Raw genomic sequence first — 57,671 nt, 5'->3', positions numbered from 1 at the left:
CAAGATATGCAAGCAGCGGTATTTAGAATTTTAGGCATTAGTGATGAAGAAGCAGAAGAGAAATTCGGCTTCTTACTTGAAGCACTACAATATGGTGCGCCGCCACATGCTGGTTTAGCGTTTGGCCTTGACCGTTTAGTCATGTTGATGACAGGTGCTAGTTCAATCCGTGACGTAATGGCTTTCCCAAAAACCAATACCGCGGCTTGTCCATTAACTAATGCGCCGGGTATCGCTAACCCTGAGCAGTTAAAAGAATTAGGCGTTGCTGTTCTTCCTAATGAAAAGAAAGAAGAACCTGCTTCACAAGAGTAATAGATTAACGATTAAATCTAACTAACCAAAGTTTAAAAGCTGGATCCTCGATTAATAGACCACGAGGATGACGAAAAATGGTTAATAGCTCATAAAAAAGCGTATTGAGGGTTTCCCATCAATACGCTTTTTTTATACACTTATACCAATTTCATTAAATTATTACCCACTTTTGCTGGTTAAAATAATCCATGGCCGCGTTGCTTTCAATCCCAATAGCCAGCTATTGCTCAGTCAAGCGCCTTGCCCTGATTTATTTATCCTACGCAAAACAAGATAACAAACTTAATGAAAGTGGCATTAATTGGCTCATATTGGTTAGTTTCTATAATTTTAAGGGTTTAAATGACAATTATTTTAGGTATTGATCCTGGCTCACGTTTTACTGGTTATGGTGTGATAGAGCAGCAGGGGCAAAAATTCACTTACCTTGGTAGTGGCTGTATTAAAGCACTAAGCCAAGGGGAAGATTTCGCTTCACGTTTACAAACTATTTTTGCGGGCGTGTCTGAGTTGATTATTCAATTTAAACCAGATCTGTTTGCTATCGAACAAGTTTTTATGGGCGTAAACCCCGGTGGCGCGTTAAAGCTTGGTCAAGCGCGTGGAGCGGCAATTGTAGCGGCAACTAATACGGGCTTAACTATTGGAGAATACTCAGCAAGACAAATTAAACAAGCGGTAGTGGGTACTGGTGCAGCAGATAAAAGTCAAGTACAGCATATGGTGAAGAGCATTTTAAAGCTACCGGGGACTCCGCAAGCAGATGCTGCAGATGCTTTAGCAGTAGCACTTTGTCATGGTCATAGTCATTCTAGCCTAGCTAAATTAGCAGGGCAGGCCAGTAAAACGGTTAGAGGCCGTTTACGTTAAGTAATACCAATTCCGTTAAATTATTGACCACTTGTACTGGCTAAAATTCTCCATGACGGCGTTGCTTTCAATCCCAATAGCCAGCTATTGGTCAATCAAGCGCCTTGCCCTGAAATATTTTTACTTCGTACAACAAGATCAGAAACTTATCGGAATTGGTATAATTAAAATATTTCACCACCGAGAAGTGAATGAGGCAGGTTATATGCTCCATGCATAACCTAAGTGACCTATATCCATGTAGGCCTCGCTACGCGCTACGCGAAGAAGTGACTTTTAGCCTAAATATGGATTCCTGACAGGACACCTCAGGAATGACAGCCGCATTGTTATACCCAAACCACTCAGACTGTCATTGTCGAGTTGGTTTGTCGGTAATCTATTCTTTTTCTATCTTTACTGTATAAATATATAGTGGTAGTATCTGGGACATTAATAATAGCTCTTGGTACTTGATGTGATTGGTCGTTTACGTGGCATACTTGTCGAAAAAAATTCTCCTGAAATATTAATTGAATGCGGCGGTGTTGGCTATGAAGTCACCATGCCAATGACCAGCATTTATGCTTTACCTGAGCTCGAGCAACAGGCGATCATCTATACTCACTTCGTCGTGCGTGAAGATGCACAGTTACTTTACGGTTTTGCTAATAAAGTTGAGCGTAAATTATTCCGTTTATTGATAAAAGTGAATGGCGTAGGTCCCAAATTGGCGTTAGCTATTTTATCAAACATGTCAGCTGATCAATTTGTCAGTTGTGTTCGTCATGATGATATTACCGCGATTGTAAAAATCCCAGGTGTTGGTAAAAAAACAGCAGAGCGCTTACTTATTGAAATGCGTGACCGATTAAAAGACTGGCAGGCACAACAAATACATTTAGTCAGCGATGATGGCGTAATGCCAGAACAACTTTCTGCGGAATTGAGTATGGACAGTACTTTTATTAGCGATAATAAAGGTGATGCTATTAATGCTTTATTATCACTTGGCTATAAGCAAGTACAAGCAGATAAAGCAGTTAAATCAGTATACAATCGCGGCATGTCTAGCGAAGATATTATTCGAGACGCGTTAAAATCAATGCTTTAATACTCGATAACTCATCAATAAATTAGTCCGATTGCTATCAATAGCTAAAGTATAGGAAAACAAACCATGATTGAAGCAGATCGCTTAATAGAGCCAATTGCCTCGGTAGAAGATGAAAGGGTAGATCGTGCCATTCGTCCTAAAATGCTACAAGATTATACCGGCCAAGAACATGTTAAAGCCCAAATGGAGATATTCATTCCAGCGGCAAAAAATCGTGGCGAACCGTTAGACCACTTACTTATTTTTGGCCCTCCGGGTTTAGGTAAAACCACCTTAGCAAATATCGTTGCCAATGAAATGGGCGTTAATATTCGTACTACTTCAGGACCGGTATTAGAGAAAGCGGGAGATTTAGCTGCACTGCTTACCAATTTAGAAGAAAACGATATTCTTTTTATTGATGAGATCCACCGCTTGAGTCCAGTGGTTGAAGAAATACTCTATCCAGCCATGGAAGATTATCAATTAGATATTATGATCGGTGAAGGACCCGCTGCTCGCTCTATAAAATTAGACTTACCACCATTTACCCTTATCGGTGCTACCACGCGTGCAGGCGCCCTAACGTCACCACTACGTGACCGTTTTGGTATTGTGCAGCGACTCGAGTTTTATAATGTTGCCGAACTATCAAGCATTGTCAGTCGCTCGGCCCATTTTTTGAATTTAACCATAGATGAGCAAGGCGCTTTTGAAGTAGCACGACGTTCACGCGGTACGCCCCGCATTGCCAACCGTTTATTACGCAGAGTACGTGACTATGCCGATATAAAATCCCATGGGGTGGTTAATCAACAAACGGCATCTGCCGCGTTAGATATGTTAGAGGTCGATAGTGAAGGCTTTGATATCATGGATAGGAAGCTACTACATGCCATTATTGACAAGTTTATGGGCGGACCTGTTGGTTTAGATAATGTTGCAGCAGCTATTGGCGAAGAGCGAGAAACCATTGAAGATGTGTTAGAGCCTTTTCTTATTCAACAAGGTTTTTTACAGCGAACACCACGCGGGCGTATTGTTACTGATAGGGCCTACAAGCACTTTGGTTTGACTAAAGAGCAGTCCGAATAATACTAAGAACTAAGGTCTTTATTTAAAGCTATATAGGGATCAGTCTTTGAGCTGTAGGTCTGTCGCTATTTATAATAGCCTTTAAATTATAATTTAAAATAAATCATATACAAAAATGCCAGCATATTGCTGGCATTTTTTGTCTTAAGGGCACGTTTGAAACACGCCGATGGTTAAAGCGCTATTATCGGTGCGGGCGACTCTTCCAGGCTTTAATTGTCTGATAACGCCACATTGCTTGTATAACGAAATAACCCAAGATTGAAAAGATTACTGCAAGTACACCGCAACCAACTAAAAACGCAGGTCCTATGGTTGATAAGCTATCGAGTACCCATTGCCAACTTGCTTGAAAAGCAAAGTCTTGTTCAGGCACCGCTAATATCCAAGTCCCCACTAAATAACAGGCATAAAATATAAAGGGCATAGTCAGTGGATTTGTTATCCAGACTAATGCAATAGAAAGCGGTAGGTTTGCATGTACTATAATAGCAAGACCAGCGGCCAAAACCATTTGAAAGGGTACTGGAATAAAAGCAAAAAATAACCCTACGGCAAAGGCTTTAGCGACAGAATGACGGTTTAAATGCCAAAGGTTAGCATTGTGAAGTAAATTACCAAAAATTTTGAGGTATTTGTTCTCTTTTATCGTTTGATGATCAGGCATCATACGCTTTATGATTTTTTTGGGCATATACTTCTACAGGTCCCTTGACTAAAAGTTAGTGCGTAAATAATTTAGTTAATATATTTACTGAATATAATAACTTGCTAAGTAAAGCAATCAGTAATGTCAGTAAGGTGTTAGCTTGATAAATTCACCGCAATACATAAAAGGATTTTCATCACTATGGATTGGTGGTTACTGACATTTTTTCTTGGTGCTATATTGTCCTTGTTTTTGCCGGAAGTGCCAGCGCTTTTTCAGCTATTTTTACTTTTATGTCTTGGTATTGGCTTCTTTTCACACAAAAAATTACGTGGTAGCTCTGGATTATGCTTTGGAGCTTTGTGGATCTTAACTCAAGCTTACCTCTATCATAGCCAGTTACCAAACACCTTCATCGATCAAATGAAAAAAAAACAGCCATTTATTGTTGAAGGTGAAGTACTTAGCATACAAGTTAAAGCACTTAATATCTCAAATAATATAGCGGTAGCTGCTATTTATCAGAAACCTGATACCACTAAGCGATTTAATTTTATGGTGAGTAAGGTTAATCAGCAACAACTTAAATCCCCTATTGTTATTCGATTAAGTTGGAAAAAATCGAGCGTTGATCTTGCTCAAGGAGAAATACTTAGGTTGAAAGTCAAATTAAAACCAGTCCATGGCTTAGCTAATATAGGTACTTTCAATTACTTAAGTTGGCTCAAAGCACATAACATTGTTGCGACTGGCTATGTGATTAACCCAAGAAAAAAGAAAGGTAATAATAAAAAAAACATTCATAAAAATACCGCTCTAGAAAATGAAGACTTATTCGATATCAAAAGCTTAAAAGGGAATAAATTACTCATAGCAGAACGGTCATTCAGGCAAACGTTACTTCAGCAGTATCAAGGTCTAACGCCAAACCATCAATTTACCCCTATCTTGTTAGCATTAACGTTTGGCGAGCGTAGCTTACTTAATAGTGAACACTGGCGAGTATTACAGGCGACAGGTACGAGTCACCTTATTGCTATTTCTGGTTTACATGTCGGGTTACTTGCCGGCAGTGCCTTTTTCATCGTGATGTTGTTTTTTCAATATTTACCGTTAAGAAACCCTCACTGGCAACGCGTTAACATTCGGTATATTGCTATAGCGGTTAGTGTGTTACTCGCAACGTTATATGCTTATTTAGCGGGATTCTCTCTACCCACCCAACGCGCTTTGGTAATGTTAAATTTGTACTGGTTTAGTCGTTTAGTCGGGATAAAGTTCTCTCCTAAGCGCCTAATCTTAATGACACTATTTTTGTTATTGATTGTTAGTCCTTTTAGCTTATTAACGGCGAGTTTTTGGTTATCTTTTTATGCAGTAGCAATTATTTTTGTAACTTTGTGGCGATTCAATGCATGGTTAGCTAAAGGCTCGGCCGTGTGGCGCTTCTTTAAAGGGCTTTTTATTATTCAAATATCCCTTACTGTTATGTTAATCCCTATTACTGCCTTCTTTTTCCAGAAAATGTCGTTGGTAAGTTTACTGGCGAATATCATTGCTGTGCCTTGGATGAGTACTTTTAGTATTCCTACTGCGCTTTTATCAGTGTTGTTAGTGCCGGTAAGTGAGCCCTTAGCACAATGGTTTATGAGTATTTCCCTGCAATCATTAACTTGGCTTTGGCATTATCTAGATTTTATTAGCATGCTACCTAATGCCATTGTTTCATTATCATTAGCGCAACAGCTGATTGTGTCAATCATAGGTCTTGCTGCCTTTATTATACTTTATCTTGCACCATTTATTTGGAGTAAACGCGTCAAGCAGCGCGCCTTGTTAATAACCAGTTTAGTCCTGAGCATCAACTTATTGATTCAATATTTACCAAGTATGCCTTTTATAACTGCTTATTTTCGCCCACAGTTAGAGCATTGGAATAGGGGGCATGTTAACGACCAAAAATATAAAAATGTTATCTCATGGCAAATTGTCTTTTTTGATGTCGGTCAGGGCCTATCGGTGTTAGTGAAAAAAAATAACCATGCCATTTTATATGATACCGGAGCCGCTTATCCTAGCGGTTTTACCCTTAGTGAAGCGGTGATACTGCCTTATTTACGATATTCAGCCATTGATAGGCTCGATAAGGTGATATTGAGTCACAGTGATAATGATCACGCGGGCGGCATTAAAGCCTTAATAGCCAATATAGCTATTGATGAAATAATCAGTAATGATAAAAATATCGTAAACTCAAGTAAGGTTATTTCAACTAAAACAATGGTAAGTTCGCGTCAAGTCCCCATTAATGATTGCAACCCAGCACAGAGTTTCTCTTGGCAAGGGTTACGCTTCGATATCTTATGGCCTTTACCTTCACTTATAGCAAGATTCGATGAACCCGCGGATGAAATGACGCATAGCACAAAGCAAAAGAATGATGATTCATGTGTCATTTTAATAAGTGATCAGCAGGGACATAAATTGCTTTTAACGGGTGATATCTCCGCTAAAGTCGAGCAGCAGTTGTTAGCACTTTATCCTGTGCTCAGTGTTGATATATTACAAGTACCTCACCATGGTTCTAAAACATCATCTAGCCAGGATTTTCTGAATCAATTGTCACCTAACATTGCTGTAGTCAGTGCTGGTTATTTAAATCGTTGGAAAATGCCGGTAGCCGTTGTTAAACAGCGCTACCTTGATGGTAATATTACTTTATTAAACAGTGCTGAACTGGGACAAGTTATAATAACAATTGATGAGGAGGGAATAACTACACAAAGTTATGTTGAGGATTTAAGGCCTTTTTGGTTTAGCCACTAGTCTTTTTAGCTATTACTTTAGTTGAGAACTCGTTTATAGCGTGGCTCTGGATACTGTATTTCGGTCAACATATTATTAACCAACTCACTTTGATCTTGTTTTGGTTATAGTTTTTGTTGGTTGTCTCGCCAATTCACGGTAAAATACTATTATAGACACTGTAAACATGATCAAAGTACGCTTGATAGCGTATGTATTGTTAATGTTTTATCAATTTCTCCTAAGCCAATTTACATACCCGAGTAATCATAACTAATGGCATTATCTTCAACAAAAAGCGCATTACCTTCTTCTGACTTATCGAATGCAACCACATGGCAAAACTTTAAACGACTGGTTAGTTACGCTAAGCCTTATAAAATCGGCATGATCGCCGCAATCTTCGGCATGCTTGGTTATGCGGCGATTGATATATATTTTTTATCAAAATTAAAACCTCTTGTTGATGAGGGGCTCGCGGGGGAAAATACTGATTTTATGAAATGGGCACCAGTCTTTATTGTTGCAGCGTTTATTATTCGCGGAATAGCCCATTTTGTCGCCAATTATTGTCTTGCTTGGGTCGGTAATAATGTTGTCTCTGACTTAAGACAAAAACTTTTTGAACATATTATGTCAATGCCGGTAGCTTTTCATGATCAACAATCAACCGGCTCACTTATTTCAAAAATCACCTTTGATACTGAGCAAGTATTAAATTCAGTCAGTAAGTCTATTTTAGTCATGGTGAGAGAAAGTGCTTTTGTTTTAGGATTACTCGGTTTGATGTTTTATTACAGCTGGCAATTATCCTTGATTTTTCTATTAATAACGCCTGTTATTGCTGCCATTGTTAGTGTGGTATCAAAGCGGTTTCGCAAAGTAAGCAAAAATATTCAAGGTGCTATGGGGGAAGTCACCACAGCAGTGGAGCAAACCTTTAATGGCCATAAAGTTGTGTTGACTTTTGGTGGTCAACAACGCGAATTTTCCCGTTTTGCTAAAATTAACAAAAATAATCGCCAGCAGCGTATGAAAATGCAGGCTACAAAGGCCGCAAGTGTGCCTATTATACAAGTGATAGCCTCATTTGCTTTAGCTTTTGTTTTTTACGCGATCACTTCAGATACCTTAAGTGATGCTATCTCAGCTGGTACATTTGTCAGTGTTATTACTTACATGACTATGTTGTTAAGACCGTTAAAAATGCTGACTAATGTTAATAGCGAGTTTCAACAGGGTATGGCGGCTTGTGTCAGTATCTTTTCCATACTCGATCATGAAAAAGAAAAAGATAACGGTGACATGAAAATTGAGAGAGCTTCAGGGGCTTTATCTTTCAAACATGTAGATTTTTCTTATGCAAAGAGCGATACAACATCAAGTGATACCACGCAAGAAGCTAAACTCGCGTTAAGTGATCTCACTTTTGACTTAGCACCAGGCGAAACCGTGGCGTTAGTTGGACGTTCAGGCAGTGGTAAATCAACGGCAAGCTCATTATTACTACGTTTTTATGATGCCACGTCCGGTGAGATATTGATTGATGATATTAATATTGAAGAATTTGAATTAAAAGATTTACGTAAGCAGTTTTCTTATGTATCTCAGCAGGTTGTCTTATTTAATGATACGTTGGCTAATAATATAGCGTACGGTAAACCTGAAGCAACTGAAGCTGAAATTATTGCTGCAGCTAAAAGTGCCCATGTGATGGAATTTGCTGAAAATATGGAGCAAGGTCTTGAAACTAATATCGGTGAAAATGGTGCTTTACTGTCAGGCGGCCAACGTCAACGAGTCGCTATTGCTCGAGCCTTGTTATGTGATACACCATTTCTGATTTTAGATGAAGCGACCAGTGCATTAGATACGGAATCCGAGCGACATATTCAAGATGCGCTGCAAACATTACAACAAAACCGTACTTCTATTGTGATTGCGCATCGGTTATCGACCATCGAGAGTGCCGATAAAATAATTGTTATGGACCAAGGTAAAATTGTTGAACAAGGCAGTCATCAAAGTTTACTCGCCAAACAAGGCGCTTATGCCCAATTACATAACTTCCAATTTGAATAAGGAAGTTAAAATATGCGCTTAATTGAAAAGGTCTGGTTTAACAATCACCCCGCTAAGTGGCTATTGCTACCTATGTTATTGCCTTTATCAGCTGTTTTTTGGCTGCTTAGCTCACTAAGGCGTCTCAGTTTTAAATTCGGCTTATCAAAATCATATAATGTAAGTAAGCCTGTCATTGTGGTAGGTAATATCGGTGTTGGCGGTAATGGCAAAACCCCTATTGTAATTTACTTGGTTGAACTGACTCGTTCATTGGGTTTAACGCCAGGTGTTATTTCTCGAGGTTATGGCGGACAAGCGCCGCATTATCCTTATTTAGTCAATAACGATTCAACCACATTCGCCGCAGGTGATGAACCGATACTTATTCAACAACGTTGTCAGGTACCTGTTGCTGTGGGTAGTGATCGCATTGCTAGTGCAGAGCTATTGATTTCCCAAGGCTGCAATATCATTATTAGTGATGATGGTTTACAGCATTATCGCTTACAGCGTGATTTAGAACTTATTATTGTTGATGGGAAACGTTTATTTGGTAACGGCTTGTTATTGCCCGCTGGACCGTTAAGAGAAGGACAGTGGCGTTTACCTAAAAGTGATTTGGTTATCTATAACGGGCAAGGCTTTAATGATAAAGAAGCCAAAGACACTCCAAAATCATCAAATCTAAGCTTACATATGTCATTGGCGGCTACAGAAGTGTGTAACTTACTTACCAACGAGCGCATTAACTTAACTGATTTTATTATGATTAATTCTTCAGTTAATGCTATTGCAGGCATTGGCGCGCCGCAACGCTTTTTCGATACCTTGACTGTAAATAAACTAAAAGTAATTAATCAACAAAGTTTTGTTGATCATCATAGTTTTACCCTTGCTGATTTCAGCGCTTTTGATGATAATATACCGTTATTAATGACTGAAAAAGACGCGGTTAAATGCCGTGCTTTTTGTAAAGCCAACTGGTGGTACTTACCTGTTGATGCGACTTTTAGTCAAGTAGAGCAACAAATATTGCAAGATAAAATTAAAGCCGCCAGTTAGCGTGGCATTGATAAAATATAACTAAACATATAACTAAACAGTTAACTAATAAATAACCAGTGAGAAACCATCATGGCCTTCGATACAAAATTAATGGAAATCCTTGCCTGCCCAGTATGTAAAGGTAAGTTAGATTACGATAAAGAAGCGAAAGAGCTGATTTGTAATTTTGATAGACTTGCCTACCGCATAGAAAAAGATATTCCAGTGCTACTCGAAGGAGAAGCACGAGAGCTTAACGTTAGCCAGTCAACTGAGCAGGGTAGCTAATTATGTCTGTTAGTGGCAGTCCAGCAATAGACAAAGCAGTAAGCGACAAATCGACAGGTGATACAAGCTTTGTTGTTGTTATTCCTGCTAGATTTCAATCATCACGTTTACCCGGTAAAGTTTTAGCCGATATTAATGGTAAGTCGATGATCCAATGGGTTGTTGAAAAAGCACTGCTAAGTGGTGCGCGCCAAGTCATTGTTGCTACAGATAATGATGAAGTCGCTGCTGTAGTTAGTAGCTTTGGCGCAGAGGTTTGTAAAACACGTTCAGATCATCAATCAGGTACTGAACGCCTGGCAGAAGTGATGGAACAATATCAATTCAGTGATGATGAAATTATTGTTAATGTACAAGGTGATGAACCCTTTATTCCACCAGAAAACATTGCTCAAGTAGCCAATAACTTAGCCAATCAACAACAAAATAATCGTGTAGCGCGCATGTCGACTTTGGCTATTAATATTGACTCTGTTGATGAAGCTTTTAATCCCAATGCAGTTAAAGTGATACTTGATAAAGATGGTTATGCCTTATATTTTTCACGGGCTACTATTCCTTATGATAGAGAACGCTTTTTAAATGAGAATGCCAATACGGAAGAAAATATTCGTGCAATAGGTGATTTTTACTTAAGACATGTCGGCATTTATGCCTACCGCGCAGGCTTTATCAAAGACTATGTTAATTGGCCAACAAGTGAATTAGAACAAGTTGAAGCACTTGAACAGCTAAGAGTTTTATACCAAGGTGAGAGAATTCACGTAGCAGTAGCAAATAGTCATGTGCCAGTTGAAGGCGTTGATACCCCAGAAGATTTAGCTAAAGCAAGGGCATATGCTGCCAGTTTAACGTGATGTGCGTTTATCGGTAATAGTTTTTATGTCTAAACCTATATGATTTTCCTCATAAAATCATATAGGTATTTTGATTTTCAAAGCAATAACAATTTCGACTTTATTAATCTGAACACTAAGTTAAACGATAACTTATAGTACTGAAGAAAAGGTATATTGATCACGACCATTTTCTTTTGATTTATACAAAGCAGAATCAGCTTGTTTTATTAGCGTACCTGGATGTACATTAGGTAAAATATTCAGCGTTGCTATACCTATGCTAATGGTGACATGTTCGGCAGTGTTTGAAAACTGATGAGGAATTGCTAAATCCTTAATTTTTTTCATACAACGTTGGGCAAGCCTTTCCACTGTGTTTTGATCTGACGTTGTCATTAAAATAACAAACTCCTCACCGCCATAACGAGCGACAAAATCATTTTTACGCGCCACTACAGAACTTAACGCTTGAGCAATTAATTTTATGCATGAATCCCCTTCGGGATGTCCATAATTATCGTTATAGGCTTTAAAGTGATCTATATCTATCATCATCAATGTTAATGAGCCAAATTCACGGGAAGCACTACTCCATTCTTTATCTAAGGTGCTATCAAATTCACGTCGATTAAAAATACCGGTAAGACCATCTTTAATCGCCAATAACTGCAACTCTTGGGTACGTTCTGCTACTTTATTTTCTAGCGTTTCATAATGGCGTGCATTAATTAAAGAAACAGCCGCTTGTGCTGAAATAAGCTCAACGGTATCTTTATGTTTTTTAGTGAAAGCGTGTTCTGTGAGGCTATTTTCTAGATAGACGATAGCGATTAATCGACCTTGGGCAGTAATAGGTAAACATAAGACCGATTTCGGATTATTTATCCGTAAGTAACTGTCATTAATAAATCGAGGATCTTCAGCAGGATTATCTATGAGCAAAGTTTTCATCGTTTTTTGTGTATAACGAATTAAGGTATCAGGTAATAAGGGGGGCTCTGCTGTATCAACGTCATCAAGGTTGATGTTATGTAATTGGCTCTCAATAGAGGAAGATAAATTATTGATATAACCTACTATTTCCACTGTCAATTGCGCTTCTTCATTTATGATAATCGCGCCATGTTGAGCGCCTGCGTTCTCCATCAGTACACTCATCATTTTTTCTAATAATGAATTGACATAAATTTCTTCCGATAAAAGTTGATTGGCTTTTAGCAGTGAGTGTAAATCAATAGATTGAGTTTTATCGGTGACAGTATTCTGTATTGAATTTTGTAAACTGCCTCCAAATGGAACAGTACCACTGATTAAATTGAAACGTTGTTGCGGCCATTGCGCTTCTAACTGAGTGCATTTTGCTACAGCTCCCCAGCGAGCATAAAGATAATAGGCATCCTTAATACAATTCGCAGCGATTCGTTTTTGTCCTAAATCAGCCCAATATTTTGCATAACGCTCGTTAATCAGCGCTTCACAATGAATAAAGTTGGCTATTTCAACAGCATCAAGGGCTTGAGCGTAAAATTCTGTCGCTAGGGCATGTTGTGCTTTTACCCTGGCTATTTCTGCAGCGATTAATAAATATTTATGTGAATAGTTGCTGGAACTATTAACGGACCATGCTTGAAACTGGTCACAAATTTCTTGTGCTTTGGCCAAGTCATCTTTGGCATTTGTAACCTTGCCATTTGTATCGCAATCAATGTTATCCAATAAAATTAATGCCACATAAAACAAGCTCTCTGTCATTATTGGACTATCAGGTAGAAACATGCAGACAACATCAATATTTTTAATGCATTGTGCTTGTAATACTTTGTCATTCATCAGATAAGAAAAACGCAGCGTTGCAAAAGTATAAAAAGCCATATCCATAGAAGGTGCATGGAAATCGTTATTAAAATATTGACCGACGTTAAAGGATTCAGTGTTTAAAGAGCTAATACCGGTACCTGAGGAAGGAGGTGATAGCGTTTTTCCTTGTAAGGCTAATAACGATTGATAAGCGCCTAATAATACAAAGTTTATTGTTGCAGGTTGTTGTTTTTTATTTAAAAAAGCTAAGCCATACTCAATATCTTTTTGTAATTCGTCTAACTGAACGCCTTTAATAAACTTGTTACAGGCTTTAAATAAAACGCAGTAGCCAGCGAAAACAAGGTTGGTACCTTCTTCTCCCCAAGCGATAACTTGCTCTTGAAAGACATAGGTATTTTCAATTGGCTCACACCAATGTTGATAGCTTGAAGCAAAGTACTGATAAATGGTTGCACGGTGATACTTACTTTCCCATAAGTCTGAAACACTTTTAGCCAATTTACTCATTTGGTAACAAGCAGGGTACTTTTCACCCATCATCGACATGGCTGTGGCGTAGGCAGCATAACCAATCGAACTAAGTTCACATTGCCCATACTCTAAAGTAAGTTGCACCATATGACATGCGTTATTAGCGTATGAACGAGCGCAACCTGATAAATATAGAGCGGGTGCTAAAGCATTGTGTATTTCCATCCGCAGTAAACAATGCTCATCTGTCATTTTATCTGCGACTAATAATTGTTCATCGGTATATTGATTACGAAATTTTTGTGTGGCGGTAAAAGTAGCGACTAATTGCTTTTCGGCTTCAGTTTCATTTAAGGGGAAGTCAACATTCAAGGTGGCTAAGCCGCTCATCAAAACTGCTATTGCATCAGGAAAACTTCCGCGTGATTGGAATTGGTCTGCTTGTACTAAAATTAGCGCCACTTTTTCCACATTTGTTGGAGCACTGTTAACATTCTTAAGGTATAAATCGCGTGCGGTATCAATGTTTCCAGCTAAGAACTCAGCTTCTATTAACCCTTTTACTATGGCTAACGTGTGCTGTGGATCATTTTCCCATGCATTAATCGCTAAATGTTGCATCGCAATGCGCAGATAACTGGCTGCTGCATCATAATTGGCGGCACTTTTGCTTTTTAATCCTGCTCTCAAATTTAACGTGACGATTTGTTTTAATTCATCAGGTTTATCGATGATATTGATGGCGCCATTAAGTACATTGAGTAATGTAAAAAGGTTAACCTCTAATTCTTCTTCAGTTATAGTCTCTAGCCAATGTTTACCTATATGCCATAATAATTTTTCACGACCTGCTTCAGGTGTTAATTGGTAAGCAGCTTGTTGAACTTTATCGTGTAAAAAACAATAGTGAGATTGACTTAAGCTCGATTCGTTATCGATAAATTGATAGTACTCATCTTGCGGTAATATGAATCCCGCCTCGAGGAGAGGCCACAGCGTTTTGGCGGTTGTGGTGGTATCGTATTTACACGCGGATGATAATTGGTGGAGACTAAAACTATGGCCGAGGTGAGCTGCTATAGACGCGAGTGACTGTGTTTCACTCTTAAGTTGTCTAAATTTTTCAATCATTAAATCAACAACATTATCGGTCATTGAGTGTTTATTTATTTCATCAATACACCACTGCCATATTCCTGTTTTATGGTTGTAGTTAATGCCATCTTCTTGATAAATAGTTAATAAGAATTGCTTTAGGAAAAATGGATTACCTTGTGTTTTTTTGAAGCATAACTTAGCTAACGCCGATACATCATCAAAATCACATTGTAGTGTACTACGTAGTAATTGCTGAACATGCTCTAGCTTGAGCGGAAGAAGGTGTATTTTGGTTAATGCATTTGCTTGCTCTATTTTTTGTAAGGCAAGAGTAAGTGGATGCGCTTCATCAACTTCATTATCGCGGTAAGCACCAATAACATATAAGCCATTCTTATTACTATCATTTACTTGTTGTTGTAATAGGGTCAATGTGGGCATATCAACCCACTGCAAGTCATCAAGAAATATAACCAGTGGTTGCTCTTTAGAGTACAGCACACTGACAAAATCAATAAAGACCATATTTAATCGCATTTCAGCTTCAGCGGGTGGTAATACTGTTAGTGGGGAAGCAGGACCGATAATTAGTTCGAGATCGGGTAATAATTCAGTAATAATGGCAGCATTATTACCAAGCGCCACTTGTAACTTAGTGCGCCATTGGTTGAGCTTTTCACTGCTTTCACTTAATAAATTTTGTAATAACTGTTGCAACGCTTCAATTAAGACTAAAAAAGGTTGTCCACGGTTGTATTGATCACATTTACCCATGATAAATAAACCATCTGTGGCGATTATGTTTTTTTGCAATTCATGTACTAGCGCTGATTTACCTACACCAGAATAACCAGTAACCATAGCTAATTCAGAGTGTCCTGTGCAGGCGCGATTATATGCTGCTAAAATAATCGCCAATTCATTTTCACGGCCGTAAAGTTCATTTGAGACATTAAAATAAAGAGATACATCTGATACGGCTAAAATGAAGTGTTCAATAGCGTTGTTTTCTTGCCATTGCATGAAACATTTATCTAAATCATCTTGTAAACCATAGGTACTTTGGTAACGATTCTCTGGCGACTTATCCATGAGCTTACTGATTATTGACGAAATTACCGATGGAACACCATGTTTTAACTCAGTTAAAGGCTCGGGTGTTCGAGCAATATGAGAGTGTAATAAAGTCATCGCGTTTTGCGAAGTAAAGGGTAAATGCCCGCTGAAAAGTTCATAAAGCGTGACACCTAGCGAATAAAAATCGCTGCGATAATCTACTGGTATGTTGGTACGTCCTGTTTGCTCAGGTGAAATATATTCAAATTTCCCCCATAGATCATGATTAAGTAATTTTATTTGTTTATGTCTAAGACGAGTGGCTAAAGCAAAATCGCACAATTTTAATTGCATTGTAGCGGGATCGATTAAAATATTACTTGGGTTTATGTCTCTATGGATTAATTGTAAACGGTGCACATCCGCTAAGGCGGAAGTCAACTGGCAAGCGATATGTAAACGCTGGCTAAATGTTAGTTCGTTTGTTGCTATCAGCTTACTTAACGTTGTTGACGAAAAATCTTCTAGTACCAATATATGGCTGTTTTGATGTCGCTTTAAAGCGTGTGCTTTAATTACCCATTTTGAATCGATAGCGCGTAAAATTCTAAATTCATTTTTCCAACGAGAGTCTAGTTCTACCGAGGGATAATCAGTATTTTGGTATTTAATAATAACGGTTGGCTTTTCAGATGTTTTATTAGCAAACTCAGTATTGTTAGGGATAACACGTGCGACAACAGTATCTTCGTAGGAATAGAGTATATTTTTTATTTCACATTGGGATAAATTCATTAAGACTAGTAACCTTTAATTACAGCACTACACAGTCGATTTAATTAATCCGATATATCCCTTACGAATTAATGCGAGCACTGTGTTTTATTATTATATAGTGGATGATAACCCTACGAGTTATTCCTAATCATCACTGTAAACTATACCTTCTCTTCTATCAAATATCCGATAAAAATATCGAAAAGATTAATCAATAATCAATTTTTTTCTTGTATGCTATTAATCACTGTAAAGCTAGCTGTGCTATGTAACTCATCATTTTTGGTGTATTCTTTGGCTTCTAACGCTTTGCTAAAGTCAATTCATCATGGGTGTTTTGTAAAAAGCAGGCAGAAAAATCTACTAAGTCATGAACCGAACTAGGTAGTTGCTCGATATCAATAGCATCAATCAAGTTTTTAACTTCTAATCCAAGTTCAGTATCACCTTCAATTTTTAAACGACGTTGAAAAAATAATGTGTCAGGGTCTTGTTTACGACCTGCAATCAGTACTAAGTCATCACCGTTAGCACTAAAACTGACATCTTCAGTAATATTCTCTTCAAGTGATGCCATGATTAATTGGTCTTTATCGAAGCTTAACCACCAGTTGAGTTGCAAGTCGACAATTGAAATCTTAAGCCACTTTCCTTGTAAAAACTCAAAGTCGCCATCTTCAATAGCCTCACCAAAAATAGAGTGTAATGCCGGGATAAGTAATGACTTTTGCGCGCTAAAAGGCACTAACCGTAAGCTAGGTCGTAAAATATTTGGCATCGCTTTGATTAAGTTTGCCTTGACCTTCAATGGTAACTTTTGCTCAACGAGTGATAGGCAGGGAGTTAAATTCGCCGTTATTGATTGTGTAAGGGGTAATAATGAAGGAAATTTTAGCACTTCTCTTTACTCTAATGTGGCTTGATAGCGGTAGCTAATTCTAGCAAGGCTTAAAAAGCAATTAATATTGCAGATCAAGTTTTCTTTAATGCACATCAATAAATAACAATGATGAACAACATACACTGCAGAAAATTAGTTTTCTAATAATGGTTGGGAGTCGACGTGGAGTTACTTTGTCCTGCGGGTAATTTACCTGCACTAAAAACAGCAATAGATAATGGTGCTGATGCAGTTTATATCGGTTTAAAAGATGATACTAACGCTCGTCATTTTGCTGGTCTTAATTTTAATGATGGTAAGTTAGCAAAAGCTGCTGATTATGTGCATCAACGGGGGAAAAAATTGCATGTTGCTATCAATACTTTTGCTCATGCTGGTGGTGAAGAACGTTGGCAAAAAGCGGTAGATAACGCTGTTGCTATAGGCACAGATGCGTTAATTATTGCCGATTTAGGCGTACTTGATTACGCCGCAACAAAATATCCTGATGTTGAACGTCATGTTTCTGTGCAAGCTTCAACCACCAATCTTGAAGCGATAAAATTCTTTAAAAATAATTTTGATGTTAGTCGAGTGGTACTGCCGCGGGTTTTATCGGTGCAACAAGTTAGGCAGTTAGCTAAAAGTAGTCCTATTCCTTTAGAAGTCTTTGCCTTTGGCAGCTTATGTATTATGGCAGAAGGGCGCTGTTACTTATCATCTTATATGACCGGTGAATCTCCTAATACAGTCGGTGCCTGTTCACCGGCAAAATATGTTCGCTGGCAAGACACGGATAAAGGATTAGAGTCTCGCTTAAATGGCGTGCTTATTGACCGTTACCAAGCGGATGAAAACGCAGGTTACCCAACGCTGTGTAAAGGTCGCTTTGAAGTCGATAATAATGTTTATCATGCACTAGAAGAGCCAACTAGCCTTAATACCTTAGAGCTTATTCCTGACTTAATAGCCATGGGCATAGTATCGGTAAAAATTGAAGGCAGACAACGTAGTCCTGCTTATGTGGAACAAGTCGCTAAAACGTGGCGAATGGCATTAGATAGATATCAACAGAACCCTGATAACTTTGTCGTTGAAGGCGCTTGGATGAATACACTCGCCAATCTATCGGAAGGCTCACAAACAACCCTGGGTGCTTATCACCGAAAGTGGCAGTGATAGTCACTCATCTTGTCGCTGTATAGTCCAATTTATTTGTCATAAGTACTCATTGACTAGCGTCAACTCCGTGCTTTTTCCTCGAAATTGAACGATACAGCTTAAAGCTGAATAACTATGAAAGTGGCAGTAGTGACATACTAAAATTAATTGGATAAATTATGAAATTTTCATTAGGACCGAGCCTTTTCTTTTGGCCGAAAAAAGAAGTTGAAGACTTTTATCAACAAGCAAAGTCTAGCGCTGCGGATATCATCTACTTGGGTGAAACAGTTTGTTCTAAAAGACGAGAGCTTCGCGCTAAAGATTGGCTTGCCTTAGCACAAGAAGTAGCGAAAGACACTAATAAACAGGTGGTTATATCCACCATGACCTTGCTTGAGTCCCCTGCTGAAATACAAGTCTTGAAACGTTTATGTGACAACGGCGAGTTTTTGGTTGAAGCAAACGATTTAAGTGCCGTGCAAATAATGCATGATCTCAACATGCCTTTTGTTGCCGGTCCTGCGATCAATTGCTACAACTTATCAACGCTTAAAGTCCTATTAAAGCAAGGCATGATGCGTTGGTTAATGCCGGTAGAGCTCAGTGGTGATTGGTTAAAAATATTACTAGAACAAGCTACTGATGCCGGTATTCGACAAGCGTTTGAGTGCGAAGTGTTTTCTTGGGGATATCTGCCGTTAGCCTACTCGGCTCGTTGTTTTACTGCACGCTCTGAAGATAAGGCAAAAGATGATTGTGAGTACTGCTGTATTAAGTATCCACAAGGTCGTCGGATGAATAGTCGAGAAGGAGAACGAGTTTTTGTGCTCAATGGTATTCAAACTTTGTCGGGATACCAGTATAATCTCATCAATGAAATGCCAGCCCTTAAATCAATGGGGGTTGATATCGCCAGAATTAGTGCTGATAGCAGCGCAGCTTTTACCCAACTTGATAACTTTAGAGAGCAACTCGTTCACCCAACGACAACGCCACTCGATGGGATTGCAGAGTGTAATGGCTTTTGGCATAAAATTGCCGGCATGTCCGTGGCTTAATATAAGTAGTAATTGTACTAATTGTACTAATTGAAATAAATTAAATGAGAGCACTATGTATACCTTAAACTTGAAGCAAATGACTCAGCAAGAATTCCTCGATGAATACTGGCAAAAAAAACCAGTGGTAATTCGTCAGGGATTTAAAAATTTTATTGACCCAATTGCTGCTGACGAATTGGCAGGTCTTGCGATGGAAGAACAAATAGAGTCTCGTTTGGTTCATAAAAAAGACGGTAAATGGCAAGCTGCTTTTGGTCCTTTTGAAAGCTATGAACACTTAGGTACCAAAAACTGGTCTTTGGTAGTACAAGCCCTTGATAACTTCTCTGAAGAAGCGGCAGAAATTATTGAAGCATTCCGTTTTATTCCTCACTGGCGCCTAGATGATTTAATGGCAAGTTTTGCTATGCCAGGCGGAAGTGTTGGTCCTCATATTGATAACTACGATACCTTCATTTGCCAAGGCTCAGGTAAACGTCACTGGCGAGTTGGAGATAGTGGCAAGCATGTAGAATTTGCGGCTCACGAAGCGTTATTACATGTTGAGGCATTTGAAGCTATCATCGACGTTAAGCTAGATGCTGGAGATATCTTGTATATTCCGCCTGGATTCCCTCATGAAGGCATATCTCTTGATACGTCAATGAGCTTTTCAGTCGGCTTTCGCGGTAATTCAGCGGTAAGTGTACTCAGCGCTTTTGCTGATCATTTAATTGATAATGAAAAAGGCAGTCAGTTATTAACCGATCCAGACAGACAAGTCGTTAGTCACAGTGGCGAAGTAAGTAACGACGATTACACCAGTATTAAGTCTCAAGTTCAGAATTTATTGGATGATGACGAGAGCTTTAAAAAATTCACCGGTCAGTTTTTAACGTCCGCGAAACATGATCTCGATATTTTAGTACCCGATGAGCCATTTGAGCTTACTGAAGTGAGTAACTTACTTAATAGTCATGCTATTAAACGCTTAGGCGGTTTACGTGCTTTTTATTTTGAAGATACGATAGAAGAAGGATTTTGTTATATCAACGGCAGTGAATTGGCTTTTTCAGCAGAAATAGCGGATGGCGTGAAACTGCTTTGCGATAAAGTAATGTTACTACCTGATGATATTTCAGAATGGAGCCGTAACGCTGCTTTTGTTGAATTAGTGGCTGAATTACTTAACCAAGGTTACTGGTATTTAGCTGAAGTAGAATAGATAACTTTACGCTAGTTTATTCAACTCATTTGTTTTTAAATAAAAGGCACTTACTCTTTTAACTTAGTAAGTGCTTTTTTATTGGTGATCGTATCGAGGCTAAGTTAAACGGGTGATAATTTATTTACATAAAGCATTGCTTGTTAATTGTGAATAAGGATAATGGCGCTCTATCTTCATATATTCATTTCCGATTAAACTATGCGTCTAGATAAATTCATTTGTAAAAGTACCGAACTTACCCGAACTGAAGCTAAAAAAGTGCTTAAAAGCGGTGAAGTACGTGTTAATGGTGAGGTTGCTAAAAATGCGGCCATGCAAGTACATGAAAATAATACCATCACCATTGATGGTCAACAGCTTAGTGCGCGTGGCTCACGCTATTATATTTTACATAAATTAGTAGACACTATTTGCTCAAATATTGATGAGGTCTATCCATCAGTATTGCACTCTATCGAGGTCGATAAAGCCTTTGATTTACATATTGCGGGACGTTTAGATGCTGATACCACAGGTTTGGTATTGATCACTGATGATGGGCGTTGGTCTCATAATGTAATTTCCCCCAAAAAACAATGTCAGAAAACTTATCGCGTATGGCTACGTAGTGAGATTGAAGATGACAAGTTATCCTCTTTAGTGGCAAGATTTGATAGTGGACTTCAGCTTCAAGGTGAAGATTCTCTTACTCGACCTGCAATTTTAACACGAGTCGCAGAAACTGATTTGGTTGATGAAACGGCTTACAAGAGTGAAGTATTACTGACTATTACCGAAGGTAAATATCACCAAGTTAAGCGAATGTTTGCCGCGGTAGGTAATAGGGTAGTGGGTTTACACAGAGAACAGATAGGAGACATAACGTTGGGTGATTTAGCCCCAGGGGAATGGCGAGACTTAACTGAAGATGAAATCGCTCAGTTTTCATAAGGTTGGTCACTTATTCCCCTGTCTTATATTGCATAGGATAATACAGGGGCTTAAGCTCATTTCGTATCGCTAAAAATATTACTTTTTATTTAGCGCATTAAATTTAGCCATTTGCTCTTCGGTCGCAGGTAATTGGTGGTTTTCTTTCCATTCACTGTATGACATGCCGTAAACTTGTTCACGCGCAGTATCGATATCAACGTCAACACCTAACTTTTCTGCTTCGTTGACTGTCCATTTACTAAAACAATTACGACAAAAGCCAGCTAAGTTCATTAACTCAATGTTTTGTACATCTTTACGTGAGTCTAAATGTGCAAGTAAACGGCGAAATACCGCAGCTTGAATTTCAATTTCTTTATCCATTTTATTAACCCTTACCTTTATTTTTTACTTTGAGAAATTTAGTTTGTTAATATTAGTTTGATATTACTTCTTTGCTTGACTAACGGCTTCATTAGCAGGTTTTGTCGGATCAAAACGCCTAATTTGCACTATCATGCCTATATGAGGATGGTCAAAATAATGGATTTCGCCAGTGATCACACGGCGATCTTGTTTAAATGAGATAACCTTATTTTGACTTGCTGTGTTGTTCGCTTTATTTGATAGCTTTGGCGATGAATCAACAATATTTAATTCGCTCTCGATATAGAGATAATTATTACGTTTTAAATGAACCTTGAAAAGTCCATCGACTGACCAGGGTTGCGTAGGTTCGGTGATGTCTCTTTGCTTATCAGTTGTATTCTGTAGATTTAATTGCGACTCTTTTGCCGTGATATCAGATGATAACTGAGCAACAATACGTTGAACATTCTCTTCATTTAACACTATTTCTTCGTTTTGACCAACGCCGTTAGTGTTATTTTCTTGTTTCTCTGATTGATGGTTTAATAATGCAAACTGCTGAAAGATATTCTCAAGTTGTTGCTGCTTGGCTTGTAAGCGTAACTGTTCAGCTATTGATAACTCAATAGTCGCTTCAGTATTGTCTATAGCCAAATCGGATGATCCATTCTGACTTATACTCATGCCACTATTGTTGCTAACCTTGTCTGTAGCAAACTCAGTCGTATTGTCAGAGTTAATTGTTGGCGTTACATTGACAGTGATTTGTGCTGTTTCAGTGCCATCTAAAGTTATTTGACTATGTGATAATATTTCTGCTTGTTGTCTTTTCGCTAGAATAGCCTGTACTTCAAGCATTTTTTGCTCTAACTTTTGTGTCGCTATTGCTTGTTGGTAACCTAGTGCTAGATGGTCACCAGTATATAGCTGTATGGCTTTAGCTTGTCTTTTGGTATCACCTGTTTGACGCCATCCTAGGTGTAATAATGGCGCATAGTTACGAGAGCGCTTGATGCGATTAGAAATAGACTTCAAACGTAGTGAGTCTTGGCTTATTAAGTAAGGGCTATCACTTGCCCAAGTGATTTCACCATCGTCATCGTCTTGCCATTGCTCAAGTCCATTAATGGTTTTTGTTATCTTTTCAACAGGAAAACCATCGATATTAAATTGTTCGAGTTGGTCTGCAGTTAAGTGTTGTTGGAAGAACTCAGCGGGGATAACACATAATGGTGTGTTGCTACTTATCGGATATTGGTTATAAACGGCTAAAACAATAGCGGGCTCAATGGTGCTGGTGTAAGTTTGGTCGTTTTTTTCAGTCAAGCTTTCTTCATTCATGGCTTTTTCAGTAGCTGCCACATTTTCTATAGTTATCTCATTGGATGGTGCTGAAAGCACAGTCACTGACATATTAGTTGATGAGTTTGATTCTTCACTGTTTGCTTGCACAGAAGAATTGTCGGTACTGCTACTATCAGCATCGTTGCTTTCATTATCTAACTTTTCAGCCCATAAGATACTTGGGTTAATGTTATAAGGTAGTGAGGTTTCTGGTTGTTCACAATTTGGTAATAATTGTTTTAATGAAGCAATGTTAGGTTGTAAGTAAGGCGCTAATAAGTCTAATGCTCGTCGCTTTTTAACACTCAAATCGCTAGCTGAAAACTGCTCGATATTGTCTGAATTCTTTGCGGAGCTACTTGAAAGGTGTTTAAAAAGAATGACCTCAATTTCAAACCAACGTGCTTGTTCAGCGGAAGATTTTTTAGAGCTTTGTGTTGCCAAAGAACTGTTACTTGTTAATAAGCATAACAAGGTTAATGCAGAGGTAATAATTGAATGGTATTTCATTAAAATTCCGTGATTGAAGGCAAAATTATAACCGTATTAGGTAGTCATTGGGTCAAGTTATTATTGCTTGTTGAGCCAAGTTATTACTGACTTGAACAAGTAACGCTTAACTGAAGCGTACTGTTCAAGTTTATCATAATACTCGTTACCATTATAAGTAACTATTTGGCTAAGTCATTTAAGATATTAGTAATTAAAGTAAAACGTTTTTGCGTATCGTCATTGGCTTTTACAAACTTTAACTTGCTTGCACCAGCCATGCTGTACATTGCTGGATTCTTTTGAATTAAACCAATAATTAACATAGGGTCAACGCTAGTGGAATCACTAAACTCAATAGAGCCGCCAGTTGCACTTGCCTCAATACGTGAGATTCCAATGGTTTGCGCTTTAATACGTAATTTGGCAATTTGAACTAAATTTTTGGTCGGTTGAGGTAATAAACCAAAGCGATCAATTAATTCTACTTGTATATCGTCCAACTCTCTTTTGTCTTTACAGCTGGCAATTCGTTTATACAGACTTAAGCGTAAACTAACGTCAAAAATATAATCTTCCGGTATCAGCGCTGGTATACGTAATTCGATTTCAGTTTGTGCAGACATAACTTGGCTTAATGATAATTGCTTGCCTTCTTTAAGTGCAGCAACGGCTTGGTCAAGCATTTCCATATACAAACTAAAGCCTACTTGGCACATTGAGCCACTTTGATCTTCACCTAATAATTCACCGGCACCACGAATTTCTAAATCATGGGTCGCTAAAGTAAAACCTGCACCTAAATCTTCAAGTGAGGCAATAGCGTCTAAACGTTTCTTAGCATCTTTAGTGATACGCTTTTCATGTGGCGTTAACAGATAAGCATAAGCTTGATGATGCGAGCGACCAACACGGCCACGAAGTTGGTGTAATTGTGCCAAACCAAGATGGTCTGCTCTGTCCATAATGATGGTATTAGCACTAGGTACATCGATACCTGTTTCAATAATAGTGGTACAAACAATAACGTTAAATCGTTGATGATAAAAATCACTCATGATACGTTCAAGCTCGCGCTCGCGCATTTGCCCATGGGCAGTAACTACTCTTGCTTCAGGCACTAATTTTTGAATGTCTGCAGCGGTTTTATCAATAGTATCAACATGGTTATGTAGGTAATAGACCTGACCACCACGTAAGGTTTCACGTAAAATAGCTTCTCTGATTAACGCTTCATCGTGCTCGCGGACAAAGGTTTTTACGGCTAAACGTTTTGCTGGTGGCGTGGCAATAATGGATAAATCACGCATACCGCCCATGGCCATATTTAAGGTACGCGGGATTGGTGTTGCAGTTAGTGTTAAAATATCAACGTTACTACGTAACTGTTTGATTTTCTCTTTCTGTTTAACACCAAATCTGTGTTCTTCATCGACGACAAGTAAACCTAAATCTTTATATTTTATGCTGTCTTGCAGTAACTTATGGGTGCCGATGAGAATATCAACTTGACCTGATTCCACTCTGGCAATGACTTCTTTTTGCTCTTTAGCGGTTTTAAAACGTGATAAAACTTCTGTGACCACTGGCCAGTTGGCAAATCTATCTCTAAAGTTCTCGTAATGTTGTTGAGCAAGCAATGTCGTAGGCACCAGTATTGCAACTTGCTTGCCATCATTAACTGCAACAAAGGCAGCACGCATAGCCACTTCTGTTTTACCAAAACCAACATCACCACAAACAAGTCTGTCCATAGTTTTAGGTGACATCATATCGCTTACAACAGCGTTAATGGCTTGTTTCTGGTCAAAGGTCTCTTCAAAACCAAAGGTATCACTAAAAGCTTGGTAGTCTTGCTTGTTACGTTTGAAACTATGACCATAATTACTGGCACGTTTTGCGTAAATATCGAGTAATTCAACGGCAACATCACGCACTTTCTCGGCGGCTTTTTGCTTAGCTTTACTCCAGGTATCAGTGCCTAATCTATGCAATGGAGCATTGTCACTATCCGCACCTGAATATCTACCGATTAAATGTAAAGCGCTTACTGGTACATAAAGCTTGGCATCGTTGGCATAACTCAGCATTAAAAATTCGGTAACTATACCCGCATTTTCAATCGTTTGCAGACCCAAATATCGTCCAATACCATGTTCTATATGAACTACTGGCTGGCCAACGGTTAATTCAGCAAGGTTTTTAAATAGTGCATCGGCTTGTAAATCTTGTGCTTTGGTACGTCGTCTGGCTTGAGAGACATGATCGCCCAATAGTTCGGCTTCAGTAACCAGTGCAATAGCATTCTTCTGGCTGTTACCTTTTGCTTGAAAAGAAAAACCTTGTGTTAAACTATTTACGGTAATACCAATAGTATCGGTAGCGTTGATGAAGTCGTCGATGTTATCGAACTGTGCCGGTTTGATTTTGTCGCGTTCAAGCAACTCAAGCACACTTTCTCGCCGCCCTTGGCTTTGCGCAATAAAGAGCACTTTGTTGGGGGTTTCTTTACTGGCTATAAATGCATTAATTAGTTCGAACGGCTGCTTCAATTTATGATTTATGGTTAAATCAGGCAGTGGCTTAACATCAAAACATATGTCACTGCTTTTACTTTTAGTTTCATTTATCTCGCTATCAGAGGCTTGGTCAACATTGTCTGAAATATTTCCAGCGATGTCTGTTGTGTGCTTCGCTTCTACCAAAGCTTCTGTTGCAATAGTGATACGATCAAAAGGTTTTAAAGCGCTATAAAGAGTTTCGGTAGTTAAAAATAGTTTATCAGGCGGTAATAAAGGACGAGTAGGGTCGTAACGCCTATTTTCATAGCGATAATCAATATCAAGCCAATATTTCGTTAAAGAATGCTCAATATCACCGCTAATAACGATCAAGGTATTATCGGTTAAATAATCACAAAGGGTATTACTTAACGTTGCTGCTTTTTTATCACTGGCTTGATTGCTGTCAACATTGTTATCAAAAAATAGTGGTAAATAATATTCAATACCAGGCGGTAAAATACCGTTACTGACTTTGTGATAAACAGACTCTTTATGAATATTGCCCTGAAATTGTTCACGAAATTGGCTGCGGAATAAATTGATACCTGCTTCGTCTATAGGAAATTCATGAGCAGGTAATAAGTTGATCGAATCAATTTTTTCTTTGGAACGCTGGCTTTCTGGATCAAAGAGTCTAATTTCATCAATTTCATCATCAAAGAAATCTAAACGAAAAGGTTTACTACTGCCCATAGGGAAAAGGTCTAAAATGGCGCCTCGAGCAGAAAATTCACCATGCTCTAATACTTGATCAACATTACGATAGCCACTAGCTTCAAGCGCTTGTCGCATTTGATGTAAATCTCTTTTATCACCTGTTTTTATTATTAAGCTGTTCGCTTCAATATATTGTTTAGGTGCTAGCTTTTGCACTAGGGTGGTTACCGGCACGATAATGATGCCCGATTCCATACGTGATAGCTGGTATAAGGTCGAAAGACGTTGAGAAATAATGTCTTGGTGTGGAGAAAAATTGTCGTATGGCAGTGTTTCCCAATCAGGAAAAAGACAAATACTTACCTTGTGTTCGCTATTAGTTAAGTTATCACTTTTGGCTAAGCTGAGCAGCTCTTGCTCAATTTTTAATGCTTGAGGCGTATTGTGCGTAATCAGTAATATCGGCGTTTTTGCTGTTTGCGCGGCTTGATAAAGAGCAAAGCTGCTACTGCTACCATGTAAATTATGCCAGCTTTTTTTATCTGGGTTTTTGCCACGGCGCTTGGCCAATACTGGGGTCAACAGGCTGCTTGCTTTGCTCATGATTTCCTTACACTAATTACAGAAAAATAATAATAATGACCGCTATTCTAATTAAGCTATGGCAAAAGCGCTAGTAGATACGTATTTTACTTTTGTTTGTTGGAAAATAGTTGAATTTGAGGTTAAATACCAGGTAGTTAATAAACTCAATCTATTTAGGAACAATCTTCATGATTCAAAGCTCAGCAAGTAAATTTAAGCAGTTATGTTTTATCGTTAGTTTAGTGATTACTCTGTCTGCTTGTCAGGCATTGCCAGTAAACCAATCAAATGCTGTTGTTCATGATGAATACGTCAATACAGGAGATTCATTACCTATTGAGAGTATTACCACCATTGACGGTGAAGTGATTGATTTACAAGAATTAGGTAAGCGTAAGTTAGTTATTTTGTTTGCCACTTGGTGTCATGATTCTAATAACTTATTAAACGCGTTAAATAGCTCTGCTTTACTTGATAACGATGATATCGAAATAATTGCTATTGCGCGTGAAGAAGACACAGAAACGGTTACCGCTTGGCGTGATAAACGTGGCATTAAAGTGACCTTAGCCGTTGATAACGATCGAAGTATTTATAAACGTTTTGCTTCGGGTGGCATTCCGCGTCTAATCACCATAGGTGAAAATAATAAAATTATTAAAATGAATTTGGCTGAAGGTCAGCAACAATTAGATAAGATTGTTTGGCAATAGAATAACTTAATCAATAACAGTCGTTGTTAACTTGTAGAGAGCTAATCAATTGAAAGTAACTCTGCTAAATTGGTATTTTGACAAATGTGAGTAAACGTTCTACACCTAATGATGACTGTTGAGTTGTTCTTAGGTTTTCTATTAGACGGTTAACAGTTATTAATCATGCCAATCAGAGCGAAAAATTAGTCCGATTGGTATCACTTTACAAGGAATTAAAGTATGAATAATAAGCCAAAACACCTCAGTAAAACGTTGTCTGCTTTAACGCTAGGCGTTATTTTACTCGTGAACAGTTCATTAACTCTTGCTAAAGAGGCTAATGATACTCAATCTGCGAAAGGGCAGAGTACACAAGTAATACAACAAGTTGTAAACCTCAATAATTCAACCTTTGAACAGTTAGTCACTTTAAAAGGCGTAGGTCAGGCTAAGGCGCAAGCTATCATTGTATATCGAAAAAAAGTAGGTGCTTTCAAATCTATTGATGAGCTTACTAAGGTGAGTGGTATTGGTGAAAAAATAGTTAGTCAAAATAAAACGAGATTAAGTATTTAAAAGTCAGGAGTAAAAGTATTACTTAAAAAGTCAGCTTAAGCTGACTTTTTTGTTTTGGTTTATTCTCAATAATTTTAATTTTAGCGCTGCTTTAGATAATAAATAGTTATCATATCCACATCTCATATTACTTTTTAGTATATCGAATGCGTTTCTTATATAGAAAATATATTTATTTGTGGCATTATAGACTTATTAATTTTTCATAAAGTTTATATTAGCAATGAATTTAACCCATTTAAAAACACTTGAAGCTGAATCTATCCATATTTTTCGTGAGGTAGCGGCTGAATTTGATAATCCCGTGATGTTGTATTCAGTCGGTAAAGACTCGGCAGTATTACTACATTTGGCTCGCAAAGCTTTTGCGCCAGGTAAAATACCTTTCCCTTTATTGCATGTTGATACCAACTGGAAATTTAAAGAGATGATTGCCTTTCGTGACAAAATTGCGAAAGAGTATGGTTTTGAGTTACTTGTACATCAAAATCCTGAAGGCATTGAAATGGGCATGGGTCCATTTACGCATGGTAGTGCTACGCACACTGATGTCATGAAAACTCAGGGCTTAAAACAAGCACTAAATAAATACGGCTTTGATGCTGCTTTTGGTGGCGCACGTCGTGATGAAGAAAAATCACGTGCCAAAGAACGTGTCTATTCATTCCGTGATGAAAACCATCGTTGGGATCCAAAAAACCAGCGTCCAGAATTATGGAATATCTACAATGGTAAAGTGAATAAAGGCGAAAGCATTCGTGTTTTCCCATTATCTAACTGGACTGAGCTTGATATCTGGCAGTACATCTACTTAGAAAGTATCCCAATTGTGCCACTTTATTTGGCGAAAGAACGTCCTGTCGTTGAGCGTGATGGCACCTTAATCATGGTTGATGATGACCGTATGCCTATCGGTGAAGATGAAGAAGTACAAATGAAAAGTGTTCGCTTTAGAACATTAGGTTGTTACCCATTAACGGGTGCAGTTGAGTCAACGGCTAATACCTTACCTGAAATTATTCAAGAAATGCTACTAACGAAGACCTCTGAACGTCAAGGGCGCGTGATAGATCACGATAGCGCTGGTTCAATGGAAAAGAAAAAAATGGAAGGTTACTTTTAAACATTAACAGCTAAGCCCCATTTTAGTTTGTAACACTTTTATTTGATGAAAAATTTCCGAAGGAACAATTTATGAGTCACCAGTCAGAGTTAATTGAAGAAGATATTCAAGCTTATTTAAAGCAACATGAAAACAAAGAATTAGTACGTTTTTTAACGTGCGGTAGTGTAGATGACGGCAAAAGTACCTTAATTGGTCGTTTATTGCATGATTCAAAGATGATCTTTGAAGATCAACTTGCTGCCATTGAAAAAGATTCTAAAAAATCAGGTACTACCGGTGAAGCAATCGATTTAGCCTTACTTGTTGATGGTTTACAGTCAGAGCGTGAGCAAGGCATCACTATTGATGTCGCTTATCGTTATTTCTCAACTGATAAACGTAAGTTTATTATCGCTGACACTCCTGGTCATGAGCAATATACCCGTAATATGGCTACCGGTGCTTCAACCTGTGATATTGCGATTATCTTGATTGATGCGCGTTATGGCGTGCAAACACAAACCCGTCGTCACTCGTTTATTTGTTCGCTATTAGGTATCAAGAACATTGTTGTTGCAGTAAACAAAATGGATTTGGTTGACTATTCTCAGGAACGCTACCAAGAAATCAAAAAAGAATACCGTGAATTTTCTGAGTCACTTGAGTTTAGCGATATACGCTTTGTGCCATTATCAGCACTAAATGGCGATAACGTGGTCGAAGAAAGCGAAAACATGCCTTGGTATCCTGGCGCTACGTTAATGAAACTGCTTAATACCATTGATGTTAAGAAACAAGAAACATTCACACAACTGCGTTTTCAAGTGCAATATGTTAACCGTCCTAATCTCGATTTCCGTGGTTTTGCCGGTACTATTGCCTCAGGTCATGTATTGGTTGGCGATACTATTGTTGCCTTGCCATCTGGCAAAGAAAGCGTAGTAAAAGAAATTGTTACTTACGATGGAAATTTAGAACGTGCTGACAAAGGTATGGCAGTAACGTTAACCCTTGAAGATGAAATTGATATCAGCCGCGGCGAAATCATCGTTAAAAAAGGCAGCTTACCGGTATCAGCAAAAGAGTTCAGCGCAACCGTAGTATGGATGCATGAAAATGAACTTGAACCAGGTCGTGAATACTTTATCAAGCACGGCAGCAAAATGACCACAGGTCATGCACAAGCAGTTGTCAGCAAGTATGACGTTAATACCATGGAAAGTTTATCTAGCTCACAGTTAGCAGTAAATGATATTGGTATTGTTAACTTTGTTGCTAGCGAAACCTTACATTTTGATGCTTATGCAGATAATCAAGGCACGGGTGCTTTCATTATCATCGACAGATTGAGCAATGTTACTGTCGGTGCCGGCATGATAAATCATGCTATTGATGAGAAAACGCAAGAGTACTCAGCATTTGAATTAGAATTAAATGCGCTAGTACGCAAGCAATTCCCACACTGGGGTGCACGCGACATTACTAAATAATTATTTTAAGTAATTATTGAATAGTGACTAACCATTCGCCTTGTTGCTGAAGGGTCCAATTTATGCGTCAAAAGTACTCATTGACTAACGTCAACTCCGTGCTTTTTCCTTTAACTTGAACACTTCAACTTAAAGGTGAATGGTTAGTTTTATCAATTGAGAAGGGATACTCTTAACTGATATGAACTCAGGGTAATATGCATTCTGCATTGTCTAAAAAATTAACACCTATGTCACGTCCGATAGAATACCTCGGCAATGACGTACAATTTCCCTAGGATACAAAATTCAATGACGATAGAGCAGTGGTTGATGATAGGTGTGTTTATTGCCACTTTTATCAGCTTAGTTAAATACAGCCATGTACCAGAGCGCGTTTTTTCTGTGACGGTATTATTGTGTTTGGCTCTGTCGTTTGTCAGTGTTGATGACATTCTAACCAATGCCGTTAACCCCGGTCTTGTTACGCTTGTTTTACTGGTGTTGTGTTCATTCGCTTTTGAACGCACTAGTATTTTAAGGCGTTTGTCTGCTGGCGTATTTAACGGCTCAAAAGTTAAATCAACCTTACGTTTATTACTCGGTACTGCGTTGGCATCAGCGATAATGAGCAATACGGCGGTGGTGGCAACACTTATCAATACCGTGAAAAAAAATAAACTCATTAATGCAGGTAAACTCTTATTACCGTTATCGTTTGCCGCAATTTTAGGAGGAACGCTGACGTTAGTGGGTACCTCAACCAATCTTATTGTAAACAGCTTATTGATTAAACAAGGTCATCAAGGTTTTGGATTTTTTGATTTTACCTTAATTGGTCTAGCGGCTTTTGTTCTATGTTTATTTGTTATTTTAGTACGCAGTCGTTCTTTACCTAATTTAGTTGATGATGATTTAGCGACCAATGATTATTTGCTCGAAGCGGAAGTCGCGTTATCTTCAGCTTTAATTGGTAAAACAATTGAAGATAATGGTCTGAGAAATTTAGACTCTTTATTTTTAGTTGAAATAGTACGACAAGGTCGATTAATTTCCCCTGTCTGCCCAGAAGAATGTGTACAAGCGAAAGACAAGCTTATTTTCAGTGGTGATATCTCAAAAGTACTAACATTGCAGCAATTTGATGGCTTAAACCTCTATGCAGAGCAAGGTAATTTACTGCGGGAAAATCTATTACGAGATAATTTAACTGAAGTTCTAGTTAAAGCAGATTCCACCATTGCGGGGAAAACCTTAAAGAAAGCAGGTTTTCGTGCTCGCTTTGATGCCGCTGTTGTTGCGGTCCGCCGAGAAGGCAGTGCCTTATCAGGAAAACTCGGTGATATCGTACTACAACCCGGTGATTTCCTAGTATTAGCAGTAGGTCAAGATTTTGCCACCCGACCAAATCTATCTAAAAACTTTTACATCTTATCAGGCCATCAGGCAGATAATATGCTCAGTGGTTGGCGTGATTACACCACCGTTTGGGGTTTTATTACCAGTATTTTAGTGTCAGTTTTTACGCCATTACCACTGCTTAGCTGTTTGTTTATCTATTTGGCTTTTATCATTTTTAGCGGTGCATTATCAGTCAATGAAATAAAACGCCGTTTTCCGCTAGAAATTTGGATGATAGTCTTAGGGGCACTTACCTTAGCATCAGCTTTTGAGAATACAGGTATTGCTGGCATCTTTGCACAGAATATTGAAGGCTATTTGTTTGGTCAAAGTATCTATCTTGCCTTTATCATTATCTTTGTTTTAACGCTGATAATGACAGAGCTTATTACCAACAGCGCTGCAGCGGCATTAGCTTTCCCTATCGCTTATAATATAGCCTTAGGCCTTGGCGTTGACCCAACACCGTTTGTTATGGCGGTAGCCTTTGCGGCCAGTGGTAGTTTTATTAGCCCTTATGGTTATCAAACGAATGTGATGGTGTATAACGCCGGTAACTACCAGTTAAAAGACTTTGTCCGCTTTGGTTTGCCCATATCACTGATTTATAGCACAACGGTAATTTTGGTTATCCCCATTGTTTATCCGTTTTAATTTTCCTGTTACCTTGGTCCTGATTTATTAACTAAACTTACGTAAGTAAACGACCTTGATTACACTCAACTATAGAGCTTATCTAGAATGACAACAGCGAATACGAAAACCCCCAGTTTGAAAACAGAAAATACCGTATGGCATAATCAACAAATCAGCAAATCACAACGTGCTGAGTTAAAACAACAAAAACCAGCGTTACTTTGGTATACCGGCTTAAGTGGCTCAGGTAAATCTACCGTCGCCAATGCCGTAGATGCCTTGTTATTCAAACTTGGTTGTCATAGCTATTTACTCGATGGTGATAATGTACGACACGGTCTTAATGGCGATTTAGGTTTTAGTGATGAAGCGCGTATCGAAAATATTCGTCGTATTTCTGAAGTGGCTAAGTTATTCCTTGATGCCGGTCTTGTTGTTTCAACCGCTTTTATTTCCCCATTTGCCAGTGATAGAGCGTTAGCCAAAGCTAAGCTTGAAGACGGCGAATTTATCGAAGTTTTCATTGATACACCTATTAGTGTCTGTGAGCAACGTGATCCTAAAGGCTTATACAAAAAATCACGTGCAGGTGAGATCAAAGACTTTACCGGTATTGATTCAACTTATGACGTACCCACAGCCCCGCAAATTCATGTGAAAACGGACACGCAATCTGTTGAACAATGTGCAGAGCAAATTGTCGGTTATTTAATGGCGCAAGGTTTTATTAGTAAAGCTGATTTAAGCTAAATATTAGGAATATTCCCACCATGCATTATGATGTGTTTAATGGCGACGCCGACGGCATTATTGCCTTAGTTCAGTTACGCTTAGTTGAGCCTAAAGAATCAGTGCTTATTACGGGCGTTAAGCGTGATATCAGCCTACTAAAACAAGTAGATATCACCACAGCGACGTCAGTAACGGTATTAGATATTTCTCTAGAGAAAAATATTCAATCGTTACAAGGGCTACTTGATAACCAAGTTGATGTGTTTTATGTCGATCACCATAGAACAGGTGAGATTCCCAGTTCAAGCAAGCTAACTACCTTACTTAATACTGACGCTAATATTTGTACTAGTTTATTAGTCAATGACTTCTTGCAAGGACAGTATGTCAATTGGGCCATTGCCGCCGCTTTTGGCGATAACATGCACGCCTCAGCAAAAGCACTTGCCGTAAAAGTAGGGTTAACTGAAGCGGAGCAAGCACAGTTAAATGAGTTAGGTATTTATATTAATTACAATGGTTATGGTGCCAGTGTAGAAGATTTACATTTTCATCCTGCTGATTTATACCAAGCGTTATTAAAATACCCTGATCCTTTTACCTTAATTAATGAAAAAAACTCACTTTTTTGGCAACTTAAACAAGCTTATTTGGCTGATATGGCTAAAGCACAATCAGCTAAAGTGATCAGTGAAAAAACTAACGTAAAAGCGGTGCAGCTAGCGGATGAAGCATGGGCAAGGCGAGTTAGTGGCGTTTTTGGTAATGACTTAGCTAACCAAGCACCTGATAGGGCACATATTGTACTGACTTTGAATAAAGTTAACGTAAACGAAACGGCACAGATTGATGCCGCTAGTTATACGTTAAGTTTACGCGCTCCGTTAAATAATAAACAAGGTGCTGGCGATATTTGTTCACAATTTCCAACCGGTGGTGGTAGAGCTGCGGCAGCAGGAGTCAATGAATTACCGATAAGCCAGTTAGATGAATTTATTAAACACGTTGAAAGCTATTACCAAGATTCGAAATTGTAGAGACAAATATAAAGCTTGAAAATGCTATCAAAGTGAAAAACTAAGCGTTAAAATAGTTTTCATGAATTTGAGATGTTTTATTGACTTTCAACGAGTTATTACAATGAGCTATTTCAAACAGTTAATGAAAAGAGTAGGGATATAATGAGTTTATTAATCACAGGCGGTACGGGTTATATTGGTAGTCATACCGTTGTTGAATTATTGCAAAGCACTAATGAACAAGAAATTGTTATTGTCGATAATTTATCTAATTCGTCAACTAAAGTGCTTGAGCGTATTGAAAGAATAACCGATAAAACAGTTACTTTCATCAAAGCCGATATTTGTGATGCGAACGCTTTGGATGAAGTATTTAATCAGCATAATATAGAAGCGGTCATTCACTTTGCCGGCTTTAAAGCGGTCGGTGAATCTAATGAGATACCTTTAGCTTATTATCATAATAATGTCTCTGGTACGGTAACCTTATTAGAAGTTATGGCGAGACATCAGGTTAAGAATTTAGTTTTTAGTTCTTCAGCGACTGTTTATGGTAATAACGTTTCACCATTAAATGAAACTATGCCGACTTCTGCGACTAATCCTTATGGTCAAACAAAATTGATGGTTGAACATATCCTTTTTGATTTAGCTAAAAGTGATGCGTCTTGGTCAATTGCTTGTTTACGTTATTTTAATCCTATTGGCGCACATCAGTCTGGTTTGATTGGTGAAAACCCTAATGGCATTCCAAATAATTTATTACCCTATGTTGCACAAGTCGCTGTAGGGCGTTTGGCGCAACTACAAGTATTTGGTGATGATTACGATACGGTAGATGGTACTGGCGTTCGTGACTATATTCATGTGGTAGATCTTGCGCAAGGACATGTCAAAGCGTTAGAAAGCCTAGGTCATGCTAAGGGTACGGTAAAAGGTTGTCAGGCTATTAATTTAGGTACAGGCAACGGTACTTCTGTTTTAGAAATTGTGAATACCTTTAAAGAAATTAGTAATCAAGCTATTCCTTATCAGGTCGTACCGCGTAGAGCTGGAGATTTAGCGACTGTGTATGCAGATGCTTCTTTAGCCAATGAACTGCTAGATTGGCAAGCTAAACTCGATTTAACCGCGATGATAGAAGATACTTGGCGCTGGCAGTCTGAAAATCCAAAGGGTTTTTAAAATAAGCTAGAACGGCGTTGCTTGATATACATAAAAGACCAATGGTTTACACCCTTGGTCTTTTTTTTCGCTATTTTTTGCTTTTAACCGTTAATAAAACTAAGTAACAACAGCTAAATATTAATCCACCTACCGCGCCCCATAAATGGGCATCAATTGCTACGTTGGCATTAATCAATGTCGATACTTGTTCGCTGGCCCCATAGAATTGTTCATGGGCTATTTTGAGCCAAACGCCAATAAACAATAAGTAGCCAGTTTTGTCTTTATGGCGAATATCCATCATGGCGCCAAAAACAAAAATACCGTGTAATACCCCAGATAAACCGACATATTGATGGATGTCAGGTGAAAAATAAAATAAGCCGGTACTACAAATTAATGCAGAGCTTATAAAGAGTAAGCTGTAGTTTTTTAAATTATAAAAATGGCCGTGTAAAGCCCACAATAGTATTAATGCGGCTAAATTTAATAACAGATGAATGCCGTTGGTGTGAAAAAAGTGGCCAGTGAAAGTACGCCATAATTCACCTTGGCTAATTAATTGATATTGATAAACAAAAAGTGAGTCAATTTTATCATTAAATAAATAAGCAAGAATAGCGAGTAAAGCGATAGTTATCACTAGCACGCTGTGTTGTTTTTTCAAAGGAAGGTTTTTAAGTGTTAATGTCATTTTATTAAGGTATTACTTAGGCTATTAATTAAAGTGGTTTTATCAGGGCAATAGTTAAACGTCAGTTGTTAACAAATTGTCAGTTATTTATCGCGTGTTTATCAGTTATCGATTGATAAAGTATTTATATAATATCAATAAAGTATACAATGACTACTTTATTAATTGCGCTTTAATTTACTCTTCTATGTCTCGAATACTCTGCCTTACTTGTCAGCGGCCTGAAAAAGCTTGTATCTGTGCTTTTACCACAGAGATAACAAATAATATTCATGTCGTTATTCTACAGCACCCTAGTGAAGTTACACAAACGAAAGGCACAGTTGCCTTATTAGCTAAATCATTACAATCTTGCCAAGTACTGATCGGTGAAGTCTTTGATGAACATCCCTGCTTTTTAGACGTGATGGCGCAGTACCAGGCCGTTTTACTTTACCCGGGTGACCAAGCACAAATTATTCATCAGGATTTATTAGTGCAATTAACGGATAGCGATAAAAAAACTGACAGTTCTCACAACAATGTTAAAGTCAAACCCCTTTGTTTAGTGATACTTGATGGTACCTGGAAAAAAGCATATCGCATGTTTATGTTGTCAAAAACACTACAAAAATTGCCCCAGATTTGTTTACCTGAATATCTTGCCGACGCAGGGCAATATCTTATTCGTAAGGTTGCTAAAAAAAATGCTTTATCAAGTTTAGAAGCAAGCTGTTATGCTCTAGCGCTCTTAGAGGCAGGTAGTGACTTTGATGATATTACTCCTAACTATGCAGGGAAATATCAGCCGTTACTGAATAAGTTTCAACAATTTAATCAGTTCCAATTATCTTTTAGACCAGAACAAACAAGGAAATCTGATGATTCATAATTCATTTTTATTACGTATGAGTTCACTCGCATTGATTGTTACGCAACTTATGTTAAGTCAGGCTGTATTTGCTAAACGTGAAATCCGTGAACCTGAAGCGGCAACGGGCTTTAACCAAAATAAGGCTGTTTCGGCCAAACAACATATGGTGGTTGCAGCGAATCCTTATGCTAGTCAAGCAGGTTTAGCTATGCTCGAAAAGGGCGGTAGTGCCGTTGATGCTGCTATTGCGGCACAGCTTGTATTGAGCTTAGTAGAACCGCAATCTTCGGGTCTTGGTGGTGGTACTTTTATGCTGCATTGGCATAAAGAAACACAAAAATTAACCACCTATGATGGCAGAGAAACTGCGCCTGGGGCAGCAACCAGTGAACTATTTTTAAATAAAAATGGCAAGCCACTTAGGTGGACTGATGCCGTCGTCGGTGGCAAATCTGTTGGTGTACCAGGTTTACTTGCTGCACTTAATAAAGCACATGAACAATTTGGTGTATTGCCTTGGCAAGTATTATTCCAGCCAGCAATTAAGTTAGCTGAAAACGGCTTTATTGTCTCACCGCGTTTAGAAAAATTACTTGGCATGAATTTCAATCCGGGGATTCATCTGTTACCCGAAATTAAGCACTATTTTTCGCCCAATGGTATTGGCATAAAAGCGGGAGATACGTTAAAAAATCCTAAGTTGGCTAAAGCACTGCGTAGTATTTCAACAGAGGGCATAGATGTTTTCTATAATGGCTGGATAGCTAAAAAAATTGTTGATAAAGTGCAAAACTCAGCCATTTCGCCAGGTTTATTAAGTCTTGATGATATGAAAAATTATCAAGCAATAGAGCGAACTGCTGTTTGTGGTCCGTATCATCAATATAAAGTATGTGGCATGGCGCCGCCGAGCTCGGGTGGCATCAGTGTTATTCAAATATTAGCGCAATTACAAAAATTTGAACTTTCACAATACTCACCGAATTCATTACACGCGGTGCACTTATTAACGCAAAGTGCGCGTTTAGCTTTTGCAGATAGAAATAAATATATTGCTGATAGTGACTTTGTTAGCGTACCTGTTAAAGGGTTGTTAGCGGCAGATTATATTGCTAAACGTGCCGGTTTAATCAATGAAAAAAGAGATATGGGTCGCGCAATTGCAGGTGAACCACAAAAAAGTTTAGTGCTTGCTAATGATAATGCAATTGAAAGACCATCGACTACTCATTTAGTCGTTGTTGATAAACAAGGTAATGCGATATCAATGACCAGTAGTATTGAGAATGGTTTTGGCTCGGCACTCATGGTGCAAGGCTTTATTTTAAATAATCAATTAACGGATTTTTCACTCGCGCCAAAGCGTGATGGGAAATGGGTAGCTAATAGAGTGCAGCCGTTAAAGAGACCCCGTAGTTCGATGGCGCCAATGATGGTGTTTAATGAAGATAATTCATTACGATTACTTTTGGGAGCACCAGGAGGCAGCCGCATTATCAATTATGTCGCGCAAACCATTGTCGGTGTATTAGATTGGCAGCTTAATGTGCAGCAAGCTATTAATCTGCCTAAAGTGACCAACCGAAATCATGTCACCACGCTAGAGCTAGATACCGATATTGTCAAACTCAAACCCGCGCTTGAGGCAAGAGGCCATCAAGTAAATGTTAGGTCGTTAAATAGTGGTGTACATGCCATTGAAGTCACTAAAGGCGGTCTTGTTGGTGGAGCAGATCCTCGTCGTGAAGGTCTGGCGTTAGGGCATTAATATGGTCGGTATAGCAGTTATATTTAAGTACAATTAGTAATACTAAGTACTGTTTTTTAATATTGAGGTGCGCTGTTTAATACGGTAATTGAAGCGGCAATAGCAGGTAACAGAGGACGTTATTTTGCCGCTAAAGTTCGTCAACCGGCAAACAGTGCACAGATCTGTACTGTAAAACTTACACATATAACCGTTATCAGCCAAAGTGCTCAAGTACTTTGCAACATGCATCTTGATTGGTAACGGGGATCACTCATCAAATTTCAGTCGCGGCTATTGAGCAATTAGCTAGCGGATAATATATCGCTCAGCACATCATGAAGTTCCTGTATGCAAGACGACACTTTGACGTCGAAACAAATAAACTCAAAAGGTCACTTATTTTATTGCTAGACTCATTACTTTTGTTACATTGATTAACGTTAAAATCCCTTCATCACAAAAATAACCATTCTTGGTGTGAAAATTGCTTTGTTTTATTTATTCGTAATCCCCTAAAACCGACAAAATGTTGGCAGGAGTGAACATAGTGACAGCAATAAAACTTCCTCATATCGTTCAAGTATTGTGTCTTTTTATCGCTATATTGACCAGTAAGAGTCATGCATTAGAAAGCTCAGTACAACTGCATAAAGTAGATCAAGAAACCAGTTTTGGTTATAGCCTCTCAATAGGTGATGATTTTTTTAATCAAAAAGCCTTTAATTGGCAAGTCAGTTACAACCGCTTGGAACATGTATCGATTAGTGACTTAGACGAAACCAGTCAGAAGTGGGATGAAGCCGATTTAGAGTTTGCCCTGCAAACAGTCGACTTATCTTTAGGTTATCGTTATTACCCTAGTTCTTACGATAGTTTTGTTAATAGTCTAATGGTTGAATTTCAATTAGGTGCGGCCATTAATTTAAGCGATCATAATCTGGTTTTTGAAGATGATCCAACGCTTGGTTTTCAAGGGTTCGAACTTAATTTAGCCAAGCAAGGTGATATAAATCCGGTGATGTCTATTGCCATTCACAAAAGCTTTACTAAAAATTCAGCCATGCATATAGGCTTCAAACATTATCCTAGTTATTCTGAATTTGGCAGTATAAGTACCTTATATATTGGCTTTAACTATCGCTTTGGTCGTACAAAAGGTTATTAACCACTACTCGAATACGACTCAAGTTATACCTAAACTTGCCGTTATAAATAAAACCTGTAAACGGATTATTGCAGCTAAACTTATTTCTATACCTTATTATTTTTAGTTTTACTAAGGTTAGTTGACATTAACATCTGGCAGCTACTTTAGCGTAATTGTCATAGGTAATACCCTTCCAGGAGAAGCGTGTGTTGAAGTATAAAATACGTTGCTTTAAATTTTTAAGCATACTTACCCTTGTCATCAGTACCAGTGTTTTTGCCGTTGATACTGACGGTGATGGTTATGATGATAGCGTCGACTTATTCCCCGCTGATCCAACCGAATGGATTGATACCGATCTTGATGGTATTGGTAACAACAGTGATCCAGATATTGATGGTGATGGCCTTATTAACGGTACTGACGGTGGTCCCGACAATAACGATGATGGCGATCTTACTATTAATTTATATGATCCCCTACCTAAAGACCCCAGTGAATGGTTAGATACCGACAATGACGGCTTAGGTAATAACACCGATACTGATGATGATAATGACGGTGTACCTGATGCGCTTGATGTATTTCCGCTTAATGTGCTAGAAAGTTTAGATACAGACCTTGATGGTATCGGCAACAATGCCGATAGTGATGATGATGGTGATGGCGTGCTTGATGTTTATGACCAATTCCCCCTCGACCCGCTTGAAGCCATAGACACAGACCTTGATGGCATAGGTAATAATACCGATATCGATGATGATGGTGACGGAGTTAATGATGCTGATGACGCCTTTCCGTTAGATGGGAGCGTGAACGCTGATTTAGATGGTGATGGCATAGGTGATGCACAAGACCCTGATATTGACGCAGATGGTATTGTTAATACCAATGATGTATTTCCGTATGATGTCAGTGAATGGTATGACACGGATGGTGATGGTGTTGGTAACAATACTGATAGCGATGATGATGGTGATGGTGTTGTTGATATATCGGATGCTTTGCCACTTGACGCAAGTGAAAGTGTCGATACCGACAATGATGGTATAGGTAACAATGCCGATGATGATGACGATGGTGACGGTGCTTCAGATTTATTAGATGCTTGTCCATTAGATCCCCTTGAGCGCCTTGATACCGATGGCAATGGCATTTGTGATGGCCCTGATACCGATGCCGATGGTGATGGTACCTTAGATAGTGGTGATGCTTTTCCTTTAGATAATACTGAGCAGCAAGATACTGATAATGATGGTTTAGGGGATAATAGCGACAATGATATTGATGGTGATGGCGTTGATAATGCGAGTGATGACTTCCCTGTAGATGCTACTGAGTACCTTGATACCGATGGTGATGGCATAGGAAATAATACCGACTTAGATGATGATGGTGACGGTATTACCGATGATTTAGATGCCTTTTCCCTTGATGCAAGTGAGACTACTGACTTAGATGGAGATGGCATTGGGGATAACGCTGATACCGATCGTGATGGTGACGGTATTCTTAATGGCTCTGATGCTTTACCAGATGACTTTTCAGAAACAACGGATACCGACGGTGATGGTATAGGTAATAATCTAGACGACGATGACGACGGAGACGGCGTGCTTGATAGTGATGATATTTTCCCATACAACATTGCTGAGAGCACAGACACTGATGGCGATGGTATTGGTAATAATGCTGATGCTGATGATGACAATGATGGCATTATTGACGGTGATGATGCCTTTCCACTTGATATTAGTGAATATCTAAATACTGATGCTAGTCATCCAACGAATAGTGATTTAATTGGTGATAATGCTGATACCGATGATGATGGTGATGGTGTATTAGATAGTGATGATGCCTTTAGACTGGATGCTAGTGAGCAGTATGATACTGATGGCGACGGTATAGGTAACAATAGCGACAGTGATGATGATAATGATGGTTTCCCTGATAGCGATGATGCCTTTGATACGGATCCGCTAGAGTGGTTTGATACCGATATTGACGGTATTGGTAATAATGCTGATGATGATGATGATACTAATGTTATAACAGGTATTGGTGATGGATTTTTAGACGCTGATGATGCCTTTAGACTCGATCCTCTAGAATGGCTAGATACCGATGGTGATGGCGTTGGTAACAATAGTGACAGCGACGATGATAATGATGGTTATATCGATAGCGAAGATGATCTACCGCTCGATCCTCTAGAATGGCTTGATACTGATGGTGATGGTGTTGGCAACGTTAGCGATCAAGATGATGATGATGACGGTGTACTTGATGGCTTTGATTTATTCCCACTCAATGCCAACGAATTTGAAGACAATGATAATGACGGTCTAGGTAATAATGAAGACAGCGATGATGATAATGATGGCATTCCTGATGAACTAGATGATTTTCCGTTTGACCATACTGAAAACAGAGACACTGATGGTGATGGTATTGGAGATGCGCTTGACAGTGATGACGACGGCGATGGCATAGCTGATTTTGAAGACCAATTACCACTCGACCCTACTGAGAGCATTGATACCGACGGTGACCTTATAGGTAATAACGCCGATTTAGATGATGACGGTGATGGTATGAGCGATGCCTTTGAGCACTTGTACAACTTTGACTCTCTTGATCCGGTTGATGGACTTTTTGATACTGATTTTGATGGTGTTACTAACGCAGAAGAGGCGTTAGCTGGCTCTCATCCCTTATTGGATGATTATGCGCCAATTATTACCCCACCACAGGCGGTACATATTAATGCTGAGCACACCTTTACCCCGTTAAATTTACAGCGGTTAATCGACCTTACAAATATTACCGTGCGAGATGGACTTGATGGTAGCAACTGCTGTGGTTTAACCGCGCTGGGTTTTGAAACAGGCGATAAAAATGTTAGTTCAGGTTTACAAACGGTTCTTTGGCGGGCAGTAGATAATGCCGGCAATATTGCGACTGCATCGCAAGTATTAAATGTTCATCCGTTAGTCAACTTTTCAGCAGCACAAATTGTTGCTGAAGGCGGAGTTGCGCGAGTGGAGGTGATTTTATCTGGTGAAGCTCCCGCTTATCCGGTGACTTTACCACTAACTATTAGCGGTAGTGTTGATGTTGCCGATTACAGCCTTACGGATAACAAAATCGTAATAACACAAGGCACTGCTGGTTTTATTGATATTAAGCTCAATGATGATTTTCAATTGGAAGGTGATGAAGAATTAATTATTAGTTTTGAACAGGGTGTTAATGCCGGCGTGCATGCAAAACATATCATTACGGTGACTGAAGGTAACGTTGCCCCTAATATCAATATTGCCGTATGGCAAAAAGGCATACAAGTCCCTAGTGTTGCTATAAATGATGGTGATATAGCCATTGTTTTAAGTATTGATGATTCTAATGTTTTAGACACCCACAAAATTGCTTGGACAATACCTGACTATGTAACTGCTGTGCTTTCAACGGATGAATTGCAACTCGTCTTTCCAGCAGAGGGGATAAATCTACCTGAAGATAATAAGGGCCTTATTAACCTCAGTGTCACGGTAACTGATAGTGGTAATACGACTAATAGTGGCAGTGAAGAGTTGTCACAAACTAAGCAGATTTTTATACCACTACTGGCGAGTCAACAAACGTTACGTAACCTAGATAGTGATAGAGATGGTATCAGTGACATTGATGAGGGCTTTAGCGATGATGATTTAGATGGCTTACCCGCGTATATGGATAATTCAACCATTGCTTACTTGCAGCCATTGCATATTAATTCATCGGTGGTGAAACTGGCAGAAACTGAACCCGGTTTACAATTAAGGTTGGGCAAGTTTGGGCTTCTGCAAAGCTCTGATGGTGTTGAACTTTCACAGCTAGAGGTTTTAGATACCGGCTTAGTTGAAAAAGACAGTTTAGAGAATACTTCGGGCTATTTTGATTTTGAAATACACAATATTATGCCCTTCGGTCGTTCAGTTACTATTGTTTTACCGCTGTCGACCGCCTTAGTTGAATATTCTGTTTACCGTAAGTTAAACGTGGAACAACAATGGGCAAATTTTGCTGAAGACAGTAATAATATTATTGCCTCAAGCTCAGTTGTTAACGGTGTTTGTCCACCGCCGCACAGTCAACTCTATCAACCCGGTCTTAATGTTGGTGATATTTGTTTAAAATTATTAATTGAAGATGGCGGGGCAAATGATAGCGACGGTATTGCCAACGGTGTAGTTGATGATCCGGGCGGTATAGCCGTTATTGCTAACGAGACCATTGCACTTGACGTAACCCCGGAAAAATCAAGCAGTGGCAGTCTTTCTTTATTTACTTTATTGGCTTTGTTTTTATGGTACTCATTGAAGATGAGTCGACTAACATTCTTATACCAATTCCGATAAGTTTCTGATCTTGTTGTACGAAGTGAAAATATTTCAGGGCAAGGCGCTTGATTGAGCAATAGCTGGCTATTGGGATTGAAAGCAACGCCGTCATGGAGAATTTTAGCCAGTACAAGTGGTCAATAATTTAACGGAATTGGTATTAGCTAAAGAGTAAGTGAAATAGTGGTTTGAACCGTTGTGTTTTGGTAATTTAAACCACTAGAAAAACACGACATCAGTGTTGAATTATCTTGGCTCTCATTATGAGGGCCTTTTTACTTTATAAACAATCATAGGTTAAATACGGTTAATCTATCCGCAAATTGTGAGTAGATTATCGATAAATCATATTTTTGGTTGAATCCTTGGCATATTCTTGCTCAAATGGCGCCCCATAGTCATAAATAATTAACATTGGTTACTTAGTTTGTTTGGTCTTTCATCTATTCATCAATACATCGATGGGATGAAAACAGCATGCAACGATAACCTAGACATAATAAGCAATAGCCACCTAAATGAAATATTCCCGCGTTTTTATTAATAGCTTAGCGTATGAACTGGCCCCTGAAGTGGTAACCAGTGCAGAGCTTGAATCTCGTTTGACCCCGTTATATCAAAAGTTTCGTATCCCTATGGGACAACTCAATGCGTTAACGGGTATTGAAGAACGCCGTTGGTGGCCAACAGATCATATGCTTTCAGATGGCGCTATTGTTGCTGCACAAAAAGCAATGACAGAAACGGGCATTGATGTTGCAGATATAGGCGCGGTTGTTTATACCGGTGTATGTCGTGATCAACACGAGCCCGCTACCGCGTGTCGAATAGCAGCAAAGCTTGGCGTATTGAAAAATACCGCAATCTACGATATTAGTAATGCTTGTTTAGGTGTGTTATCCGGAATTTTAGATATTGCTAACCGTATTGAACTTGGGCAAATTAAAGCAGGGCTTGTGGTTTCGTGTGAATCTGCACGCCACATTGTTGATGTAACCATTGACGATATGCTTGCCGATCCAAGTATGCAAAATTATGCGCGCTCATTAGCGACATTAACGGGTGGCTCAGGTGCTGTCGCGGTATTACTTACCGATGGGACTTTAAATCTAGATACTGACCGTAATCATCAATTATTAGGGGCAAGTCACTTATCGGCACCCGAGCATAATAATTTATGTCAATGGGGCCTAAAAGAAGTTGGTCCACAATTGTTTCGTGAATTTATGCGCACAGATGCGGTAAGCCTACTTAAAGAGGGCGTCTCGTTAGCGAAAGATACTTGGGAGCATTTCTTAGATCAACGTGAGTGGGTTGAAGAAAGTGTTGATAAAGTTATTTGTCATCAAGTGGGCGCCGCTAATCAAAAGAAAGTATTAACCGCCTTAAATATCCCAGCGGTAAAAGAATTCCCAACATTTAAGTACCTTGGCAATATGGGTACAGTTTCTTTACCGGTCACAGCCGCTATGGCTCATGATCAAGGCTTCTTACAAAAAGGTGATAATGTCAGCTTTTTAGGAATAGGAAGTGGCTTAAATTGTATGATGTTGGGGCTTAAGTGGTAGTTATGACAGATAATTCTTCAGATAATATGTTTAAAAGTACATTAAGCGATACGTTAGAAAAGTCATTCCCCTTTAAACGTAACTTTATTAATCGTAATGGTCATCAATATCATTATGTTAATGAAGGGCAGGGCTCTCCTGTTGTTATGGTTCATGGTAACCCTAGTTGGTCTTTTTATTACCGTAATTTAGTAAGCGAATTAAGCCAAAATCACCAGTGTATCGTGCCAGATCATATTGGCTGTGGTTTATCAGATAAACCCGGTGATGACGGCTATGATTACACCCTAGCGAATCGTATAGATGATTTAGCTGCATTACTTGACCATTTAGATGTAAAAGAAAATATTACCCTGGTAGTACATGACTGGGGCGGAATGATAGGTATGGGTTATGCTGCGCGCTATCCTGAACGTATCAAACGTCTGGTTATTTTAAACACTGGTGCTTTTCATTTACCTAAAGCTAAAAAGTTACCGCCTGCTTTATGGTTAGGCCGTAATACTTTTGTAGGAACGCTGTTGGTACGAGGTTTTAATGCCTTTTCAAGTGTTGCGTCATACATTGGCGTAAAGCGAAAGCCAATGTCAAAAGAAATACGCCAAGCTTATGTAGCCCCTTTTAATTCTTGGAAAAATCGTATTTCAACGTTACGTTTTATTCAAGATATACCATTAAAACCCGGTGATAGAAATTATCAGTTAGTTTCTGACATTAGCGACAGTTTGGAACAGTTCAATAAATTACCTATGTTAATTTGTTGGGGCTTAAAAGACTTCGTTTTTGATAAGCACTTTTTAGCACAATGGCAACAACGTTTTCCTGATGCAAAAGTACATGCTTTTGATGATTGTGGTCATTACATTTTAGAAGATGCCAGTGATGAAGTAGTACCATTGATTAACAACTTCTTAAAGACAAGTGAAGCGTAATGAGTTAAATAATTCTTTGCTAATTTGAAGTTAACTTAATAGCACTCAACTTAGAAAGAATTAACACCACAGGAAACAGGGTAAATGACAGAGACAACACATAATTCTAACCAAGCTAATTTATGTCGTCACCTTGCCCATGCAGCAATAGCAACGCCCACCGCGTTAGCTGTTGCCGTGCAAAAAAGCCGATTCGGCAAGCTTCATTATCAAGAAATTGATTTTGTTACTTTGCACCAACGCAGCGATGAAATAGCCTTTGCATTGAATGCTTACGGTCTTAAATCAGGCATGAAAGCGGTGTTGATGGTAACGCCCAGTATTGATTTTTTTGCGTTAACCTTCGCGCTATTTAAAGCCGGTATCATCCCTATTTTAGTTGACCCTGGCATGGGTATTAAAAACCTCAAGCAATGTTTTGTCGAATCTGCTCCTGATGCGTTTATTGGTATTCCTAAAGCGCATATAGCCAGAATCTTATTTGGTTGGGGCAAAGGGAGTGTTAAAAAATGCTTAACGGTTACTGAAGGCGGTACTGGCGCCAATATGTTCGCGTCACTTATTGGTGGCATGAGTTTAACTAAATTGTTAGCTACTTATTCTATAAAAAATAAGCCTACACCAAAGAACCCATCACCTAAGAACCGTGCTTCTTTTGATATGGTAAAACTAGCTGATGATGCTATGTCAGCCATTTTATTTACTAGTGGTAGTACCGGTACACCGAAAGGTGTGGTGTACAGTCATAAAATGTTTGAAGCACAAATTTCTGCGTTAAAAGAAGATTATGCTATTGAACCAGGTGAGCGTGATCTAGCAACTTTTCCCTTATTTTCATTGTTCGGCCCTGCATTAGGCATGGCCTCTATTGTTCCTGAAATGGACGCGAGTAAACCGATTAAAGCCAACCCTGACTTTATTTTTGCTGCTATCGAAAAGTATCAATGCAGCAATTTATTTGCCAACCCTGCATTGATTGAAGTATTGGGGCAGGCAGGTACGCTAAAAGATAAGACAACTAAGGGTAATATAACCAAGCTTAATAGTTTAAAGCGCGTTATTTCTGCTGGTGCTCCGGCCACGCTTCCTTCAATCGAACGATTTACGCAATTACTTAGCGATAATGTGCCTGTACTGACTTCCTATGGCGCGACTGAATCACTGCCACTGACTAAAATTTCCAGTGCAGATTTACTCAAAACAAGCCATATCACCGATAACGGTGGCGGTATTTGTGTCGGTGCGCCCGTTGAAGGCGTTGAACTCAGCATTATCGACATTAGTGAAGAGGTCATTGAAACGTGGCAGGACAGTTTAGCCTTACCAATAAATACCATTGGTGAAATTGTTGTTAAAGGCGCTATGGTCAGTCAGCAATATTATCATCGAGATTTAGCCACGGCACAGGCTAAAATTAGTGATGGAAATGTAGTTCGTCATCGAATGGGTGATCTAGGTTATCTTGATGAATCGGGTATGTTGTGGATGTGTGGACGAAAAGCACATCGCGTTGAAACCGAAACAAAAGTGCATTTCTCTATTCCTTGTGAACGAATATTTAATACACACAATGCAGTGAAGCGAACTGCTTTGGTGGGGGTTACCATTTACCAAAAACGTGTGCCAATACTTTGTATTGAGTTAACGGATGAAGCTAAAAAAGATAAAAACTTTGATGAATCCGTGCTTTTTTCTGCATTAAAAATATCAGCATTGGCACATAAGCAAACATCGGCCATCTCACACTTTTTAATCCATGAAAACTTCCCTGTGGATATACGCCATAACGCCAAAATATTCCGTGAAAAATTGGCTGTATGGGCTCAACAAGAACTCGACTAATCTACCGAATAACAAGAGCTCAGCCATGATTAAAAAAAATGAAAAGACTAGTGTCGATGGCACAATTACGTTCAATGAAGCAGTTCAACAACCACTTAGCGAACTTGCAGCGAAAACTAAACATGTCTTTGTTACCGGTGCTGGCGGGTTTTTAGGTAAAGCCATCTGTCGGTTACTGCGTTTAGCTGATATTAAAGTCACTGGATTTGCTCGAGGCAGTTATCCTGAGCTCACTAAAATGGGCGTTAATATGGAACAAGGCGATATTACCGACTTTGTTCGCCTAAAAGAGGCCATGCAGCCGTGCGATCTTGTTTTTCATGTCGCTGCTAAAGCAGGCGTTTGGGGCAGTAAAGACGATTATTTTAAGCCAAATGTACAAGGCGCCCAAAACATTATCCGAGCCTGCGAAGAGCTTGCTATCTCTCGCTTAGTCTATACCAGTACACCAAGTGTCACTTTTGCTGGCGTTGATGAAGCGGGCATTGATGAATCACAGCCGTATGCGACAAACTTTTTAAATTTTTACGGTGAATCTAAAGCCCTAGCAGAGCAACAAATATTGGCTGCTTCAGCTCATTCTATTCAAAACTCTCTTCAAAGCGATAGTCAAGACCCTCAACAAGACCCTCAACAAGGCTCTCAGCCAGGCTCTCAACTAGTGAAGTCACCGGTAACACTGTTAAAAACGGTAGCATTACGTCCGCATTTAATTTGGGGGCCAAACGACCCTCATCTGGTACCACGAGTATTAGAGCGAGCTCGAGCTGGCAGATTAAAACTGGTTGGAAAAGAAGATAAGTTAGTTGATACTATTTTTGTTGATAATGCGGCCTATGCCCATATTTTAGCGGCAATTGAATTATCAAAAGCCAATTCACAGTGTATTGGTAAAGCGTATTTTATAAGTAATGATCAGCCCATCACCATGGCCGCTATGCTCAATAACATTCTTCATTGTGTTGATTTACCCCCAGTGACTAAAAGAGTACCTAGCTCGGTTGCTTATGCTGCGGGCGCGACGTTAGAGTGGTTTTATAAAATATTGAATAAAAAACAAGAACCAATAATGACACGCTTTGTCGCCAAACAGCTGTCGACCAGCCATTATTTTGATATTAGCGCCGCTAAAAAAGATTTTGGTTATACGCCGCTTATTTCGATAGACGAAGGTATGAAACTGCTTAAACAATCATTAGTTAGCCATTAGTTAGCCATTAGTTAGCCATTAGTTGGTTATTAGCTAGTTATTAGCTAGGAAAGCGTAATACATTTTTGACAAGAATTATTTGGAATTTATATGAGTAAAATTTATCATCATCCCGTACAAATATATTACGAAGATACCGATCATTCAGGTGTTGTCTATCACCCTAATTTTCTCAAATATTTTGAACGTGCGCGTGAACATGTAATCGATAGCGATAAGTTAGCAACCTTATGGCAAGAAAAAGGGTTAGGTTTTGCTGTTTATAAAGCCAATTTAACCTTTCAAGACGGTGTTGAATTTGCTGAAATTTGTGATGTACGCACAACTTACCAATTTGACGGTAAATATAAGACCTTATGGCGACAAGAGTTATGGCGCCCTAATGCGAATAAAGCAGCGGTCATTGGTGATATTGAAATGGTTTGCCTAGATAAACAAAAACGCCTGCAACCAATCCCAGAAGAAATACTTACGCCACTTTCTGCGGGGTAAAGCTAAGCATAATCCAGTGGGGTAGGCCAGAGAGCCGTCAGCAGGATAAATTTCTCAATAAGTCAGTGTAAGCCTTATAGTAAATAAGGCTTACAAACCACCCGCTAAATCTAAAAAATTACCGGTCGAAAAAGATGACTTCTCACACGCCAGCCAATAAATAGCCTCGGCTACTTCCCCTGGTTGTCCGCCCCTTTGCATTGGAATAACGTGCTTTAATCGCTCAATACGCTCAGGCTCTCCGCCATCAGCATGCATATCGGTATAGATCAGTCCAGGACGTACGCAGTTAACTCGAATGCCTTCTGCAGCAACCTCGAGTGACAAACCTTTAGTTAACGTGTCTATTGCGCCTTTTGACGCCGCATAATCAATGTATTCATTAGGTGAGCCCGAACGTGCTGCGCCAGAAGATACATTAACAATAACGCCACCTAAACCATTATGACGAGTCGACATACGTTTAACTGCTTCACGACAGCATAAAAAATAGCTGGTAACATTGTTGGTCAGAATTTCATTAATGCGATCAGCCGTCATATCTTCTAGTCGTGACTGTTTTTTCAAAATCCCGGCATTGTTTACCAACACAGTAACAGCGCCCAAGGTCTTATCTACCGTACTAAATAGTCTTTCTACCTCACTTTCACAAGAAACATCGGCTTGCACGGTAATACATTGGCCACCATCGGCGGTGATTGATTTTGCTAATTGGCTAGCTGATTTTTCATCTGATTTGTAGTTGATACAAACCGCATAATCGTTTTGAGCAAAAAGCCTTGCTGTTGCTGCGCCAATGCCTCGACCTGCACCAGTGATTATTGCTACTTTTTGTTTACTCATTATTAATCCTTTAAAAATATAATATTGTCTATAGCGCCATAGTGGGAGGTTGAGTTGCTTATATGGTTAGTTATAGATTGTTATTCATGTTTACTCTCACTGAAATCCAGCACTTGAAAGGTAACGGGAATATATAATCATATGCTAAGTGTTTTTCATTGTCGACAATTTGCGTGATTATAACCTTTTAGTATTGTAAAATAATATTTAAGCGCCATAATTGTCGACAATATTATTTTGGAGTGTTTCTATGTGGTATGATTTATTTGGTGTAATAAATACTTTTTTTATTCTTGTTAGTTTATACGGCGTGTATTTACAGTTGAATAAACTTTGGCTGAGAAAGACGAACGGTGAGAAAAAGGTGACGGATATCTTATCGCAAAATCAATTCACTATGAGCTTTTTAGCTTACTTTTCCTTTTTTGTTTATGGCTATAGCATTGATATATTTAATCATTATATTGTTTGGCCAAGACTAATTGCCTCTGTTTTGGTGATACTGATATTGTTTGAAATGTGGCAAGACAGAAAGACTAAAGCTGCTATTGCTAGTCTTGTTTTGGTAGGTGTTTGTTTTAGTTTGGGTATTATAGGTCTTGCATTTAATGAGGCTTTTTCTGATCAAAGCAAACAAGTGTCGACAATACTTATTCTAATTATCACCTTGTTACTTGCTCAAGGATATAGCCATCAAATTAAACTTATCATTAGCTCTGGAAAGACAGGAGCGATTGACATTCGTATGAGCCAATTTATTTTAATGATGGATATTTCCACCATTGCTTTTGCCATAACTATGGGACTTGCTCAAGGTTGGCCGCTAATCTGTTTGGCGACAGTGAGTGGTATAACAAAACTTATTATTATGTATTTATTTCGCTGGGTAAGGCTCAGTCCAGCAGCTAAAAATAGGAGTGAATGCGGTTAATTATATGAAGGTATAATTGCTGGCTGGTCTATTTAAAATTATGAACAAAGCCAGCATATTTAGTGCTGTTGAAGTAGCTGTTATAGGCAAGTACTGCGAATTAGTTCACTTTGCTTTTTAACTTCATTAGCATTTTTATCTGCTTGAGCAATAGCGACATCAATTTTAGCCGCGGTACATTTATTTGATAACTCTTTGTTCATCAGATAACTTTGATCTTTCTGTTGTTGAGTTAAGCCCTCAGCACCACTGTATTGATCTCTATCTTCTGGTGCTCTGTCTTGTTGATAGGGAGGTGGTTGACTCGCGCCACAGGCTGATAACAAAACAACGGCTGAAATTGGTATTAATTTATTGAACAAAGTTTGATACTCCATGTATATATCCTTATTTAATGTATGCGGTTAACACTGAAATGGATCCAAGCGCCTAAACATTCCTATTGATTAGTAACGGGATCCCGCTAACGGTTAGCATTCCCTGTTAGTTACTGTTACCTTTTTACCACATTCTCCATTCTTCAGTGATATCACCAGGAAAGTCTATATTTGCAGCTGATAATACTTTTTGAATGAACTCACAAATGTCTTCACGTTGACCTGTGTCGATTAAACAATCATCACAGCTTTCATTTAACGAATTTAAAGACAAAACTAATGTTTTAATGTGCTCTTTAGCGCTATCTTTTGTTTGTGATTCTGACTCGATAGCTGACATAAAATCTAGCAGAGTTGTGATACAAGCCGCCACATCCTCAGAGGTATAGTCAGGGTCATCTTCACCTTCAATGAAATCTAAGAGGTCGTACTGAATACTTTTAAGTAAATTTTTCACCTAACTCTCCGTGCTAGATAACGACACATAAGTAATGATTGGTTAAGTTCAGTTTGAACCTATCATTCAATTTATAGTGCGCTTTATTATTTAATAACGACAACACCAGGAACTTCTACGACTGTTTTAGCTTCAGCACGTTCGATAATTTTTAATAAGGTGGTTTGAATAGTTTCGTCTTTTCTAGAATCGTCTTCACTGGAAAAGGTTTGCTCTTGAACTGCAGCCCCTTCTTCTTGGACAAAGCCCACTACAACTTTTGTTGCGCAATTAACGGATTCACCATAATAAGACAGTGATATTTGAGGGTAACCCTGAAAGCCCTTTTTGACTCTTTTTGCTATACGTTTTGTCGATTTATCTAAATTCATAATAAGTATCCAGAAGAAAAATAATACCTCATTAAGAGGCTAGAATAAGGGCTAAATTATGTATGGACTGAACCTAGCCACTTGTTTTGTTTCTGTTTAACTGCATATTATATCAATTAATCACAACAAGCCCTGTTTTCTTGAATAGGGGGACATTTCACGGTACCAAAAGAGCAATAAACACAACAATCACCCGTTAGCGCTTTAATAACCGTATGACACGAAGTACATTCATAATAATACTGGCATGCATCCGTTGGCATAACTTCTTTTTTATCAAAGCCGCATTCAGGACAAGTAATCACTGATTCTAATAATATTTTGTTCATACAAGGCCTTAATTGATAATTGAATTATGTTTCATTTATCTCAGCGACACTAACCGAGTTTACGTTTTGATTCAATATTTCTTCACAACATCCTGTTTAGTTTTACGAAAAGTATTATAATCCCCATAAGATTTTTATGAACAAATATAAAGTAAGGTAAATCATGAATACAAAAATATACAAGCACGTGCACTCGTTAGCTAAAGACTTAATGCAAGCGGTTCATAGAAAAAATCAAATTCGCTTCGATGAATGTTATGCAGAATTACAGAAAGTATGTGATGATAATGACAATACCGATAAAGATCATCCGGTGCAGTGGGAAACACTCGCTGATTTTACTGATGATTTAGCACTAGCTATTACTATTTACGAGAAAGCATTACAGAAAGCTGAAGCTATTAATTCAAAAGACTTTCTATCATCAGTTGCTTTTGCTATCGCTTCATTACAAGTCGAGTTAGGTGATAAATCAAGCGCTATTGAGCATCTAAAAAATGCTAAAATTAACAGTAATAAAATTGCTGATAAAGACTTAAAAGCTGAAATAGAAGCCTTATTAGAAGAATTAGGCGGAGTAGCTGAAGTCGTTGAAGTAGCGGAAATAGAAGAAGTGGCAGAAACGGAAGTAGAAGCACCTGTAAAATTGAAAGCATGGAAAGATATACAATAGTTAACCCTGAATACGCTAACTATAAACGTTATAAGTTCTTCACTGTCTAGATTATGAATACAGCTTTTATTTAGTAATAAAAGCTGTTGTTAGACTGACGTTACTTCTAAGGAAATCGTGACACCAGTAGACTTGGCGTTGTCGCTTGAGTAAAATTAGTTAGTGATCAGTTGATTAAATATCAATATCAAAAATAAGGACGTAGCCTAAAATAAGCACGTCCTTATTTTGTTATCAGTAATTGTTAATGTTTAAGCTTTTTAAAGCGTTTCATTGCAATAAAACATAGCGTTAAAAATAAGAAAGATATACTGCCTCCACTTTTATCTTCTTCAATCACCGTCTCCGGTACAACAGGAGTCTCTGGTACAACAGGAGTCTCTGGTACAACAGGAGTCTCTGGTACAACAGGAGTCTCTGTTTCAATAAGTGCATTAGAAATTACGTAATCATTACTGGTCTCTTCTTCTGTCATTATAGCAACACCTAAGCATTGATTAGCTTCATTGGTTATCGCGGCTCGACGGTTACCAAACCATTTCCATGTGGCAACACTGTCATAAGTCTCACCTGTTTGTAAGGTAGTAAAACCAAAGCTTTCACTTAGCTCGCCCGTTGTGTTGTCAACACGATAGATACGTACAGGTTTATCACTGTTATTTACAAAGGAGAAGTCAGCTTCAAAAGGACCCGTTAAATGTGGTGCTTTTAAATCACAACTACCTATAGTGTTTTCATCTGGAATAACTTCTGATGCAGCAGCATTGTTTGCCATTGCTTGACTAACAGTAAAAGTACTCACCGCATTATTTAATACCCCGACACTTAAACAATTCAAGCTGCTATCAGTCACCATTAAGCGACGGTCGCCATACCAAACATCATTGCTATAACTCGCGCCTGGAGCTAAAACACCATAACCATGAGTAAAACCGGTACCGCCACTGGTGGTGATTATGCTGCCGGTAGTATTATCTATTCTAAATAATCGCAATGCGGTGTCTGAGTCATTGGTAATAGTAAATTCATGTGATTGGTCCATAATCAAATGTGGTTGTGCCAATTTACAACTACCGAGTTGATTTACCTCAGGGATAATTTCTGGCTCAACATTTTTTACTAATTCGGTGCCAACGGTGAAGCTGTTATTGTTTTCGGCCATTACAGCAACACCTAAACAATTCATGTTGTTATCGCTTAACATCATGCGATCGCCAACGGTCCAAGTTGATGATGTATAAGTATCGCCGTTGTTTAAGGTTTTATAGTTTTTACCAAAGTTTGTTTCACCCGTTGAACTGTTAATCCAAAATAATGACACCGGTGTTTCGGTAGTATTGGTAAAAGTAAAGTGAGTAGTATCAGCATCAAAGTAACGGGCATATTGTTGTACTAAACCACAGCTACCAATGGTATTAGCAGCAGGCATCTCTACCGCTATCGGCGCTATAGTGTCTGAGTTTGCTAACATATAAGCTTCAAAACCTGCGCCAGTGCGAAGTACCGCAGCTTTAAGCGCGGCTACATAGGCATCATTGTCGCCAGCTTTTAAGGTGGTAACAATCAGCTCGACCTCGTCTTTATGCTCTTCACTTAAATAACGCATGGCAAAATAGCCCCATGGATATAAGTTGTCGTAGCCATATTCCATAAATACGATGTTATACAATGGTGGAATAGTCTCACCTTTGAGGGTATTTAATGTGCGGGTATGATCTTTACCCATAGCCATGTACTCAGCCATACCTTCAGCCCATGCCGCATTTGGATTAAATGTGCCATATGAGCCAGCTTTAATATATCGACCGTCTAGGTAATGGGTAAATTCATGTCTTAGGTTATAAACTTGGTCTTCATATTGACATGAGCCACCTATCCAAGAATCAGGACATTGCATGGCAATAAAACGTGCTTGGTTACCTTGAGCTGTTGGCGAACCTTCTAAGTACATACCGCCATTGTCGGTAGAAATACCAAAAAATTCACCGGCATATTTTTCATAATCTTCAGGACTAGCAAAGGCAATCACTTCAATATGTTCATTTAAATCGCCGGTAACAGGGATACCAGCCGTATTAAAGAAGTCATGAAATTCAATTTCTTGCAACGCCATGTCAGCACACGATTGATCAAGGGTTGCTTGACTAATAGATGCTTGTGCGCGAATAGTGATGTTATCAGTACAGTCATAGCTTACCGTTAAAATGTCTTCTTCTTTTGGTGGTACTAAACAACTACCATATAATGCATCACCTTCATCACAAGAACGTCCAGCATTTTCTAAATAGTTTTTAGTGATAATTGTTTCAGTGGTTTCAATTGAAATATCATTGATTACTTTTGAGTGAGTTTCTAAAATAACACTATCAAAACGCGCTGTAGCTTCATCACTAGCGATCATTGATAGTCGACCCATCGCATTAAATGAATGTGGCATTATCCATTTTAGATCGGCTTCTGCGGACCAGCGCATATCCAATGACGTTTCACCTAAAAAGATGAATGAGCGCATTAC

The 57,671-nt window shown here is 38.7% G+C and carries 44 protein-coding genes and 1 pseudogene (2 of these 45 cut by a window edge); 32 read left to right on the top strand and 13 right to left on the bottom strand.

Features of this window, described 5'->3' with window-relative positions:
- The 4 genes from aspS to ruvB form a co-directional block, all read left to right on the top strand.
- A protein-coding gene (gene aspS / locus CXF85_RS17355; protein WP_101229904.1) for an aspartate--tRNA ligase crosses the window boundary here: on the top strand, positions 1-315 show its 3' end. 1,485 nt of this gene lie to the left of the window's left edge; the window shows 315 of its 1,800 coding nt (coding positions 1,486-1,800); its start codon lies off the left edge, out of view; the stop codon is at positions 313-315.
- A gap of 345 nt (positions 316-660) precedes the next feature.
- Positions 661-1,188 (top strand): crossover junction endodeoxyribonuclease RuvC, encoded by a 528-nt coding sequence (gene ruvC / locus CXF85_RS17350; RefSeq protein ID WP_101229903.1) that lies wholly within the window; start codon positions 661-663, stop codon positions 1,186-1,188.
- Between the two features lie 457 nt (positions 1,189-1,645).
- Positions 1,646-2,281, top strand: coding sequence for a Holliday junction branch migration protein RuvA (gene ruvA, locus CXF85_RS17345; RefSeq protein WP_101229902.1), 636 nt, complete (start codon positions 1,646-1,648; stop codon positions 2,279-2,281).
- A 66-nt stretch (positions 2,282-2,347) separates the two neighbouring features.
- Positions 2,348-3,358 (top strand): Holliday junction branch migration DNA helicase RuvB, encoded by a 1,011-nt coding sequence (gene ruvB / locus CXF85_RS17340; RefSeq protein ID WP_101229901.1) that lies wholly within the window; start codon positions 2,348-2,350, stop codon positions 3,356-3,358.
- Between the two features lie 184 nt (positions 3,359-3,542).
- Here ruvB and CXF85_RS17335 read toward each other — a convergent pair whose 3' ends face one another.
- A complete protein-coding gene (locus tag CXF85_RS17335; protein ID WP_101229900.1) occupies positions 3,543-4,052 on the bottom strand; it encodes a DUF2062 domain-containing protein in 510 nt (169 codons plus the stop codon).
- 156 nt (positions 4,053-4,208) lie between these two features.
- On the opposite strand from CXF85_RS17335, the gene CXF85_RS17330 reads away from it, so the two are divergent.
- From CXF85_RS17330 to kdsB, 5 genes are all read left to right on the top strand, one after another.
- Positions 4,209-6,833: a DNA internalization-related competence protein ComEC/Rec2 gene (locus tag CXF85_RS17330; RefSeq protein WP_101229899.1), complete on the top strand. Its 2,625-nt coding sequence runs from the start codon at positions 4,209-4,211 to the stop codon at positions 6,831-6,833.
- 255 nt (positions 6,834-7,088) lie between these two features.
- Complete coding sequence (gene msbA / locus CXF85_RS17325; RefSeq protein WP_101229898.1) at positions 7,089-8,894, top strand: lipid A export permease/ATP-binding protein MsbA; 1,806 nt, start codon at positions 7,089-7,091, stop codon at positions 8,892-8,894.
- Between the two features lie 12 nt (positions 8,895-8,906).
- Positions 8,907-9,938 carry a tetraacyldisaccharide 4'-kinase gene (gene lpxK, locus CXF85_RS17320; protein ID WP_101229897.1) on the top strand — a complete coding sequence of 344 codons (1,032 nt, stop codon included), beginning with the start codon at positions 8,907-8,909 and terminating at the stop codon, positions 9,936-9,938.
- 72 nt (positions 9,939-10,010) lie between these two features.
- Complete coding sequence (locus CXF85_RS17315; RefSeq protein WP_101229896.1) at positions 10,011-10,208, top strand: Trm112 family protein; 198 nt, start codon at positions 10,011-10,013, stop codon at positions 10,206-10,208.
- A gap of 2 nt (positions 10,209-10,210) precedes the next feature.
- Positions 10,211-11,065: a 3-deoxy-manno-octulosonate cytidylyltransferase gene (kdsB, locus tag CXF85_RS17310; RefSeq protein WP_232771248.1), complete on the top strand. Its 855-nt coding sequence runs from the start codon at positions 10,211-10,213 to the stop codon at positions 11,063-11,065.
- A gap of 132 nt (positions 11,066-11,197) precedes the next feature.
- On the opposite strand, the gene CXF85_RS17305 is transcribed toward kdsB, so the two are convergent.
- Both CXF85_RS17305 and ubiT read right to left on the bottom strand, forming a co-directional pair.
- Complete coding sequence (locus CXF85_RS17305; protein WP_101229895.1) at positions 11,198-16,288, bottom strand: diguanylate cyclase domain-containing protein; 5,091 nt, start codon at positions 16,286-16,288, stop codon at positions 11,198-11,200.
- A gap of 283 nt (positions 16,289-16,571) precedes the next feature.
- Complete coding sequence (gene ubiT / locus CXF85_RS17300) at positions 16,572-17,168, bottom strand: ubiquinone anaerobic biosynthesis accessory factor UbiT (protein WP_232771247.1); 597 nt, start codon at positions 17,166-17,168, stop codon at positions 16,572-16,574.
- A gap of 165 nt (positions 17,169-17,333) precedes the next feature.
- Here ubiT and ubiU point away from each other — a divergent pair, with 165 nt between their 5' ends.
- The 4 genes from ubiU to CXF85_RS17280 all read left to right on the top strand — a co-directional run bounded on the left by ubiU (position 17,334) and on the right by CXF85_RS17280 (position 21,512).
- Positions 17,334-18,329 (top strand): ubiquinone anaerobic biosynthesis protein UbiU, encoded by a 996-nt coding sequence (gene ubiU, locus CXF85_RS17295; RefSeq protein ID WP_101229893.1) that lies wholly within the window; start codon positions 17,334-17,336, stop codon positions 18,327-18,329.
- A 161-nt stretch (positions 18,330-18,490) separates the two neighbouring features.
- Positions 18,491-19,372, top strand: a complete 882-nt coding sequence (locus CXF85_RS17290; RefSeq protein WP_101229892.1) for a U32 family peptidase — start codon at positions 18,491-18,493, stop codon at positions 19,370-19,372.
- Between the two features lie 55 nt (positions 19,373-19,427).
- A complete protein-coding gene (locus CXF85_RS17285; protein WP_101229891.1) occupies positions 19,428-20,579 on the top strand; it encodes a ribosomal protein uL16 3-hydroxylase in 1,152 nt (383 codons plus the stop codon).
- 201 nt (positions 20,580-20,780) lie between these two features.
- A complete protein-coding gene (locus tag CXF85_RS17280; RefSeq protein ID WP_101229890.1) occupies positions 20,781-21,512 on the top strand; it encodes a pseudouridine synthase in 732 nt (243 codons plus the stop codon).
- Positions 21,513-21,590: 78 nt separating this feature from the next.
- On the opposite strand, the gene CXF85_RS17275 is transcribed toward CXF85_RS17280, so the two are convergent.
- The 3 genes from CXF85_RS17275 to mfd form a co-directional block, all read right to left on the bottom strand.
- Positions 21,591-21,878, bottom strand: coding sequence for a DUF1244 domain-containing protein (locus tag CXF85_RS17275; protein WP_101229889.1), 288 nt, complete (start codon positions 21,876-21,878; stop codon positions 21,591-21,593).
- A 63-nt stretch (positions 21,879-21,941) separates the two neighbouring features.
- Positions 21,942-23,717 carry a CsiV family protein gene (locus CXF85_RS17270; RefSeq protein ID WP_101229888.1) on the bottom strand — a complete coding sequence of 592 codons (1,776 nt, stop codon included), beginning with the start codon at positions 23,715-23,717 and terminating at the stop codon, positions 21,942-21,944.
- Between the two features lie 161 nt (positions 23,718-23,878).
- Positions 23,879-27,520, bottom strand: a complete 3,642-nt coding sequence (gene mfd / locus CXF85_RS17265) for a transcription-repair coupling factor (protein ID WP_101229887.1) — start codon at positions 27,518-27,520, stop codon at positions 23,879-23,881.
- A 170-nt stretch (positions 27,521-27,690) separates the two neighbouring features.
- On the opposite strand from mfd, the gene CXF85_RS17260 reads away from it, so the two are divergent.
- The 8 genes from CXF85_RS17260 to galE all read left to right on the top strand — a co-directional run bounded on the left by CXF85_RS17260 (position 27,691) and on the right by galE (position 36,320).
- Positions 27,691-28,215 carry a TlpA family protein disulfide reductase gene (locus tag CXF85_RS17260; protein ID WP_101229886.1) on the top strand — a complete coding sequence of 175 codons (525 nt, stop codon included), beginning with the start codon at positions 27,691-27,693 and terminating at the stop codon, positions 28,213-28,215.
- 222 nt (positions 28,216-28,437) lie between these two features.
- Entirely contained in the window at positions 28,438-28,773 is a 336-nt protein-coding gene (locus CXF85_RS17255; protein WP_101229885.1) for a ComEA family DNA-binding protein, read from the top strand.
- Positions 28,774-28,996: 223 nt separating this feature from the next.
- Positions 28,997-29,896, top strand: a complete 900-nt coding sequence (cysD, locus tag CXF85_RS17250) for a sulfate adenylyltransferase subunit CysD (protein ID WP_101229884.1) — start codon at positions 28,997-28,999, stop codon at positions 29,894-29,896.
- A 71-nt stretch (positions 29,897-29,967) separates the two neighbouring features.
- Complete coding sequence (cysN, locus tag CXF85_RS17245) at positions 29,968-31,368, top strand: sulfate adenylyltransferase subunit CysN (RefSeq protein WP_101229883.1); 1,401 nt, start codon at positions 29,968-29,970, stop codon at positions 31,366-31,368.
- A gap of 291 nt (positions 31,369-31,659) precedes the next feature.
- Entirely contained in the window at positions 31,660-33,402 is a 1,743-nt protein-coding gene (locus CXF85_RS17240) for an SLC13 family permease (RefSeq protein ID WP_101229882.1), read from the top strand.
- Positions 33,403-33,489: 87 nt separating this feature from the next.
- The gene (cysC, locus tag CXF85_RS17235) at positions 33,490-34,134 is read left to right on the top strand and encodes an adenylyl-sulfate kinase (RefSeq protein WP_101229881.1); all 645 of its coding nucleotides are present in this window, start codon (positions 33,490-33,492) and stop codon (positions 34,132-34,134) included.
- A 20-nt stretch (positions 34,135-34,154) separates the two neighbouring features.
- Positions 34,155-35,153 (top strand): acetyltransferase, encoded by a 999-nt coding sequence (locus tag CXF85_RS17230; protein WP_101229880.1) that lies wholly within the window; start codon positions 34,155-34,157, stop codon positions 35,151-35,153.
- 144 nt (positions 35,154-35,297) lie between these two features.
- Positions 35,298-36,320 carry a UDP-glucose 4-epimerase GalE gene (gene galE / locus CXF85_RS17225; RefSeq protein ID WP_101229879.1) on the top strand — a complete coding sequence of 341 codons (1,023 nt, stop codon included), beginning with the start codon at positions 35,298-35,300 and terminating at the stop codon, positions 36,318-36,320.
- Positions 36,321-36,390: 70 nt separating this feature from the next.
- Here galE and rrtA read toward each other — a convergent pair whose 3' ends face one another.
- On the bottom strand, positions 36,391-36,996 hold the full coding sequence (gene rrtA / locus CXF85_RS17220) for a rhombosortase (RefSeq protein WP_101229878.1): 606 nt from the start codon (positions 36,994-36,996) through the stop codon (positions 36,391-36,393).
- Positions 36,997-37,183: 187 nt separating this feature from the next.
- Between rrtA and CXF85_RS17215 the strand changes: the two genes are divergently transcribed.
- From CXF85_RS17215 to CXF85_RS17175, 9 genes are all read left to right on the top strand, one after another.
- On the top strand, positions 37,184-37,867 hold the full coding sequence (locus CXF85_RS17215) for a tRNA-uridine aminocarboxypropyltransferase (protein WP_101229877.1): 684 nt from the start codon (positions 37,184-37,186) through the stop codon (positions 37,865-37,867).
- Complete coding sequence (gene ggt, locus CXF85_RS17210; RefSeq protein WP_101229876.1) at positions 37,857-39,617, top strand: gamma-glutamyltransferase; 1,761 nt, start codon at positions 37,857-37,859, stop codon at positions 39,615-39,617. The genes CXF85_RS17215 and ggt overlap by 11 nt, the downstream gene beginning before the upstream one ends.
- 529 nt (positions 39,618-40,146) lie before the next feature.
- The gene (locus CXF85_RS17205; RefSeq protein WP_101229875.1) at positions 40,147-40,764 is read left to right on the top strand and encodes a hypothetical protein; all 618 of its coding nucleotides are present in this window, start codon (positions 40,147-40,149) and stop codon (positions 40,762-40,764) included.
- A 188-nt stretch (positions 40,765-40,952) separates the two neighbouring features.
- The gene (locus CXF85_RS17200; protein ID WP_101229874.1) at positions 40,953-45,149 is read left to right on the top strand and encodes a thrombospondin type 3 repeat-containing protein; all 4,197 of its coding nucleotides are present in this window, start codon (positions 40,953-40,955) and stop codon (positions 45,147-45,149) included.
- Between the two features lie 500 nt (positions 45,150-45,649).
- Positions 45,650-46,699 (top strand): 3-oxoacyl-ACP synthase III, encoded by a 1,050-nt coding sequence (locus CXF85_RS17195; protein ID WP_101229873.1) that lies wholly within the window; start codon positions 45,650-45,652, stop codon positions 46,697-46,699.
- Between the two features lie 2 nt (positions 46,700-46,701).
- Complete coding sequence (locus CXF85_RS17190) at positions 46,702-47,631, top strand: alpha/beta fold hydrolase (protein ID WP_442871881.1); 930 nt, start codon at positions 46,702-46,704, stop codon at positions 47,629-47,631.
- Between the two features lie 84 nt (positions 47,632-47,715).
- Entirely contained in the window at positions 47,716-49,473 is a 1,758-nt protein-coding gene (gene oleC, locus CXF85_RS17185; protein ID WP_101229872.1) for an olefin beta-lactone synthetase, read from the top strand.
- Positions 49,474-49,498: 25 nt separating this feature from the next.
- Entirely contained in the window at positions 49,499-50,683 is a 1,185-nt protein-coding gene (oleD, locus tag CXF85_RS17180; protein ID WP_101229871.1) for a 2-alkyl-3-oxoalkanoate reductase, read from the top strand.
- A 90-nt stretch (positions 50,684-50,773) separates the two neighbouring features.
- Entirely contained in the window at positions 50,774-51,175 is a 402-nt protein-coding gene (locus CXF85_RS17175) for an acyl-CoA thioesterase (protein ID WP_101229870.1), read from the top strand.
- 90 nt (positions 51,176-51,265) lie between these two features.
- On the opposite strand, the gene CXF85_RS17170 is transcribed toward CXF85_RS17175, so the two are convergent.
- On the bottom strand, positions 51,266-52,018 hold the full coding sequence (locus CXF85_RS17170; RefSeq protein WP_101229869.1) for an SDR family oxidoreductase: 753 nt from the start codon (positions 52,016-52,018) through the stop codon (positions 51,266-51,268).
- A 250-nt stretch (positions 52,019-52,268) separates the two neighbouring features.
- Here CXF85_RS17170 and CXF85_RS17165 point away from each other — a divergent pair, with 250 nt between their 5' ends.
- Complete coding sequence (locus CXF85_RS17165) at positions 52,269-52,949, top strand: hypothetical protein (protein WP_101229868.1); 681 nt, start codon at positions 52,269-52,271, stop codon at positions 52,947-52,949.
- An 80-nt stretch (positions 52,950-53,029) separates the two neighbouring features.
- On the opposite strand, the gene CXF85_RS17160 is transcribed toward CXF85_RS17165, so the two are convergent.
- From CXF85_RS17160 to CXF85_RS17145, 4 genes are all read right to left on the bottom strand, one after another.
- Positions 53,030-53,326, bottom strand: coding sequence for a hypothetical protein (locus CXF85_RS17160; RefSeq protein ID WP_101229867.1), 297 nt, complete (start codon positions 53,324-53,326; stop codon positions 53,030-53,032).
- A gap of 124 nt (positions 53,327-53,450) precedes the next feature.
- A complete protein-coding gene (locus CXF85_RS17155; RefSeq protein WP_101229866.1) occupies positions 53,451-53,783 on the bottom strand; it encodes a hypothetical protein in 333 nt (110 codons plus the stop codon).
- Positions 53,784-53,869: 86 nt separating this feature from the next.
- Positions 53,870-54,154: a hypothetical protein gene (locus CXF85_RS17150; RefSeq protein WP_101229865.1), complete on the bottom strand. Its 285-nt coding sequence runs from the start codon at positions 54,152-54,154 to the stop codon at positions 53,870-53,872.
- 116 nt (positions 54,155-54,270) lie between these two features.
- Positions 54,271-54,483, bottom strand: a complete 213-nt coding sequence (locus tag CXF85_RS17145) for a GDCCVxC domain-containing (seleno)protein (RefSeq protein WP_101229864.1) — start codon at positions 54,481-54,483, stop codon at positions 54,271-54,273.
- Positions 54,484-54,646: 163 nt separating this feature from the next.
- On the opposite strand from CXF85_RS17145, the pseudogene CXF85_RS17140 reads away from it, so the two are divergent.
- A pseudogene (locus CXF85_RS17140) lies at positions 54,647-55,054 on the top strand (tetratricopeptide repeat protein); the annotation flags it as partial.
- A 346-nt stretch (positions 55,055-55,400) separates the two neighbouring features.
- Here CXF85_RS17140 and CXF85_RS17135 read toward each other — a convergent pair.
- Positions 55,401-57,671, bottom strand: partial view of a collagenase gene (locus tag CXF85_RS17135; protein WP_101229862.1) — the 3' portion only. 1,029 nt of this gene lie beyond the right edge of the window; 2,271 of the gene's 3,300 nt are visible here — the last part of the coding sequence; the start codon falls outside the window, past its right edge; the stop codon is at positions 55,401-55,403.

Origin of the sequence: Colwellia sp. 75C3, from assembly GCF_002836255.1 — a bacterium.
Taxonomy (GTDB): Bacteria; Pseudomonadota; Gammaproteobacteria; order Enterobacterales; family Alteromonadaceae; genus Colwellia.
The sequence above is the reverse complement of the archived record's forward strand: the minus strand, read 5'-3'. Positions and strand labels throughout refer to the sequence as shown.

Bases quoted from the DNA above. Each gene is read 5' to 3' on its own strand.
- oleC (WP_101229872.1), top strand. From the start codon at position 47,716: ATGACAGAGACAACACATAATTCTAACCAAGCTAATTTATGTCGTCAC.
- oleD (WP_101229871.1), top strand. From the start codon at position 49,499: ATGATTAAAAAAAATGAAAAGACTAGTGTCGATGGCACAATTACGTTC.
- CXF85_RS17335 (WP_101229900.1), bottom strand. From the start codon at position 4,052: ATGCCCAAAAAAATCATAAAGCGTATGATGCCTGATCATCAAACGATA.
- galE (WP_101229879.1), top strand. From the start codon at position 35,298: ATGAGTTTATTAATCACAGGCGGTACGGGTTATATTGGTAGTCATACC.
- CXF85_RS17170 (WP_101229869.1), bottom strand. From the start codon at position 52,018: ATGAGTAAACAAAAAGTAGCAATAATCACTGGTGCAGGTCGAGGCATT.
- CXF85_RS17315 (WP_101229896.1), top strand. From the start codon at position 10,011: ATGGCCTTCGATACAAAATTAATGGAAATCCTTGCCTGCCCAGTATGT.
- CXF85_RS17275 (WP_101229889.1), bottom strand. From the start codon at position 21,878: ATGGATAAAGAAATTGAAATTCAAGCTGCGGTATTTCGCCGTTTACTT.
- CXF85_RS17270 (WP_101229888.1), bottom strand. From the start codon at position 23,717: ATGAAATACCATTCAATTATTACCTCTGCATTAACCTTGTTATGCTTA.
- CXF85_RS17175 (WP_101229870.1), top strand. From the start codon at position 50,774: ATGAGTAAAATTTATCATCATCCCGTACAAATATATTACGAAGATACC.
- CXF85_RS17165 (WP_101229868.1), top strand. From the start codon at position 52,269: ATGTGGTATGATTTATTTGGTGTAATAAATACTTTTTTTATTCTTGTT.
- CXF85_RS17285 (WP_101229891.1), top strand. From the start codon at position 19,428: ATGTATACCTTAAACTTGAAGCAAATGACTCAGCAAGAATTCCTCGAT.
- rrtA (WP_101229878.1), bottom strand. From the start codon at position 36,996: ATGACATTAACACTTAAAAACCTTCCTTTGAAAAAACAACACAGCGTG.
- cysC (WP_101229881.1), top strand. From the start codon at position 33,490: ATGACAACAGCGAATACGAAAACCCCCAGTTTGAAAACAGAAAATACC.
- CXF85_RS17240 (WP_101229882.1), top strand. From the start codon at position 31,660: ATGACGATAGAGCAGTGGTTGATGATAGGTGTGTTTATTGCCACTTTT.
- CXF85_RS17330 (WP_101229899.1), top strand. From the start codon at position 4,209: ATGGATTGGTGGTTACTGACATTTTTTCTTGGTGCTATATTGTCCTTG.
- cysN (WP_101229883.1), top strand. From the start codon at position 29,968: ATGAGTCACCAGTCAGAGTTAATTGAAGAAGATATTCAAGCTTATTTA.
- CXF85_RS17145 (WP_101229864.1), bottom strand. From the start codon at position 54,483: ATGAACAAAATATTATTAGAATCAGTGATTACTTGTCCTGAATGCGGC.
- lpxK (WP_101229897.1), top strand. From the start codon at position 8,907: ATGCGCTTAATTGAAAAGGTCTGGTTTAACAATCACCCCGCTAAGTGG.
- CXF85_RS17215 (WP_101229877.1), top strand. From the start codon at position 37,184: ATGTCTCGAATACTCTGCCTTACTTGTCAGCGGCCTGAAAAAGCTTGT.
- ggt (WP_101229876.1), top strand. From the start codon at position 37,857: ATGATTCATAATTCATTTTTATTACGTATGAGTTCACTCGCATTGATT.
- cysD (WP_101229884.1), top strand. From the start codon at position 28,997: ATGAATTTAACCCATTTAAAAACACTTGAAGCTGAATCTATCCATATT.
- CXF85_RS17150 (WP_101229865.1), bottom strand. From the start codon at position 54,154: ATGAATTTAGATAAATCGACAAAACGTATAGCAAAAAGAGTCAAAAAG.
- CXF85_RS17160 (WP_101229867.1), bottom strand. From the start codon at position 53,326: ATGGAGTATCAAACTTTGTTCAATAAATTAATACCAATTTCAGCCGTT.
- CXF85_RS17290 (WP_101229892.1), top strand. From the start codon at position 18,491: ATGAAATTTTCATTAGGACCGAGCCTTTTCTTTTGGCCGAAAAAAGAA.
- CXF85_RS17230 (WP_101229880.1), top strand. From the start codon at position 34,155: ATGCATTATGATGTGTTTAATGGCGACGCCGACGGCATTATTGCCTTA.
- kdsB (WP_232771248.1), top strand. From the start codon at position 10,211: ATGTCTGTTAGTGGCAGTCCAGCAATAGACAAAGCAGTAAGCGACAAA.
- CXF85_RS17280 (WP_101229890.1), top strand. From the start codon at position 20,781: ATGCGTCTAGATAAATTCATTTGTAAAAGTACCGAACTTACCCGAACT.
- CXF85_RS17190 (WP_442871881.1), top strand. From the start codon at position 46,702: ATGACAGATAATTCTTCAGATAATATGTTTAAAAGTACATTAAGCGAT.
- CXF85_RS17305 (WP_101229895.1), bottom strand. From the start codon at position 16,288: ATGAATTTATCCCAATGTGAAATAAAAAATATACTCTATTCCTACGAA.
- ruvC (WP_101229903.1), top strand. From the start codon at position 661: ATGACAATTATTTTAGGTATTGATCCTGGCTCACGTTTTACTGGTTAT.
- mfd (WP_101229887.1), bottom strand. From the start codon at position 27,520: ATGAGCAAAGCAAGCAGCCTGTTGACCCCAGTATTGGCCAAGCGCCGT.
- msbA (WP_101229898.1), top strand. From the start codon at position 7,089: ATGGCATTATCTTCAACAAAAAGCGCATTACCTTCTTCTGACTTATCG.
- ruvB (WP_101229901.1), top strand. From the start codon at position 2,348: ATGATTGAAGCAGATCGCTTAATAGAGCCAATTGCCTCGGTAGAAGAT.
- CXF85_RS17195 (WP_101229873.1), top strand. From the start codon at position 45,650: ATGAAATATTCCCGCGTTTTTATTAATAGCTTAGCGTATGAACTGGCC.
- CXF85_RS17255 (WP_101229885.1), top strand. From the start codon at position 28,438: ATGAATAATAAGCCAAAACACCTCAGTAAAACGTTGTCTGCTTTAACG.
- CXF85_RS17260 (WP_101229886.1), top strand. From the start codon at position 27,691: ATGATTCAAAGCTCAGCAAGTAAATTTAAGCAGTTATGTTTTATCGTT.